Below are 56,231 nucleotides of genomic sequence, written 5' to 3' on the forward strand. Positions count from 1 at the left end.
GCTCAACGCGGGCGAGGCCTGGGTGAGCGCCGACGGCGGCCTCACCTGGCAGGCCGCGACGCACGGCCCGTGGTCGGGCCGGGTCGAACTCGCCTACGCGGTGAAGGACCCGACGGTCGTCTACGCCTCGGTGCAGGCGCAGACCGGCCGCATCTGGCGGTCCACCGACGGCGGCAGCACGTACAAGATCAGGAAGACGCAGGACCCGAGCGGCCAGGTGGCCCACTACCTGGGCGACCAGGGCTGGTACAGCAACGCGATCTGGGCCGGGGACCCCACGGACGCGAACCTGATCGTCACCGGCGGCGTCAACCTGTGGCGCAGTACGGACGGCGGCGACCACCTGGCCGAGATCAGCACCTGGTGGGACCCGGCCTCGGCCCATGCCGACCAGCACGCCATCGTCTCGCACCCCTCCTACGACGGGGCGCACCACAGGACGGTGCTCTTCGGCAACGACGGCGGGGTGTTCAAGGCGGCGGACCTCGCGGTGGTGGGGACGGAGCCGAAGGCGCCGTTCGTCGACGGCTGGACCGAGCTGGACAACAACTACGGCGTCACGCAGTTCTACGCCGGAGCCGGCAGCACCGCCAGCGGAAAGGTCATCGGCGGTGCGCAGGACAACGGCACGCTCGTCTTCGACCCCGCGACCGGCACCGAGGGGTGGAGGGAGTTCCAGGGCGGTGACGGCGGCTGGTGCGCCTGCGACCCGACCGACCCCGCCGTCCTCTACGGCGAGTACGTCTTCCTGAACATCCACCGCAACGACGACGGCGGCGCCACCGACGATCCGGACCGCTACATCAGCGGCCAGTTCTGGAACCCCGCGATCCCCGGCTGGGACTGGAAGCCGCTGCCGTACCGGATCCCCGACGCCAAGAACCACCAGGCGCTGTTCATCGCGCCCTTCGTCATGGACCCGAACGCCCCGCAGCGGCTCCTCGCCGGCGGGCTCTCGCTGTGGCGGACGAACGACGCGAAGGCGCGGAACACCCCGACCTCAGGCCCCAGCTGGCAGTCGATCAAACCCAGCGCGGGATCCCTGATCAGCGCGCTCGCCGTGGCCCCGGCCGACTCCGACGTGGTCTGGGTGGGCCACCGCAACGGCATGCTCTTCCACACCACCGACGGCACGGCGGTGACACCGACCTGGGACCGGGTCGGGGTGATCGGCCCGAATCCGCTGCGTCCCCAGCGGTACTGCACGAGCATCACCGCCCACCCGACGGACGTGAAGACCGCGTACGTCGCCTTCGGCGGCTTCGAGCCCGGCAACCTGTGGGTGACGACCGACGGCGGCGTGCGGTGGACCGACCTCTCGCCCACCCTCCCCGCCGCTCCCGTACGGGCGCTCGCCGTGCACCCGCGGCGCCACACGTTCCTGTACAGCGGCACCGAGGTCGGCCTGTTCGCGAGCGAGGACGCCGGGACGACCTGGTCGCCGACGAACGAGGGCCCGACCAACTGCTCGGTCGACGACCTGTTCTGGATGGACGAGACCCTGGTCTGCGTGACCCACGGGCGCGGCATGTTCCGGATCGACCTGTCCTCGGTCTGAAGCTCCGACGGTCTCCGACGGTGAAGGTGAGCACGATGATGCGCAACGTACGCCTGCGGGGCTGGATCGAGGCGGTCGCGGCCTCCCTCAGCGGACTGCTGTTCCTCCTGACCCTGATCTGGCCCGACTGGATCGAGAAGGTCTTCGAGATCGACCCCGACCAGCACAGCGGAGCCCTGGAATGGGTGATCGTCGGGGTCGCCCTCTGCGCCACGATCGCGTTCTCGCTGCTCGCGCGTGCCGAATACCGCAGGGCACGTGCCCTGCGGACCTGAGACGGGCCGCACGGTCAGGCGAAGCGCACGGGCAGCCGGTCGAGGCAGATGTGCCGGCCGTTCCCGAAGTGGCGGGTCGGGGTTCCGGTGAGGGTGGACTCCGGGTGCCGGAGGGGTTCGCGCAGCACCTGGGCGAACTCGGCCCGGGCCAGGTGGGCGCCCAGGCAGAAGTGGATGCCGTGGCCGAAGGAGAGGTGCCGGTTGCCGCCGCGGTCCGGGCGGAAGGCGTCGGGGCCGGGGAAGACCTCCGGGTCGCGGTCGGCCGCGCCGGTCGGCAGCACCACCCTGGCGCCGGCCGGGATCCCGGTGCCGCTCAGGACGACCGGGCGGGTGGTGACGCGGGTGCCGTGGTCGACGGGCGTCCACAGCCGCAGCGCCTCCTCCACGGCGGCCGGGACCAGGCCGGGGTCCCGTCCGCCACGATCCGGGCCGCCAGGGCCAGGGCGTCGGTGTTTTCCGGTCTCCCCGCCTTGGCGCTTTTGTGTTTACGTATTCGAGTATCACGAATGATGGGGCCAATGCTCCGGCTGTAGGTCTTGATCACGACTGCTGGAGGGCCTGGCGTCGGCAGTGGCTGCTCCATGGCTGGTACCAGGTTCACCATGGGATCGGGTGCAGGCTCCATGGCACCGCCCTCCTGAGGTGCCCTAGCGTCGTGCCATGACGATTCCAGCCGGACTGAGGCGCGCGGTCCTCCGGGCGCGGCGGGACACCGGCTTTCTCGCCGCTGGTGTGCTGCCGCACCTGGCGCTGGTGCCCGTGTGGGCCTGGGCGGCGACGACCACCGCCAGGACGGGGAACCGGCTCCTCACGGTTTCCGTGTCGGCCGCCCTGGTCCTGCTCGGCAGCCCGGTGCTGACGGCCGTTCAGCGGGCTCGCCACCGGGTGCTCATCGGTGTGGACGTCCCCCGGCTCACCCCCGCCGCGCCGGAGCGACGGACGTGGGCCTCGACCGCCCGGTGGCTCGCGGCGACGCGGCCCTGGCGCAAGATCGGCTACCACCTCCTGCTGGGCCCGCTGCTCGCGCTGCTGGAGCTGCTGGTGCTCGCGATGGCGGCGGCGGGCCTGGCGGGCGGCATCGCCTGCGCCTGGTCATGGGCGCTGCCGACCGGAATCCGCCAGGACTGGTTCGGCTACCTGACCGGGCTGCCGGCTTGCACGGCGGCCGGTCTCCTCCTCCTGTGCGCCCTGCCCTGGACCGCGCGGACGGTGGCCAGGGCCGAGGCGCGGCTGGCGTCGGGCCTGCTCGGGCCCAGCCGGGCGCAGCGGCTCCAGGAGCGGGTCGACCAACTGGCCGTGAGCCGGGCCGACCTGATCGAGGCCGTCGACGCGGAGCGCCGCCGGATCGAGCGCGACCTGCACGACGGCACCCAGCAGCGGTTGGTGTCCCTCGCGGTCAACCTGGGTCTGGCCATGGCCGCCCGCCCGGACCTGCCGAGTGATGCCCGCGAGGTGATCGCGAGAGCGCACCTGGAGGCGAAGGAGGCGATCGACGAACTCAACGACCTGGTGCGGGGACTGCACCCGGCCGTGCTCGAAGACCGGGGTCTGGACGCGGCGTTGTCCGGGCTGGCTGCCCGCACACCCCTGCCGGTGCGGCTGCGGGTCGATCTGGAGGAGCGGGTGGCGCCCCACGTGGAGTCGGTCGCGTACTTCGTGGTCTCCGAGGCGCTGACCAACGCGACGAAGCACGCCGACGCGACGCGCGTGGAGGTGATGGTCCGTCAGGTAGGCGAGGTGCTCCGCGTGCGCGTCACCGACGACGGGCTGGGCGGTGCCGACGCCGCCGCCGGCACGGGACTGACCGGGCTGGCCAAGCGGGTCGGCTCCCTCGACGGGTCCTTCCACGTCAGCAGCCCCGTCGGCGGGCCCACCGCCATCACCGCGGAACTGCCGTGCGCGCGGTGATCGCCGGGAGCGCCGTGGCGAAGCGCGTCGACAACGCCTTCGCCGAGCTCGACCTGCCCGTGGTCGACGCGGACCACCGCCGCGTCCTGGCCGTGCTGCGGTTCCTCGGACGGCGACGCCGTCAGGCCACGCCGCGGATGCGGACGACGAGGAGGCCGCCGGCGAGGATGACCAGGGCCGCGGTCGCGTACAGGCCGGTGTAGCCGCCGAGATGGGCGATGACCGGCGCGGCGAGCGCGGGGGCGAGGACCTGGGGGCCGGAGTTGGCGATGTTGATGACGCCCAGGTCCTTGGCGCGGTCGGCGGCCTCGGGCAGGACCTGGGTGACGAGGGCCTGGTCGACGGCGAGGTAGACGCCGTATCCCGCGCCGAGGACGGCCGCGGCGACGAGGGCGGACGGCCAGGTGTGGACCAGGGCGAGCAGCAGCGCGGCGGCGGCCATGACCAGCGAGCAGAGGACGACGAAGCCCTTGCGGCGTCCGGCGCGGTCGGACAGCACGCCCACGGGGACGGCCGTGAGCGCGGCGCAGAGGGTGTAGACGGCCGTGAGGACGAGTACGCCGGTGCCGGGGTCGCCGTAGCGGACGGCGTCGGCGAGGAAGTAGAACAGGTAGAGGGTGCCGAGGGCGTTGCCCAGGTTGATCAGGAACCGGGTGAGCCAGGCCCAGCCGAAGTCGGGGTGGAGCCGGGGGCTCACCCAGAACGAGCGGGCGAACGCGCGGGCGTCGAAGGCGGGGCGCAGCTCCCGGGGGAGGGACGGTTCGCTCTGGCGCAGGGCGAAGGGGAGGGCGAGGGCGACGGTGAGCACGGCGAGCGCGACGTAACCGGACCCGACGCCGGTGACCACCAGCGTGGTGATCAGCGCGCCGAGGACCAGGCCGACGGACTGCATGAGGCCGGTCCAGCCGGAGACCACCGCGCGTTGGCCGAGCGGCACGCGGTCGGCGATCGGGGTGGTGACCCCGGCCAGCATCGCGTTGAGGCCCGCCTGCGCGAGGCACCAGCCGACGGCGACCCCGGCCACGGTGTGCTGGGTGGCGGTGACCGCGAGCCCCGCCGCCCCGGCGAGCGCCCCGCCGAGGATCCAGGGGCGGCGGCGGCCGAACCGGCTCGTCGTCCGGTCCGACCACGCGCCGGCGAGCGGGTTGGCGAGCACCGCGACGAGCGCGCCGAGACCGGTGACGAGCGACAGCGCGGTGTTCTTGTCGTGCGGGTCGATGTGCTCCAGCTGGAGCGGCAGCAGGATCTGGATGGGCGTCATGAACGCCATGAAGACGGCGAGGGTGGCCAGCGAGAGGCCGGCCGTCCAGCCGGCCGTGACCGGGACGGTGGGCTCGGCGAAGACGGCGGGGCCGTCCTCGGCGGCCGCTTCCGGAGCGTGGGTCATGACGGCTCCGCCGCTCAGGGCCGGTGGGAGGCGATGAGGCGGCGGTACCAGTCGAAGCTCGCCCGGGGCGTGCGCAGCCCGGTGGCGAAGTCGACCTCGACCAGGCCGAAGCGCTGGTGGTAGCCCTCGGCCCACTCGAAGTTGTCGAGCAGCGACCAGGTGAAGTAGCCGCGCACGTCCACCCCCCGTGCCACGGCGTCCGCGACCGCGGTGACGTGCCCGGCGAGGTAGTCGATCCGTGCCTGGTCGTACTGCCCGGCCGGCTGCGAGCAGCCGCTCTCGGTGATCCACACCGGCGGAAGGGCTTCGCCGTAGCGGTCCTTGAGGCCGGTGAGCAGTTCCGTGAGCCCGTCGGGGACGACCGGCCAGCCGAACGAGGTCCGCTCGTACGACTCCTGAGGTTCCGTCAGGTCGAAGGGCAGGCCCGCGGCGGGATCGGCCGGGGCGGTCACCCAGGTCGGGTTGTAGTAGTTGATCCCGAGGCCGTCCAGCGGCGCGGCGATGGTGGCGAGGTCCCCGTCGCGCACCACCCCTCCCCAGCTCGGGTCGGTCATGCCGTACGCCGAGAGGTCGGGGTAACTGCCCTGGAGAATGGGGTCGTTGAAGAGCAGGTTGTGCAGGGCGTCGTACGCCGAGGCCGCCGCCGCGTCCTCGTCCGACCGGGCGTCCGGGCGCAGGCGCACGGGCGTGCAGTTGTTGGCGATCAGCACCTGGCCGTCGGGGACGGCGGCCCGCAGCGCCGCGGTCGCGAGCCCGTGGCCGAGCAGCTGGTGGTGCGCGACGGGCAGCGCGTCCAGCATCAGGGCGCGGCCCGGGGCGTGGACGCCGAAGCCGTAGCCGAAGGACATGTGCACGAAGGGCTCGTTCAGGGTGATCCACCGCTTGACCCGGTCGCCGAGCCGGTCGGCCGTCACCGCCGCGTACTCGGCGAACCGGTGCGCGGTGTCGCGGTTCAGCCAGCCGCCCCCGTTCTCCAGGGCCTGCGGCAGGTCCCAGTGGAAGAGGGTGGGGGTCGGCTCGATCCCGGCGGCGAGCAGCGCGTCGACCAGCCGGTCGTAGAAGTCGAGGCCGCGCGGCTCCACCTTGCCCGTGCCGGCCGGCAGGACGCGCGGCCAGGACACCGAGAAGCGGTACGCGTCGAGCCCGAGCCGGCGCATCAGCGCGACGTCCTCGTCGAACCGGTGGTAGTGGTCGCAGGCGACGTCGCCGGTGTGTCCGTCGCGGACGGCCCCGGGGCGCCGCACGAAGGTGTCCCAGATCGAGGCGCCCTTGCCGTCCTCCTCGGCGGCGCCCTCGATCTGGTACGCGGCGGTCGACGCGCCCCAGACGAAGTCGCCCGGAAGCCGGGGGAGTCGGGTGGGATCGGTGGGGCTGGTTGTCACGGGCACCTGCCTTCGCTGCTGAGCTCGCCGTCCGAGGTGGGCCGCACCGTAACATGAGCACTTGTTCACGTTCTATGGCCGGGACGGGCCCGATTCACCCGCGCTCGGCCGTCAGCCGGTCCCTCAGGTCCTCCCAGTAGCGGTCCAGCATCCACCTGAGCTCGTCCACGGTCTCCAGGTCCGGCTCGCCCTCGCCCTTGAACGCCTCGTGCAGCACGGCGTTGGCCGCCCACACCACCATCCGCGTCGCCCGCCGCGCCCGCTCGCCGCCGGGCCCGCCGGTCAGGTGCTCCACGATGCGCAGCAGGCCCTCGGCGACCAGCGCGTTGCTCGCCTCGTCGGCCCGGGCGAGCTCGGGGCTGAGGTGCCGCCCGGCCCACAGCGCCATGCCGCCCGGCTGGGACCGGAACAGCTCGCTGTAGATGTCGACCATCGTGCCCACGAGATCGGTCAGTTCACCCGCGAGGGCCCGCTCGACGAGCCCGTCGATGGCGGTCGCGAAGCCCTCCAGGTACCGCCGGCCGAGCGCGTCCACGACGGCGCCCTTGTCGGGGTAGAACTGGTAGATGCTGCCCACCGGGACGCCCGCGGCCTCGGCGATCCGCCGCGTCGTCAGCGCCTCGTACCCCTCCTGGGACAGGATCCGGTCGGCCGCGCCGAGGATGGCCTCCACCCGCGCCCGGCTGCGCGCCTGTTGTGGCTCCCTGCGCAGCCGCGGCCGCGGCTCCGTCGCTTCCGTCATCGCGTGCTCCCGGTCGTCCGGCGGTCCCGTGCGGGGAAGCGTACCTTCTATCACCAATCCGCATTGTTCCTAGAATGGGCCCGTGGAGGACATCGAAGCGATCGCGGTGCTGCAGGACCCTGTACGACGCCGCCTGTACGAGTACGTCGTGGCCCAGGGCCGGGAGGTCGGCCGCAACGAGGCCGCCGAGGCGGCCGGGGTGGCGCGCACGCTCGCCGCGCACCACCTGGACAAGCTGACCGGGGCGGGGCTCCTGGAGAGCGGCAGCCGCCGCCTGTCCGGGCGCTCGGGGCCGGGGGCCGGCCGCCCCGCCAAGGTCTACACGCGCGCGCGTGGCGAACGCTCGGTCTCGCTGCCCGCCCGCGACTACCGCACCGCCGCCGAGCTGCTCGCCGAGGCCGCCGAGCAGGCCGGGATCGACGCCGGGCTCTGCGCGGCGGCGCGCCGCCGGGGCGAGGCCCTGCGCGGCCCGGCGGGCCCCTGCGCCGGTCTCGACGAGGCCATGGAGGCGCTGGCGGCCCGGGGCTACGAGCCGTACGCGGCGGAGGGCGCCGTCCGGATGCGCAACTGCCCCTTCCATGCCGTCGCCGAGAGCTTCCCGCCGCTCGTCTGCGGCATGAACCTCGCCCTCCTGGAAGGACTGCTCGGCACGGAGGGCCCGGTGCGCGCGCGCATGGACGCCCGGCCGGGGGAGTGCTGCGTGGTGGTCGAAGCTTCTAAAAACAACGATGATTGACATAGAAAAGCGGGCCGTGCTGGGATGAGGCCATGACCGCATCCCCGCACGCCCGCCACCTCGCCCAGCTCAACGTCGCCCGGCTCCGCTTCCCCCTCGACGACCCGCGCGCGGCGTACTTCGTCGAGATGCTCGACCCGGTCAACACCGCCGCCGACGCCGCCCCCGGCTTCGTCTGGCGGCTCGTGGAGGACGGGGAGGCCGACGCCACCGGCATGCGCCCGCTGGGCGAGGACGTCATCGTCAACCTCTCGGTCTGGGAGAACCAGGAGGCCCTGTGGGACTTCGCCTACCGCAGCGGGCACCTGGAGGTGATGCGGCGGCGCCGCGAGTGGTTCCACCGGCACGTCGAGGCCCACATGGTGCTCTGGTGGGTCCCCGCCGGCCACGTCCCGACCGTCGCCGAGGCCCTGGAGCGACTCGCGGACCTGCGGGAACACGGCCCGTCCCCCCGGGCGTTCACCTTCGCCTCCTCGTACACCGCCGCCGAGGCCGCCGGGCACGCGCCGGACGGGCACTCGACGACGGTCTGAGGAAGCGGTCCCCGGGATCAGCCGAAGTCGGGGATCGGATGCGCCGGCGCCAGGGCGGCGGCGATGCGCTGGGCGATCACATGGGCCGTGTGCCCGGCCGCGGCGTCCGGGCCGTTCGTGGTCGCGACCGCGATCGACAGGCGCTCCGACGGCAGGTACGCCTGGGACGCCGAGTAACCGAAGAACAGCGGGTGCTGGGACACCCAGTCGCCCAGCACGAGCAGCCCCATGCCGTAGTGGGTGGCCTCCGTCTGCGCGAGGCAGACCGTCGACGGGCACGTGTGGGTGGCGTGGCCCAGACCGACCGTCCCCGGGTCCAGCAGCTCCCGGTACGAGGCGGGGGAGAGCAGCCGCCCCGAGCCGATGCCGGCGGCCGAGCTCGCCAGGTCGCAGATGTCGGTGGTCTCCACCGCGCCCGGAGCGGTCGTCCACGAGGGGTTCCAGAAGGTGGACTCCTCGTACGTCCCGCGATCCGACGTGAAGGCGTGCAGGACAGGCTCGGGAATCTCGGGGGTGAAGCCGTTGCCGGTCTCCCGCAGCCCGAGCGGGCCCAGGACCTGCCGCTGGAGCAGGACGTCGAGACGGGTTCCGGTGATCTCCTCCAGGGCGGCGCCGAGGAGCACGAAGTTGGCGTGCGAGTAACTCCAGTTGGTGCCCGGCTCGTACCACCGCTCCTCGCTCGTCGAGAGCCGCACGACCGCCTCGGCCGTCCACTGGCGGAAGGGGTCGGCGGTCACGGCCTTCTGGAACCCGGGGAGCCGCACGTAGTCGACGAGACCGGTCGTGGACGCGGCCAGCATCCGCAGGGTGATCCGGTCGCCGTCCTTGAGGTCCGGCAGCCAGCGCCCCACGGGGTCGTCGAGCCCCACCCTGCCCTGGTCGACGAGCCGCAGCAGCGCCGTACCCATGTAGGCGATCGCGATGTTGCCGTTCCGGAAGTGCATGGCGGGCGTCGCCGGGACCCCCGTCATCGACTCGCCGAGCGCGGTGGTGACGACCTCGCGGCCGTCGGCGGTGACCCGCAGGATCACGGACTTGAGGCCCAGGTCGGCCTTGGCCCGCTCGGCGATCCGCGTGATCTCGCGCGCCGGGCCCCGGTCGGCCGGCCGGGAGGCGACGCAGGGCCGGTGCCGACCGGGCTCGCCCGCCGGGCCGCTGCCGGCCGCCGCGGCCGGGGCGCCGAGGGCGAGGAGCGCCGCGAGGGCGGTGGCCGCGGCACGGCGCGACCCGGGCGTGGAACGGGGTGGTCTCATGGCCGGAGTATTGGCCGGGAGCGTCCGTACGGGGGCCGGGACGCCGCCGAACCGCGCGAACATCACCCGTCAGGCCGGGCCGACGCCGCCGGGAGGGAACGCGCGGGCGGCGTCGGCCAGGGGGGCGGGTCAGCCGGAGGTCGCGTTCGCGGCGTCCTCGATCAGGTCGACGACGGCCGCGGCCTGGGAGGCCAAGGAGGCGTGGCCGGCGTTGAGTTCGACCGTCTTGCGCGGGTTCATGCGCGCGGCCATCCGGCGCTCGTTGTCCGGGTGGATCATGCGGTCCTCGGTCGACACCTGGTACCAGACGGGCTTGTTCCGCCAGGCCGGCGCCGTCACGTTGTCGCCGAAGGTGGAGCCGAGCGGGGCCTTCTGGGTGACGGCCATGACGAGGGCCTCGTCGGGCGCGAGGTCCTGGCAGAAGCTCTCGTGGAACTTGTCCTGCTTGATCCAGAGGTAGCCGTCGGAGTCGGGGACGATGTTGTCGAAGGCGGCCGGCGGATTCTCCTGGCTGATCCGGCCCGGGCTCTCGCCGGCGTCGGGCGCGAAGGCGGCGACGTACACGAGGGCGGTGACGTTGGGCAGGTCACCGGCCTCGGTGATGACGGCGCCGCCGTACGAGTGGCCGACGAGGACCACCGGGCCGTCGACCTGCTCGACCATCTTGCGGGTGCGTTCGGCGTCGTCGGCGAGCGAGGTGAGCGGGTTCTCGACGGCGTGGATCCGGTCGTAACCGCGCTTGTCCAGCTCGACGATGACCTTGGCCCAGTGGGCGGCTCCGCCCCAGAAGCCGTGGACCAGGACGATGGTGGGCTTGTCGCTCATGGCGTTTCCTCCTTCGGCGTCAGCAGGTGGTTTCGGCGGCCTCGTCGATGAGGCCGACGACCGTCTCGGGGTGGGACATCATGGCGACGTGCGAGGAGTCGATCTCCACGGTGTGCGAGTTCGCGCGCTCGGCCTCGAAGCGCTCCAGGTCCGGGGCGATCGCCTTGTCCTGCCGGGCCACGAGGAACCAGGACGGGACCGTCTTCCACGCGGCCGCCTGTGCCTTCTCGGCGAAGCCCGCGGCCGTGATCGGGCGCTGCTCGACCGCCATGAGCCGGGTCTGCCGCTCGGGCAGGTCCGCGGCGAAGACGCTGTGGAACTTGTCGTTCTGGATGTACATGTCGGTGCCGCTGCCCGTGCTGTCGGTGTACGGGACGGGCCGCAGGGCCGTCCCGAGCTCGCTGCCCGGGAACTTGGCGGACAGCTCGGCGGGCGACTCGCCCTTGTCGGGCATGAACGCGGCGACGTAGACGAGCGCCTTGACGTTCGGGTTGCCCGCCGCGGCGCTGCTGATGACGGCGCCGCCGTAGGAGTGGCCGACCAGGATGATCGGGCCCTGGATGCTCTTCAGGACGCTGGCGGTGTAGGTGGAGTCGTTGCCCAGACCGCGCAGCGGGTTGGCGGGCGCGACGACCTGGTAGCCCTGGTGCCGGAGGTCCTCGGCGACCGCGTTCCAGCCGGAGGCGTCCGCGAAGGCGCCGTGCACGAGGACGACGGTCGGCCTGGCGCCGTGGTGGCTCTCGGCGGCGGCCGCGGAGGTGGCGGTCGAGGCCGCGGCGGCGATGAGGAGGGCGAGCGCGCCGGCGGCGCGCCGGGAGGAGACGAGCGGGGACATGCAGGCTCCTTGTGTGGGGGTGTCACCGGGAGCGAGTCTGCTGCCCCGCGTCCGGCGCGGCGCGGCACGCGGTCCAAGGGGGTGACGGACGGCACCCGGTCAGTACAGGGCGACCCCCATGGGGGACTCGTCACCCGTGACGTACGCGCGGATCGACGCCAGGTACTCCGCGCGGCCGACGCGTCCGTCCCCGTCGGCGTCCAGCGCGTCGAAGGCCGCGTCGGCGTTGTCGGCGCGGTTGCCCAGCGCCTGGCGCAGCATCGTGAACTGCGCGCGGTCCAGGGTGCCGTCCTGGTCGGCGTCGGCGAGGTCGAACAGGGCGCCCAGGGCGTACTGGCAGATGTTGTCGAACTTGTCCGCGTCCACCCAGGCGATGTACTCCTCGTACGTCATCACGCCGTCGCCGTTGGCGTCCATCGCTGCCCAGGCGCGTTCGCCCGTGGCGCGCGCGGCGATGACCAGGGGGTCGTCGTCGCCGCGTCCGGTCGCCCGCTGGGCCCGCTCGATGCGGACGAAGTAGTCGTGCTTCGAGGCGACTCCGTCCCCGTCGGTGTCCAGCATCGCGTAGATGCGGGCCTTCGGGGTGACGGGGGCCTGCGGTGCGGCCTGGGGGAGCGGCATGTCGGGTCTTCCTTCGCGCACGGGGACGTAGCGCTGCCCATGATCGACGGCGGGGCACTCCGCGCGCGGACGACCCGCCAGCCGTCCCCCGGACGAGTGGCCGCTCAGGCCGCCCCCACCAGATCGCGCGTCAGCTTCATCAGGCGCTCGCGCGCTTCCGTGTCGTACGCCTGCTCGTGGGCCCTCGCCTCGGTGAACCGGTCGAAGTACCGGCCCGTGACGGTGGCGAGTTCCGGGTCCAGGAGGAGCCGTACGGTCGGGCGGACGCCCTCCTCCGTGGTGGTGACGGGCGTGAAGCCGTACGCGCGGACTGCGGTCGTGTCCATCAGATGGGCCGGGTGCAGGGCGTTCACCGTCACGCCGGTGCCCTCCAGCTCGGCGGCCAGCTCGAAGGTCGCCATGATCATGGCCAGTTTGCTCTTGCAGTAGGCCCGCAGGCCCTCGTAGTCCCGCTCCAGCATCACGTCGTCGAAGTCGATCGCCTCCTGCCCGATCGAGGCGACGTTGACGACCCGCGCCGGAGCGGAGGCGGTGAGCAGCGGCAGCAGGGCGCGGGTGAGGGCGTACGGCGCCAGGTGGTTGACGGCGAAGCGGAGTTCATGGCCCTGGGTGCTCAGCTCCCGGACCAGCGGTCGCGCCCCGCCCCCGGCCACCGCGTTGTGGACCAGGCCGTCGAGGTGCGGCTCCGCCGCCCGGATCCGGGCGGCCATCGCCCGTACCTGGTCCAGGTCGGAGAGGTCGGCGAGGTACGTGCGGACCGTGGTGCCGGGACCGGCGGCCCGGGCCTCGGCGGCCACGGCTTCGAGTCGCTCGGCGTTCCGGCCGTGCAGGAGGAGGGTGCCGCCGAGGGGCGCCAGGTCGAGCGCGAGCGCGTGGCCCATGCCCTGGGTGACGCCGGTGATCAGAGTGGTGCGCTGTGAGGTCATGGCGACCACTCTGCGGCCGATCGGGGGCCCGGTGGCAGTGGGTGCCACACCTGGTGTCGGCACCACCAGGCTGACGGCGGGGGGCCGGCCGTACGATCCGGCCGGCCCCCCGCCGTACCCGGCCCCCGCTCAGCGCAGGTCGAACCGGTCGAGGTTCATCACCTTGTCCCACGCGGCCGCGAAGTCACGCGCGAACTTCTCGCCCGCGTCCGCGGACGCGTACACCTCCGCGAGGGCCCGCAGCTGCGAGTGCGAACCGAAGACGAGGTCGACGGGGGTGGCGGTCCACCGCACCTCGCCCGTGGCGCGGTCGCGGCCCTCGAAGACGTTCTCCTCGTCCGTCGACACCTTCCACTCCGTGCCCATGTCGAGGAGCCGGACGAAGAAGTCGGTGGTCAGCGACTCCGGCCGGTCGGTGAAGGCGCCGTGCGGCGACCCCCCGAACCCGGTGCCGAGGACCCGCATCCCGCCGACGAGGACCGTCATCTCGGGCGCGGTCAGCGTCAGCAGGTTGGCGCGGTCGAGGAGCAGGGTCTCCGGCGACAGCTTCTCCCCGGCCCGGAGGTAGTTGCGGAACCCGTCCGCCCGGGGTTCGAGCACCGCGAACGACTCCACGTCGGTCTGCTCCTGCGAGGCGTCCGTGCGCCCCGGCGCGAACGGGACCGTGATGTCGTACCCGGCGTTCTCCGCGGCCCGCTCGACGGCCGCGCACCCGCCGAGGACGATCAGGTCGGCGAGCGAGATCCTCGCCCCGCCGGAGCCCTCGAAGTCCGCGCGGATCCCGTCGAGGACCTCGATCGTCCGGGTCACCTCGGGCAGGTCGTTGACCTCCCAGTCCTTCTGCGGGGCGAGCCGGATCCGCGCCCCGTTGGCGCCGCCGCGCTTGTCGGTGCCGCGGAAGCTCGCGGCCGACGCCCAGGCGGTGGTGACCAGCTGCGAGACGGAGAGCCCCGAGTCGAGGATCCTCGCCTTGAGGGCCGTGATGTCCGCTTCCCCGACCAGCGGGTGGTCGACCGCGGGTACGGGGTCCTGCCAGAGCTGCGGCTCGGGGATCCACGGGCCGAGGTAGCGGGAGAGGGGGCCCATGTCGCGGTGGAGCAGCTTGTACCAGGCCCTGGCGAACGCGTCCGCGAGCTGGTCCGGGTTCTCGTGGAAGCGCTTCGCGATCGGCGCGTAGACGGGGTCGAGCCGCAGCGAGAGGTCCGTCGTCAGCATCATCGGGGCATGCCGCTTCGAAGGATCGTGCGCGTCGGGCACGGTGTCCTTCGCCGACGGGTCCTTCGGGGTCCACTGCTGGGCGCCGGCGGGGCTGGTCGTCAGCTCCCACTCGTACCGGAACAGGTTGTCCAGGTAGCCGTTGTCCCACTTCGTCGGCTCGTTGGTCCACGCCCCTTCGAGCCCGCTGGTGAGCGCGTCGGCGCCCGCGCCGGTGCCGTACGCGTTCCGCCAGCCGAGGGCCTGCTGCTCCATGGGGGCGGCCTCGGGCTCCGGGCCGATGTACTGCGGGTCGACCGCGCCGTGGCACTTGCCGAACGTGTGGCCGCCGACGATGAGCGCGACCGTCTCCTCGTCGTTCATCGCCATGCGCCCGAACGTCTCCCGGATGTCCCGGGCGGCGGCGACCGGGTCCGGATTGCCGTTGGGACCCTCCGGGTTGACGTAGATCAGGCCCATCTGCACGGCGCCGAAGGGGCCGGTCAGCTCCCGGTCGCCCCGGTAGCGCTCGTCGCCGAGCCAGGTGTCCTCGGGGCCCCAGAAGATCTCCTCGGGCTCCCAGATGTCCGGGCGCCCGAAGCCGAAGCCGAAGGTCTTGAAGCCCATGGACTCCATGGCGCAGTTCCCGGCGAAGACCAGCAGATCGGCCCAGGAGATCTTCCGCCCGTACTTCTGCTTGACGGGCCACAGGAGCCGGCGCGCCTTGTCGAGGCTCGCGTTGTCCGGCCAGCTGTTGAGCGGCGCGAAGCGCTGGGCGCCGCGCCCGCCGCCGCCCCGGCCGTCGGCGATGCGGTACGTGCCCGCCGCGTGCCAGCTCATCCGGATGAACAGGGGCCCGTAGTGGCCGTAGTCGGCGGGCCACCACTCCTGGGAGTCCGTCATCACCGCGAAGACGTCCCGCTTCAGCGCCTCGACGTCGAGGCCGGCGAACTCCTTCGCGTAGTCGTACTCCTCGCCCATCGGATCGGACAGGGACGAATGCTGGTGCAGGACCTGGAGGTCCAGCTGGTTGGGCCACCAGTCCCTGTTGGTCATGGGCCGGTTCTCGGCGGGTGTCGGGGAGGCGATCGCCGGGTTCTCGCTGTCGCTGCCGGGCACGTGGGTCCTTCTTCCGCTCATCGTGACGGTTTCGGCGTCCGTCATGCTCGCGTACGGCGGACCGCGGATCCGTGAGAACACGCAGAGCCCTGCCAACCGACAGAAATGATCAGAAAAAGGTACTTTCCGACTACGGGTCACACGACCCCGTGACGGAGGAGAGAAGGCGCACTGTGTCGTCCGACCAAAAGCCCGACCAAAAGCCCGACCAAAAGCCCGACGGAAAGCCCGACGGAAAGCCCGACGGAAAGCCCGACGGAAAGCTCGCCGGAAAGAGCGTCCTCGTCCTCACGACGAACTACGGGACGGAAGAGCCCGAGCTGCGGAAGCCGGTGGCCGTCCTGCGGGAGAACGGGGCCCGGGTCACGATCGCCGCGCAGAAGGACGAGGCCGTGCAGACCGTCGTCTCCGACCGCGGTCCCGGCGCCCTCGTCGAGCCGGACACGACGCTCGCGCGGGTGACGGCGGACGGGTACGACGCCGTCCTCGTGCCGGGCGGCACCGTGAACGCCGACCGGCTGCGGACCGACGCCGACGCGCGGCGCCTCGTCTCGGCCTTCGCCGCCGCCGGCAAACCGGTGGCCGCCGTCTGCCACGGGCCGTGGCTCCTCGTCGACAGCGGGCTGGCCAGGGGCCGCGAGCTGACCTCGTACCCCTCGCTCCGCGCCGATCTGGAGAACGCGGGCGGCATCTGGCGGGACCGGGAGGTCGTCGTCGACGCCTCCGGAGCCCACCCCCTGATCACCTCGCGCCGGCCGAGCGACCTCGACGCCTTCGCCGCCGCGATCGTCCGCGCCCTCGCCGGAGGCTGACCGGCGGTCAGCGCGCCGCGCCCCGCCCCGGTGCCCCGCCGTCCCGGCAGATGAGCCGGATTCGGTGAAACCGCGCGGCTCCTCGTACCGTCCTCTCACCAGGGAGACGGTACGAACCGGGGGAGTGGGGATTTCATGGGGCAGGGCAAGTACAACGCGCACATAGCCGTGGTGGCGTCGGCGCTCGGGCTGAGCCTGGCGGTATGGGGCGCCGCGGCGATGATGGACAACGAGGCCTCCGCGGGGATGGGGAAGGCGCCGGCCTCGCAGGCGCCGGCCGGAGGGTCCAAGGCGCCGGCCAAGGTGCCGCCGCAGAAGGTGCCCGTGAGCATCGCGCACGCCGCCGAGGCGGGGGGCTCGGCCGTGAACATCACCATCGACGACGGGCCCGACCCGCGCTGGACGCCCCAGATGCTCGACATACTCAAGCAGAACGACGTCAAGGCCGTGTTCTGCATGGTCGGCCCGATGGCCAAGGCGCACCCCGAGATCGTCAAGAGGGTCGTCGCGGAGGGCCACCGGCTCTGCGACCACTCCGTGTCCCACGACACGACGATGGACAAGAAGCCCTTCGCGTACCAGAAGCAGGAGATCCTCGGCGCGAAGAAGATGATCGACGACGCGTCCGGGGGAGCGCGGATCGACTACTACCGGGCGCCCGGCGGCGCGTTCACCCCGGACAGCCGCCGCCTCGCCGCCGGCCTGGGCATGCGGCCGCTCGGCTGGAACGTGGACACGAAGGACTTCGAGCAGCCGGGCACGGCCTCGATCGTCAACACCGTCAAGAACGAGCTGTCCAACGGGCCCACGATCCTCTTCCACGACGGCGGCGGCGACCGCAGCCAGAGCGTCGAGGCCCTCCGGCAGGTGCTGCCGTGGCTCAAGCAGAACGGACACGCCTTCAGCTTCCCGGTCCGCAGCACGCCCTGAGCCCCCCTCCGCTCCTCCCCGCTCGGCCCGAAATCCGCATGCGCCGGGCCGCGCGGGGCTGGCAACATGCCCGAATGGTCCACGCTCTCGAACGTCTGGTCGTCCGGCACACCCGTCGCCTTCCCCTCCCGGCGGCATCCGCCGGGGGCGGAGACGGCGCCGCCGCGGCCCGGCAGTTCGACGCCGCCCTCATGTCGGCCGGGTTCAAGCTGTCGACCGGGCTGCTCGAAGAGCTGTCCCGGCGGCCCCGGGAGACGGTCCTCGCCGTCGCCGCCCGCACCCTCGACACCGTCCGCGAGACCGTCGGCGACCACGTCCGGCACAACGTGTACTTCATCGACTTCCCGGCCGGCGTGCCCGACACCGTCGACTTCTGGAGGCGCTGCGTCGCCGAGGCCCTCGACGACGACACCGCGCGCCCCGGGCTGCTCGCGCGGCTGCGCGACGGCGTGCTCGACCTCCTCACCCTCCCGTCGTACGGCACCTACCGGCACACGTACGAGCGGATGCTCGCCGCGCACGACGAACTCGTCGCGACGACGGGCGACCGGCTGACGGTCCTGCACCCCGGCGGCACCCTCGACGAGGAGGCCACCGCCCTCTATCTGTCCCTGGCCGGGAGCACGACCCCGCTCGGCGACGAGCACCTGCGCGACCTCGCCCTCCTCGCCGCCCACCGGCCCGACGGGCCGCAGCCCGAGGAGATCCCGGTCCGGGAGAGCCGCGCCGTCGTCAACCGGGCCCGGCTCGACGCCGGAGCGCCCCTCCTCCTGGACACGGCCACCGACGTCCTGCGCCTGGCCTGCGCCCTCTCCGACGGCGACGTCGGCCTGCGCGAGCCGACCCGTTTCCGGGCGATGCCCCGGCCCGTCCGCCGCGCCCTGCTCGGCGGTCTCGACGCCGTCGTCGCCGAAGCCCCCGCGAAGCTCGGCGACGTCGCCGAGCACCGCGAGGCGTGGAAGCGCCTCGGGGAGCGGCTGCACCCGCACGAGTACCCGCGCTGGCCGCATGCGGCCGAGGTCTTCGCCGTCGCCCGCGGCGAGAAGAAGGCACCCTCCTTCGACAGCCGCGTCGAGGAACTCCTCGGCCGGGGCGACGTCGCCGGGGCGGCCGCACTCCTGACCTCCGCCCCCGGCAGGCTGCTGCGCGCCCTGGACCGGCTCCTGCGCGCGGCGGACGGGCCGGAGGAACTCGACGCCGTCCTCGCCGCGTTCGAGAGCGCCGTCCCGCGGGCCTCCGGCCGTGTCCTCCTCTCCCTCCGCGAGCACGTCCAGAACCGTGCCGGGACGGCGGGGGAGCGGCGGGTCTTCGTCAACCGGCTCGGGGCCGCCTGGGTCACCGCCGACACCCGCCCGCCGCTGCCGCCCGCCGTGCGCGAGCGCCTCCGTGCCGTCCTCGACGCCGAGACGCGGCGCCGGCTCCCCGCCCCGGGCCACCTGCTCGTCGACCCCGCCGTCCTGGACGTGGCGCTCCCGCTCAGCGGCCGGGCGACCACGGCGGGCATCGGCGTGCTGCCGCGCGGCTCCGTCTCGCCCGTCGAGGGCGAGCTGCTGCGCTTCTTCACCTACTGGAAGCAGACCGCACGCTCCACCGACTACGACCTGTCGGCGCTGGTCCTGGACGACGACTACGCGACCGTCACCTGGCTCTCGTACACGGCCCTCACCGCGGTCGAGGGCGCGCACTCCGGCGACGTCACCGACGCCCCCGACGGCGCCTCGGAGTTCATCGACCTGCGGCTCGGCGCCGTTCGCGGCAGCTACGTCGTCCCGCAGGTGAACCTCTACTCCGGCGAGGACTTCGAGGAGGTCGAGGAGTCGTTCTTCGGCTTCATGCTGCGCGAGACCGAGCAGAAGGGCCGCCCGTTCGAGCCGCGCACGGTCCGGATGAAGTCCGATCTGCGCGGACCCGGCCGGGTCGCGCTGCCGCTCGCCTTCGAGCGCGGCGAGGACGGCGGCTGGCGCGCGCGGTGGCTGCACCTCTACCTGCGGGGCAACCCGTCCGCGAACCGGGTCGAGGAGAACCGGGCCTCGGTCGCCGTCCTGCTCCGGAGCCTGCTCGCGCGCACCCCGCTGACGGTCCGCCACCTCACGGACCTGATGGCCTCCGAGGCCACCACGACGACCTGGTGGGACGGCTCGACGCCGCCGGACGGGCCCGTCACGTACATCGGTCTGGAGCGTCCCGAGGGCCTGCCGCCCGGCTCGCGCGTGTTCACCCCCGAAAATCTGCGCGACCTGATCCCCGCCTGACTGCTACGGTCGTCCCGGGCGAGGCCATGAAGGGGCTTCCTTCTCAAAACCCCTTGAAATAGCCCCTTCGCTCTCCTCGCCCCTCCGCTTCGACCGGCGGGACCCCCCGTTCGGACGGTGAGAACCGCGAGAGCGGGGGCCGGGCCGTGTCCCACGGCAGGCAGGCCCGTTGTGAGGGTGTGACCTCAACACGACGCATCTCCTCGATCCTCGCCGTCGCCGCCGCCTTCTCGTGCCTCGGCGCGTCCGCGGCGGCCACCGCGAGCGCCGCCGAAGCCTCCGGACCGCTCGGCCCCAAGATCAACCCGATCAGCGAGCTCGACGCCCTCGCCACGACCGGCATCCCCGAGGAGTCCCGCGGGCAGTTCCCCGGCATCGCCGGCCAGCTGAACGGCCTCGACCGGCTCCACGAGCTGGGCCAGCTGCACCAGCTGACCGACCTGGCCGCGCCGGTCACCGGGCTGCTCCCCGCGATCTCCACCTGACCGACCCGACACGCCGACCGACGCGAAGGCCCGGTGCCCGAAGGCACCGGGCCTCGCCGTGTCAGGCCTTGGGGGAGGCCTCCCGCACGGGGTGCTTGCTCAGGATCGAGACCCGGTTGAAGGCGTTGATGGTGATCGCCACCCAGATGACCGCCGAGATCTCGTCGTCGGTCAGGGCGCCGCGCGCGGCGTCGTAGGCGCGCTCCTGCGCCTGGGCGTCGGCGGGGGCGGTGACGGCCTCCGCGAGGCCCAGGGCCGCGCGCTCCCGCTCCGTGAAGACCGCCGTGTCGCGCCAGGCGGGGAGCACGCCCAGGCGGCGGGTCGTCTCACCGGCGCGCAGGGCGGCCCGGGTGTGCACGTCGAGGCAGTACGCGCAGCCGTTGATCTGGGACACGCGGAGGTTGACGAGCTCCACCAGGACGCGGTCGAGCCCCGCGGCGGCGGCCGTCGTGCGCACGGCCTCGGCCGTCTGGACCAGCGCCTGGTAGGCCATGGGGCTCTGCTTGTCGACGTAGACCCGCCCGTTCGCCGGGGCTCCCGCGCTGTCACTCACCGTGTGCTCCTTCCCGAGACCCGATGATCTCGTCCGTCGACCGTGCGTCCTACTCTCGCAGGAGCTATCATCGCCCATGATTGTTGAAAATGGAACTACTTCCACGGAGGGGTCGGCGATGAACACCACGGAGATCGAGGTCCTGACCGCGCGGGACGTCCCCCTGGGCGGACCCCGGGCCATGACCGTACGGCGTACGCTCCCGCAGCGGGCCCGGACGCTGATCGGCGCCTGGTGCTTCGCCGACCACTACGGCCCCGACGACGTCGCCGAATCCGGCGGCATGGACGTCGCGCCCCACCCGCACATCGGACTCCAGACCGTGAGCTGGCTGTTCAGCGGCGAGATCGAGCACCGCGACAGCCTCGGCAGCCACGCGTACGTACGGCCCGGAGAGCTGAACCTCATGACCGGCGGCCACGGCATCAGCCACACCGAGGTCTCCACCGCCCGCACCACCGTCCTGCACGGCGTACAGCTGTGGGTCGCCCTCCCCGGGGAACACCGCAACACCGCCCGGGACTTCCAGCACTACGCCCCCGGAACCGTCCGCGTCGACGGGGCGGACGTCCGGGTCTTCCTCGGCTCGCTCGCCGGCTCCTCCTCCCCCGTGCGCACCTTCACCCCGCTCCTCGGTGCCGAGCTCCTGATCGACCCCGGCGCGACCGTCACCCTCCGCACCGACCCCTCCTTCGAGCACGGCCTGCTCGTCGACACCGGGGACGTCCGCCTGGCCGACACCCTGCTGCGCCCGGCCGAACTGGGTTACGCCCCCACCGGGTCCGACACCCTGACCCTGACCAACGAGTCGGACGCCCCCGCCCGCGCGGTCCTCCTCGGCGGAACGCCGTTCGAGGAGGAGATCGTCATGTGGTGGAACTTCATCGGCCGCAGCCACGAGGACATCGCCGAGGCCCGCGAGGAGTGGGAGAAGGAGTCCGACCGCTTCGGCACCGTCGACGGCTACCCCGGCGACCGCCTCCCCGCCCCCGCCCTGCCCAACGCCCGGATCGCGCCGCGCAGGAACCCCGCGCGCCGCTGAGCCGCGCGGGAGGCCTCGTGGCCTGATCTCCGAGGCCGGAAACAGACTGTTACGACTCGCTTCCAGACCGTAAAAACGAGCTGTCGTTTTTTTGTTGATCGTTTTCGGATTCAAGGAGCACGCCGTGACCCGTGTCCGCACCGCCACCATGGCCCTCGCCGCCGCCGCGACGCTCGCCCTCACCGCCGCACCCGCCCAGGCGGCCCCCGGCGACGTGACGACCACCTGCGCGAGCACCGCCACCCCGGCGGGCTACGTCGACGTCAGCTGGGGCTACAGCGCCAGCTGCGGCACCCAGAACTTCGACCCGAACATCAAGCAGATCAAGCAGCTCACCGGCCTGCCCATAGGCACCGTCGTCCAGGCCTGCGGTTCCACGTACTACCCCGTCGGCTGGGTCCAGACCGCCTCGTACTACTCCAGCTCCTGTGTGGCCTTCCCGAACTCCGGCTTCAACAACAACGCCTGGACCCTCAAGCGCGTCTCCTGACCGCACCTTCCGACGGCGCCCGCCCCGCGAGCAGATCGCGCGGGGCGGGCGCGCGTGTTCGTGCGGGTACCCGCGTGCCCCGGCACGCCGCTGACGTGCGACCGTTTCCCCGTTCAGGACCTCCCTCCGCACGAAAGGCATCCCCCATGACCGACACGCCCGAGCAGACCGCCACCGCCCCCGTCGTCCGGCGCGTGGACGCCCGGCACCGGTACGAGATCCTCGTCGGCGGTGAGCGCGCCGGGCTGACGGCCTACCGCGACCGCGACGACCGGCGCGTCTTCTTCCACACCGAGGTCGACGAGGCCTACGCGGGCCAGGGCCTCGCCGGGATCCTCGTCGAGCAGGCCCTCACCGACGTCCGCGCCTCCGGGATGCGGATCGTCCCCGTCTGCCCCTACGTGGCGAAGTTCCTGAAGAAGCACGAGGAGTTCGCCGACATCACCGACCCGGTGACCCCCGAGGTCCTCCAGTGGCTGGACGCACAGCTGGGGCGCTGACCGACCGTCAACGCGACGCACGCGGAGGCGAACGTTCCCTCCGTATGGACCAGTCGCGCGTGACCGGGCCCGTCGGCCCCCTGCACCGGGGGCCGAACGGGCGACCGAAACAGCGGCCCCGTGGCGCGCCGTTGGCCGACTCTCGATCGGTTGGCCGAAATGGCGCTGGTCAGCGAGTTAAACATGATCCCGAACAAGATCACCGTAAGGAGGTAATGATCGCGGGCTCTTCGAGCGAGGCGGGCACGGCGGCCGTTACTGTCCTCCCCGAGATCTGGACGGATTCCCAGATCCTCGCCCCCTTCATCTTCTTTCACGGTTCTCGGCGCACCCGTGCGCCGATCGCCGCCCGTGCGAAAGAGAGCTCGCTCGATGACCGTTGACGACCGCCCGGACGTACAGACGGGACCGCCCCAGCAGTCCAGTCTGAGCACCGCGGCCGCCCGCAACCTCGCCACCACGACCAAGTCCGCCCCGCAGATGCAGGAGATCAGCTCCCGCTGGCTGCTGCGGATGCTCCCCTGGGTGGAGACCAAGGGTGGCGCCTACCGGGTCAACCGCCGACTGAGCTACACGGTCGGCGACGGGCGCATCGAGTTCGTCCAGGACGGCGCCCGCGTCCGGGTCATCCCCCGCGAGCTCGGCGAACTCGCCCTGCTGCGCGGCTTCGAGGACCTCGACGTGCTGAACGCGCTCGCCGACCGGTGCGTCCAGCGCGACTTCAGCGCCGGTGAGGTGCTCGTCCAGCGCGGGGCGCCCGCCGAGCAGATCCACATGATCGCCCACGGCCGCGTCAGCCAGACCTCCGTCGGCAAGTACGGCGACGAGGTGGCCGTCTCCGTGCTCGCGGACGGCGACCGCTTCGGTGAGAACGCCCTCCTCGACGGCGACGCCGGCTGGGACTACACCGCGACCGCCGAGACCTCCGGCACCCTGCTCACCCTCTCCCGCGCCGACTTCGCGGGCATCCTCGCCTCGGCACCGAGCCTCCAGGCCCACATCCAGGCGTTCAGCTCGCTGCCCGACCAGCGGCAGAACAAGTACGGCGAGGCCGAGATCGCGATGTCGGCCGGCCACAAGGGCGAGGCCGAGATCCCCGGCGCCTTCGTCGACTACGAGCTCAAGCCGCGCGAGTACGAGCTCTCCGTCGCCCAGACCGTCCTCAAGGTCCACACCCGGGTCGCCGACCTCTACAACGGGCCGATGAACCAGACGGAGGAGCAGCTCAGGCTCACCATCGAGGCGCTGCGCGAGCGCCAGGAGTACGAGCTGATCAACAACCCGGAGTTCGGGCTGCTGCCCAACGCCGACTTCAAGCAGCGGATCCAGCCGCACTCCGGCCCGCCCACCCCGGACGACCTCGACGAGCTGCTCTGCCGCCGCCGCAGCACCAAGCTCTTCCTCGCCCACCCCAAGACGATCGCGGCGATCGGGCGCGAGTGGAACCGGGCCGGGCTCTACCCGGACACCGTCGAGCTCCAGGGGCACCAGGTCCCGGCCTGGCGCGGGGTCCCGATCCTGCCCTGCAACAAGATCCCCATCAGCAAGGAGAACACCAGCTCCATCCTCGCCATGCGTCTCGGCGAGGACAACCAGGGCGTCATCGGTCTGCGCCAGACCGGTCTGCCCGAGGAGTACGAGCCGGGTCTGTCCGTGCGGTTCATGGGCATCAGCGAGCAGGCGATCATGTCGTACCTCGTGACGACGTACTACTCCGCCGCCGTTCTGGTCCCGAACGCGCTCGGCGTACTGGAGAACGTGCAGATCGCGCGCCGGCGCGACTAGCCCCTCCCCGCAGGCCACCTCCACCCGGACCCTTCCGGGCCGGGCCGGCATGCCCGGAATCCGGGACGGCCCCCCACCTCTCCAAGGAGTCACGGATGCCCGATCCCGGGCTTTCCCCTCTGCAGTCCAGCCTGCCCGGCGCCGCGGCCTCGTTCACCGCCCGCGTCCTCGCGGACGCGGCGGCCCACGGCTTCGCCGTACCCCACGGACCGGCCGAAGCCCAGGTCCGGACGGAAGCCCAGGCCGTCACGGCCGAAGCCCGCCCGGACAGCCCGTCCGGAGTACCCGCGGGAGTCCCCGCCGGGACCTCCGCCACGACTCCCGCCGGGATCCCCGCAGGGCCCCGCGCCGGAATCTCCGGCGCGGCGCCCACCGGGGCTCCTGCCGGGGCCTCCGCGGGACCCCCCGCCGGGATTCCCACCGGAGTCCCCACCGGGCTCTCCGCCGCGGCTCCCGCCAAGGCCTCCGCCGCGGCCCCCGTGGTCGACGCCGCCGCCCCGCGGTCGCGGCCCGAGCCGGGGTGGGTGCCGGGGGGTCCCCGTGGCCTCGGTACGGCGGGGCTGTCCCTGGTGCCGGGCGCGGGGGCCACGGCGGCGCCCGCACAGGCGCCGGCGGACGCGCTGATCATCCCGGGCCTCTACTGGCACCCGGTGCCGGAGCCCGACCCGGTGCGGGTGGCGGAGGTCAGCCGCCGCATCAAGTCCTGGGCGCTCGACGAGATCCAGCTCTACCCGGAGGACTGGGAGGGCGACTTCGACGGGTTCCGCGTCGGCCCCTACATGGTGGCCTGCCACCCGGACGCCCCGACCATCGAGCACCTCATGGTCGCCGCCCGGCTGATGGTCGCCGAGAACGCCGTGGACGACATCTACTGCGAGGACCTCGGCGGCTCGCCCATCGGCCTGGGCGGACGGCTCCTCATGGCGCACACCGCCCTGGACCCGGTGCACTCGACGGCGGAGTACCAGCCGGTGTGGGCGGAGTCGCTCCACGCGGACGCGCCCCGGCGCTCCTACCGCTCGGCCATGGAGTACTTCACCCGTCTGGCGACCCCCTCCCAGGCCGACCGGTTCCGGCACGACATGGCCCGGCTGCACATGGGCTACCTCGCCGAGGCCGCGTGGGACGAGACGAACCACGTGCCGGAGGTGTGGGAGTACCTGACGATGCGGCAGTTCAACAACTTCCGCCCCTGCCCCACCATCACCGACACCGTCGGCGGCTACGAACTCCCCGCCGACCTGCACGCCCAGCCGGCGATGCAGCGGGTCCTGGCGCTGGCCGGAAACGCCAGCACCATCGTCAACGACCTGTACTCGTACACCAAGGAACTCGCCAGCCCCGGCCGGCACATGAACCTGCCCGTGGTGCTCGCCGACCGGGAGAACCTCTCCGAGAAGGACGCCTACCTCAAGGCGGTCGAGGTCCACAACGACCTCATGCGCGACTTCGAGGCCGCGTCCGCCGAACTGGCCGCCAGCTGCCCCGTCCCGAGCGTGCTCCGCTTCCTGAAGGGAGTGGCCGTGTGGGTCGACGGCAACCACTACTGGCACCAGACCAATACGTACCGCTACAGCCTGCCCGATTTCTGGTAAGAACGGATTCCATCTGTGACCAACACCGAGCTCCCCACCGTCAACGGCACCTCCGCGTTCGTTCCCAGCCCGGCGACGCCGTACCAGGGAGACATCGCCCGTTACTGGAACGCCGAGGCCAGGCCCGTGAACCTGCGCCTGGGCGACGTCGACGGGCTGTACCACCACCACTACGGCATCGGTGCCGTGGACCACGCCGCCCTCGGGGACGTCGAGGACAGCGAGTACGAGAAGAAGCTGATCACCGAGCTGCACCGGCTGGAGTCGGCCCAGGCCGAGGTCCTCCTCGACCACCTCGGCGCCATCACCCCCGAGGACACCCTCGTCGACGCCGGCTGCGGCCGCGGCGGTTCGAGCGTGATGGCCCACCAGCGCTTCGGCTGCAAGGTCGAGGGCGTCACCCTCTCCTCCACGCAGGCCGAGTTCGGCAACCGGCGCGCGAAGGAGCTGGAGATCGACAGCCACGTCCGCGCGCAGGTCTGCAACATGCTCGACACCCCCTTCGAGAAGGGCAGCATCGCCGGCTCGTGGAACAACGAGTCGAGCATGTACGTCGACCTGGACGACCTGTTCGCCGAGCACTCCCGCTTCCTGAAGGTCGGCGGCCGCTACGTGACCATCACCGGCTGCTGGAACCCGAAGTACGGCCAGCCCTCGAAGTGGGTCTCGCAGATCAACGCGCACTTCGAGTGCAACATCCACTCGCGCCGTGAGTACCTGAAGGCGATGGCCGACAACCGCCTCGTCCCGCAGGCCGTCATCGACCTGACGCCGGACACCCTCCCCTACTGGGAGCTGCGGGCCACGTCCTCGCTGGTCACCGGCATCGAGGAGGCGTTCATCGAGTCGTACAAGGACGGCTCCTTCCAGTACGTCCTGATCGCGGCCGACCGCGTCTGACGCACCGGCGCGAGGAGCGAGGGGCGGGTCCGTCGGAGGACGGGCCCGCCCCTCGCGTCACGCCGCGGCGGTCTCCTTCTCGGAGGTCGCGGCGGCCGGTGCGCCCACCCGCTCGGTGCGGGGCGTCCGGCCGGTCCGCAGACCGAAGCGGGCGATGACCGCGACGAGGGCGAAGGCGGCGGCGCCGATCCAGAAGGTGAGGGTGAAGCCGGACTCGGCGGGCAGGGCGGGGACGCCGGCGGGCAGGTGCTCGATCGTCTTCGAGGCCAGGATCGTGGTGACCACGGCGCTGCCGATCGCGCTGCCGGTGGAGCGGGAGATCGAGTTGATGCCGTTGGCGATGCCGCTCTGGTGGTGCGGGACGCTCGACATGATGACGGCGGGCATGGCCGCGTAACCGAAGCTGACGGCCGCGCCGACGATCACGCCCGCGCCGATCACCGAGGCGGTGTGGCCGTGGTCGAGGGCGAGCCAGCCGAAGCCCACGGCGCCGAGCGCGGCGGCCAGGAACAGCGCGGTGCGCGGGCCGCGGTGGCGGACGATGCGGCCGCCGATCGGCGAGGCGAGCAGGGAGACGATCGCACCCGGCAGCAGGAACTCGACGGAGGCGCGGAGGATGGACGCGCCGAAGCCGTAGCCGGTGAGGGCCTCGGGCATCTGGACGAGGTACGAGACGCCCAGGAAGTTCGCGAACATGCCGAAGCCGACTAGGACGCCGGCCAGGTTGGCCATGAGCACCGGCCGGTGCACGAACATCCGCATGTCGACGAGGGGCTCGCGGACCTTGAGCTCGGTGAACACCCAGACGACGGTCATGACGGCGGCGCCGGCGAAGCTGCCCAGGGTGCGGCCGGAGGTCCAGCCCCACTCGTGGCCCTGCGAGATGGGCAGCAGGAGCAGCAGCAGGGTGGCGCCGAGGGTCAGCGCGCCGAGGAAGTCGGTGCGGCCGCCGGTCTTGTGGCGGGTCGCGGGGACCAGGAACACGACGGCGAGCAGGGCTATCGCGGCGAAGCCGGTGGCCATCCAGAAGGCGCTGCGGTAGTCGGCGTCGGAGCCGGAGGTGAGCAGGCCGGTGGCGACGAGCGCGAGGCCGCTGCCGAAGGCGAGGGTGCCGCTGACCAGGGACATCGCGCCGGGCAGCTTCTGCGGGCGGACCTCCTCGCGCAGCACGGACAGGGCGAGCGGGAAGATCGCGGTGGCGGCGCCCTGGAGGACGCGGCCGAGGATCAGCAGGGGGAGCGAGGTCGCCAGGGCGGCGACGACGGAGCCGGCGACCATGACGCCGAGGACGGCGACCAGGGTGGGCTTCTTGCCGTGCTGGTCGCCGAAGCGGCCGAGCAGCGGGGTGAAGACGGCGGCGGAGAGCAGGGTGGCGGTGGTGACCCAGCTGACGTTCGCGGCCGAGGTGCCCAGGTCGGCGCGGATGAGGCCGAGGATCGGGACCGGCAGGGTCTGCATCATCGACACGACCATGGCGGCGAGGCTCAGCGCGAAGACGATGCGCGTCTCGCGCCGGGGATCGGCGGCGGGCGGGGTGGTCTCGTGACTCATGTGTGGGGACCTTCTCGGTGCTTCACGTCGTAGATGTTTTATGTCATCAAGTAATAGGACGAAGGTAGGCCCCGATACTTGAGGAGGTCAAGTGAATGCTTGAGGTGCTTAAGTAAACAATTGATAATGTCAAGGATCGTGAGTACGCTCGAACCATGAGCGCGACGACCCCCGAGGCCATGCCCGAGACGCCCACCAAGCTCCAGCTGCTCGAGCTCCTCGCCGCCATCGGCACGGCCCAGTGGCGCGACTTCGCCACGGCCGCGGCCCACCACGGGCTGACGTCCACGCAGGCCAAGGTCCTCGCCCAGCTGAGCGGGCCGCTGCCGATGCGCGCCCTCGCGACCCTGCTGGTCTGCGACGCGTCGAACGTCACGGGGATCGTGGACCGCCTGGAGGGACGCGGCCTGGTGCGCCGCGAGGCCGACACCCACGACCGGCGCGTCAAGAACGTCGTGGCGACCGACGAGGGCCGGGACGTCATCCGGCGGGTCCGCGAGGAGATGCAGGCGACCCACGGCGCCCTCGACACGCTCGGCGCGGAGGACAGCGCCACCCTGTACGCCCTGCTCGCGCGGCTGCGCCCGGGCATGGAGAAGGACGCCTGAGCCGGGGCTCCTCCTGAGCCCGGGCACGCCTGAGCCGGGGCTCCTCCTGAGCCCGGGCACGCGGTAAGGGCGCCCGGGTCAGAAGCTCCTCCCGAGTCCGGCACCGGAAGACGCCTGGGCCCGGGCACGCGGGAAGGGCGCCCGAGGGGAATCCCCGCTCGGGCGCCCGTACCCCCGTCTCAGTCCCGGCGCTCCCCGAACGCCCTCAGGATCTCCTCGGCGGCCAGCGTCGCCGTCAGCTCGCCGTCCCTGACCCGCCGCTCCAGGGCGGGCGTCACGTCCTGGACCGCCGGATCGGCGCTCAGCCGCCGCAGCAGCTCGTCGCGGACCATCGACCACGTCCAGTCGACCTGCTGGTCCTGGCGCTTGGCCGTCAGGCGGCCCGTCGAGTCGAGCAGCGCCCGGTGCTGCTTCAGCCGGTCCCAGACCTCGTCGAGCCCCGCCGACTCCCGCGCGCTGCAGCTCAGCACCGGCGGGGTCCAGACCGCGTCGGCGAGTGGGGTCTCCCCTGCTCGAACGGAGTTGAGAGCTTGGGGATGCATCAGGCGCAGCGCGCCCGCCAGCTCCCGCGCGGCGGCGCGGGCGTCGCGCTCGTGCGGGCCGTCCGCCTTGTTGACGGCGACCACGTCGGCCAGCTCCAGGACGCCCTTCTTGATGCCCTGGAGCTGGTCGCCCGTACGGGCCAGGGTGAGCAGCAGGAACGAGTCGACCATGTTCGCGACGGCGGTCTCGGACTGGCCGACGCCCACCGTCTCCACGAGCACCACGTCGTACCCCGCGGCCTCCATCACGACCATCGACTCGCGGGTCGCCTTCGCGACCCCGCCGAGCGTGCCCGCGCTGGGGGAGGGGCGGACGAAGGCCGCCGGGTCGACGGCCAGTCGCTCCATCCGGGTCTTGTCGCCGAGGATGGAGCCGCCCGTACGGGTCGACGAGGGGTCGACGGCGAGCACCGCCACCCGGTGGCCGAGTCCGGTCAGCATCGTCCCGAACGCGTCGATGAAGGTCGACTTGCCGACCCCGGGCACCCCGCTGATCCCGATCCGAACGGCCTTGCCGCTGTGCGGCAGGAGCTCGGTGAGGAGCTCCTGCGCGAGCACGCGGTGCTGGGGGCGCGTCGACTCGACGAGGGTGATCGCACGCGCGATCACCGCCCGCTTCCCGTCGAGCACGCCCTTCACGTACGTGTCGAGACCGATCACAGGTCGTGCCCGAGGTCGGCCCCGAGCCGGGTCACCAGGTCGTGGGCCGCGTCCGGGATCACCGTCCCCGGCGGGAACACGGCCGCCGCGCCCATCTTCAGGAGCGTCGGCACGTCCTGCGGGGGGATGACGCCGCCGACCACGATCATGATGTCTTCGCGGCCCTCCGCCGCGAGCTCCTCCCGCAGCGCCGGCACGAGGGTCAGGTGACCCGCGGCCAGCGAGGAGACCCCGACGATGTGCACGTCCGCCTCGACGGCCTGACGCGCCACCTCGGCCGGGGTCTGGAACAGCGGGCCGACGTCCACGTCGAAGCCCAGGTCGGCGAAGGCGGTGGCGATCACCTTCTGGCCGCGGTCGTGGCCGTCCTGGCCCATCTTGGCGACCAGGATGCGCGGCCGGCGCCCCTCGGCCTCGCCGAAGGCGTCGACCAGGGCCCGGGTGCGCTCCACGGAGGGGGACTCGCCTGTCTCGGTGCGGTACACACCGGAGATCGTACGGATCTGCGCCGCGTGACGGCCGTACACCTTCTCCAGGGCCTCCGAGATCTCGCCGACGGTGGCCTTCGCGCGGGCCGCGCGGACGGCGAGCTCCAGGAGGTTGCCGTCGCCGCCCGCGGCCCGGGTGAGCGCGTCGAGGGCGTCCCGGCAGGCGGTCTCGTCGCGCTCCGCGCGCAGCCGCCGCAGCTTCTCGATCTGCTGGGCGCGGACCGAGGAGTTGTCGACCTTGAGGACCTCGATCTGCTCGTCGGAGGCCACCCGGTACTTGTTGACGCCGATGACCGGCTGCCGGCCGGAGTCGATCCGGGCCTGGGTGCGGGCCGCGGCCTCCTCCACGCGCAGCTTGGGGATGCCCGCGTCGATGGCCTTGGCCATGCCGCCGGCCTGCTCGACCTCCTGGATGTGCTGCCAGGCGCGGCGGGCCAGGTCGTACGTCAGCTTCTCGACGTACGCACTGCCGCCCCAGGGGTCGATGGTCCGGCAGGTGCCGGACTCCTGCTGGAGGAGCAGCTGCGTGTTGCGGGCGATGCGCGCCGAGAAGTCGGTGGGCAGCGCGAGCGCCTCGTCGAGGGCGTTGGTGTGCAGCGACTGGGTGTGGCCCTGGGTCGCGGCCATCGCCTCCACGCAGGTCCGCGTGACGTTGTTGAAGACGTCCTGCGCGGTCAGCGACCAGCCGGAGGTCTGCGAATGGGTGCGCAGGGAAAGCGACTTGGCGTTCTGCGGGTCGAACTGCTTGACCAGCTTCGCCCACAGGAGGCGGGCGGCGCGCAGCTTGGCGATCTCCATGAAGAAGTTCATGCCGATCGCCCAGAAGAACGACAGGCGCGGCGCGAACGCGTCCACGTCCAGGCCCGCTTCACGCCCGGCCCGGATGTACTCGACACCGTCCGCGAGCGTGTACGCCAGCTCCAGGTCGGCCGTCGCGCCCGCCTCCTGGATGTGGTACCCGGAGATGGAGATGGAGTTGTAGCGCGGCATCCGCTGCGAGGTGTACGCGAAGATGTCGGAGATGATCCGCATCGACGGCCCGGGCGGGTAGATGTACGTGTTGCGGACCATGAACTCCTTGAGGATGTCGTTCTGGATGGTCCCGGCCAGCTTCTCGGGCGGTACGCCCTGCTCCTCGGCGGCCACGATGTACAGCGCCAGCACGGGCAGCACCGCGCCGTTCATCGTCATCGACACGGACATCTTGTCCAGCGGGATGCCGTCGAACAGCTGCCGCATGTCGTAGATGGAGTCGATGGCGACACCGGCCATGCCGACGTCACCGGTGACGCGCGGGTGGTCGCTGTCGTAGCCGCGGTGGGTCGGCAGGTCGAAGGCGACCGACAGGCCCTTCTGGCCGGCGGCGAGGTTGCGCCGGTAGAAGGCGTTCGACTCCTCGGCCGTGGAGAAACCGGCGTACTGACGGATCGTCCAGGGCTGGTTGACGTACATCGTCGGGTACGGGCCGCGCAGGTACGGGGCCATGCCCGGGCGGGTGTCCAGGAAGTCCAGGCCCTCCAGGTCCCGCCCGGTGTACAGCGGCTTGACGGTGATGCCCTCCGGGGTCTCCCACAGCAGGTCGTCGCCGTCCGCCGCCTTCTTGACGGCCGCGCGCCACTCGTCGGGCCCGCCGGCGGCGGTCTGTGCCCCGAGCTCGATCCCGGAGAAATCGGGGATGGACATCAGGACACTCCCATGCGGTCGAGGGTCGTGGAGAGCAGGGCGACGGCGTCGCAGCCGGCGAAGACGTACGAGTCGACACCGGCGTACGACGCGGGGCGCCCGGCCAGGAGGACGTGCCCGGCCCCGGCCGCGCGCAGCTCCCCGGCGGCGGCCTCGGCCCGCTCCTCGTACAGCGCGTCGCTGGAGCAGAGGCAGGCCTCGCGGGCGCCGCTCTCCTCGAACGTGCCCTCGGTGACGGCCTCGATGCCACCCGCCTGGAAGAGGTTGGCGGCGAAGGTGAGCCGGGCCGAGTGCGCGGCCGCCGGGCCGAGCGCGGCCAGGTAGACGCGGGGCCGGGCGCCGGTCGCCGCGAGGTGGGCGTCGGAGCGGGCGCGCAGCGCCTCGTACGCCTCGTCGCGCCGGACGCGGGGGAGACCGCCGGAGAGCGGCTCGGGCGCGGGCGCGCGGTCGACGGGCTTCTCCGCGAGGTGCGGGAACTCGCTGACGCCGGTGATGGGTTCGCGGCGGGTGGCGAGCTTCCTGCTGCGCGCGGCCCAGGTCTCGGCGAGCCGCTCGCCGACCAGGCCGGAGCGCAGCGCGGCCTCCTGGCCGCCCGCGCGCTCGATGGTCCGGAAGAACTCCCAGGCGGCGTGGGCGAGTTCGTCGGTGAGCTGCTCCACGTACCAGGAGCCGCCCGCCGGGTCGATGACCCGGGCCAGGTGGGACTCGTCGATGAGGACGGTGGAGGTGTTGCGGGCGATCCGGCGGGCGAACGCGTCCGGCAGGCCCAGGGCTTCGTCGAAGGGGAGCACGGTGACGCTGTCGGCGCCGCCCACGCCGGCGGCGAGGGTCGCGATGGTGGTGCGCAGCATGTTCACCCAGGGGTCGCGGCGCGTCATCATCACGGGCGAGGTCACCGCGTGCTGGCGCTGCGCGCCCGCCTCCGGGGCGCCGCAGGCCTCGGCGACGCGGGCCCACAGGCGGCGCGCGGCGCGCAGCTTGGCGATCGTCAGGAACTGGTCGGCGGTGGCCGCGTAGCGGAACTCCAGCTGTCCGCAGGCCTCGGTGACGCTCAGTCCGGCCTCGGTCAGGCCGCGCAGGTACGCGACGCCGGTCGCGAGGGAGCAGCCGAGCTCCTGCGCGGCCGAGCCGCCGGCCTCGTGGTACGGCAGGGCGTCCACGGTCAGGGCGCGCAGCCCCGGGTAGGTGTCGGCGCAGCGGCGCGCGAGGCCGGCGACGGACGCGAGGGTGTAGGCGCCGCGGCCGGTGCGGGCCTCGTGGCCCAGGGGGTCGGCGCCCAGGTTGCCCCGGGCGGCCTCCGGGGCGACGCCCCGCTCCTCGTACAGCCGGAGGAGCCGTTCGGCGGCCGCCTCCGTCTCCTCGCCCGCGTCGAGGACGACGGGCGCGAGGTCGAGGTAGACGCCTTCGAGGACGCCGTCGAGCGAGGACACCGGGATGCCGGTGCCGCCGACGCCGAGCCAGAGGGAGGTGACGCCGTTCTCCAGGTCGGTGAGGACGGCTTCGCCGTCGGCCGTCCCGTGGTGCTGGCGCACGTCCCAGCCGCCGACGGCGCTGCCCTCGGCCCGCCCGCCGCGTACGAAGGGGGCGAAGCCGGGGAGGCCGGTGTCGGGCGCGGTGTCGCGCGCGGTGTACAGCGGGCGGGTGTCGAGGCCGTCCTCAAGGAGGGTGGACAGGGCGTCCTCGGCTGCGGGGCCGGAGACCTCCTTGCCGGACTTGCGCAGGACACCCGCCACGAGGTGTTGCCACTGCTCATGTGGCGCGTCTGGGAATTCGGACGCCAGGGAGAGCCCGTCGTCAGGCAGGACCGTCATGGCTCGGATGCTAGGGGAGATCGACAAGTGAGCAGGAGGGCGTACGACTGTGACCTTCTTCTCTTCATGAAGGATGAGTTAGGTTAGGCTCGCCTAAGTAACCGTCGAGTCCTTCTCCCGGGAGTACGTGCATGCGTCCCTTCAGCACCCCCGCCGCGCGGCCCACGCCCGCCGAACGCGTCCGGTCGATCCTGACCGCGGCCCACTCGATGACCGTCACCACCGACGGAACCCACCAGGAGGTCCACCTCCTCGACGGCACCGGACCCATGGGCCACCTCCACCTCCACGCCCCCTCCGAGGAATGCCCCACCGGACGGACCGCCCGCGTCCCCGTCCGCCTCGAACTCACCGACATCGCCCCCACCCCCGTACGCCGGCGCGTCCGCGCCCGCGTCACCCTGACCGGACTGCTCTCCGCCCCGTACACCTCGGACGCCACCACGAGCAGCTGCGTGGAGTTCGGACAGGCCGTCATCGAGGACGACGAGGGACGCGCGTTCGTCACCCTCGACGAGATCCGGGCGACCGACCCCGACCCGACGGCCACGGCCGAGGCGACCATGCTCACCCACCTCGCCGACCGCCACGCCGCACTCGTCCCCCTGCTCCTCCGCCTCGTCCGACCGCGCCCCGAACGGGACTTGGCCCGCGTCCTGCCCCTCGCCCTCGACCGGTACGGCATCACCCTGCGCCTCGAACACCGCACCGGCCACCACCGCGACGCCCGGCTGCCGTTCCCCACCCCCCTCACCGACATCGACCAGGCCGGCCCCCGCATCCACGCCCTCCTCGCCGCCGCCCGCCGCTCCTCCCACACCCACCACCTGCCTGCCTGAACCCGGCCGAGATGCCGGAGCGCCGCGGCGGGCGAAGAATGGACCGAGTAGGCCCGCACGACGTCGGTGCCGGAACCGCTCGGGGACCTCCCTATCCGGACACGGCCTCGCCATGAACGCAGGAACCCCGGCCAAGAGCCGGCCAGCACCCGCAAAAGGCGTCCTCTACCGCCTCGGTCACTGGTGCGCCCGCCACTTCCTCGTCGTCATCGCCCTCTGGCTGGCGGCCGTCGCGGGGCTCCAACTCCTCGACCGGGCCGTCGGCGGCGAGTACGAGGACAACTTCTCGCTCCCGGGAGTGCAGTCGGCCGAAGGCCTGGACGTCCTCAAGGCGCACGATCCCGCCGCCGGCGGGTACAGCGCCCAGGTCGTCCTGAACGACCCCTCCAAACCCCTCACGCAGGAGTCGTCCGCGGTCGACTCCGCCGTCACCGCCCTGGCGAAGCTCCCCGACGTCATCGGCGCGCAGAACCCGCTCCCGCCGCCCGGGACCACCCCGCCCGCGCTCCCGGCGGGGACGCCCAACGTGGGACCGCTCTCCACGGACGGCAAGACCGCCTACATCACCGTCCGCTTCAGCGTGGCGCCCTCCACCCTCGGCACCGACTACCTGAACGGCGTCGACACCGCCGTACAGCCCCTCCGGGACGCAGGCGTCACCGTCGAGTACGGCGGTTCGCTCGGCGAACTCGCCCGCCCCGCGCCCGACGACCGCAGCAGCGAGGCGATCGGCTTCGCCGTCGCCGTCGTCGTCCTCCTCATCGGCTTCGGCAGCGTCATCGGCGCCGTCATGCCGCTGGTCACCGCACTGCTCGGCGCGGTCTGCGGGCTCGCCCTGCTCGGCCTGATGGCGGCGGCCTTCACCTTCGGAACCGTCTCACCCACCCTGGCCACCATGATCGGCCTCGGCGTCGGCATCGACTACGCGCTGTTCCTCATCACCCGCCACCGCCAGAACCTCATGAACGGCCACGATCCCGCCGACGCGGCCGCCCTCGCGACCACCACCAGCGGCCGCGCGGTCCTCGTCTCCGGCTGCACCGTCATCATCGCCCTGTCCGGCCTCTGGGTCTCCGGCGTCACCTTCATCGGCAAACTCGGCCTGGCGGCCGCCTTCACGGTCGTCACCGCCGTCATCGCCGCCCTCACCCTCGTCCCGGCCATGCTCGGACTCGTCGGCAGACGCATCGACCGCTACCACGTCCGCAGACCCGTGGCCGAGACCGACGCCGAACCCGGAGCGGCAGCGCACGGCACCTGGCACCGCTACGCGCAACGCGTCGAGAAGCGCCCCTGGTGGTTCCTGACCGGCGGCGTCCTCGTCCTCCTCGTGCTGGCGTTCCCCCTGCTCTTCATCCAGCTCGGCCACATCGGCGACGGCGCCGACCCCGAATCGTTCACCGACCGGCGGGCCTACGACCTCATCTCCACGGCCTTCGGCCCCGGCGCGAACGGGCCGCTCACCGTCGTCGTCGACCAGTCGGCCGTACCCGCCGCCGACCGGGCCGCCCTCGGCACCGCACTCCAGCATTCGCTCACGGGCGTCCCGAACGCCGCCTACATCACCCCGCTCCAGACCACCCCCGACGGGGACGTCCTCGTCGGCACCGCCTACTCCGTGGCCTCCCCGCAGGACGAGAGGACGACCGAACTGACCAACCACCTCGTCGACGACGTCCTCCCGCAAGCGGTGACCGGCACCGACGCCCAGACCTACGTCACCGGGAACACGGCCGCCCAGGTCGACTTCCTCGACATCGTCTCCAGCCGCCTGCCGCTCATCATCGCCGTCGTGGTCGGCCTCGCCTTCCTCGTCATCCTCATCGTCTTCCGAGGAGTCCTGGTCGCGGTCAAGGCGGCCGTGCTCAACGTGCTCTCCATCGCCGCCTCGTACGGCGTCGTCGTGGCCGTCTTCCAATGGGGCTGGGGCGGACCCGCCCTCGGCGTCAACGGCAAGGTGCCCATCGAGAGCTACGTGCCGATGATGATGTTCGCCATCGTCTTCGGCCTGAGCATGGACTACGAGATCTTCCTCCTGTCCCGCGTCCGCGAGGCCTGGCTGCGCACCGGGGACTCCAAGGCCAGCGTGGCCCACGCCCTGGAGATCACCGCCCGGGTCATCACCTGCGCCGCACTGATCATGGTCAGCGTCTTCGCGGCCTTCATCGTCTCCGACAACATCGTCGTCAAGATGCTCGGCCTCGGCCTCGCCGCCAGCGTCCTCATCGACGCCACCGTGGTCCGCCTGCTGCTCGTCCCCGCCGTGATGACCCTCCTCGGCCGCCACGCCTGGTGGACCCCGCACTGGCTGGACCGGCTCCTGCCGCACCTGGACACGGAGGGCGAGGAGGCGCTCCAGGCCGAAGAGACGGCCCAGAGCGTGGGAAGGAGCTAACGCGGCAGCTCGCCGAGCAGCTTCCAGGTGCGTCGGCGGTCGTCCTCACCGCCCAGGTCCGTCGCCGTGAACACCACCTCCGTCGCCCCCGCCTCGCGGTAGCGCCGCACCCCCTCCGCGACGGTCTCCTCGTCACCGATCAGGGCCAGGTCGGCGGCCCGTTCGGCACCCGAGAGCCCGATCACCCGCTGGTACGAGGGGATCCGCTCGTACAGCGCATGCGCCTCCGCCGCCTTCTCCCGTACGCCCTCGGCGTCCGCCGTCACCACGCCCGGCACGAGCGCCACGACCCGGGGCGCGGGACGGCCCGCGGCCTCCGCGGCGGCCGTCACGGCCGGGACGACGTGCTCGGCGAGCGCGCGCGGACCCGCGAGGAACGGCAGGATGCCGTCGGCGAGTTCACCGCTGACCCGCAGGGCCTGCGGACCCATCGCCGCCACCAGGACCGGCACCGGCGGCTGGGCGCCGGGAACGGCCGCCGAGTACGGCGTCGTCGCCGTCAGCAGCTCCCCGTGGAAGTCGGCCTCGCCCGTCTCCAGGAGCGGCCGCAGGGCGGTGAGGAACTCCCTGAGCAGCCCGATCGGCCGCTGGTACGGAAGACCGAAGCCGGTCTCCGTCAGATGCCGGGTGCCGAGGGCGAGCCCGAGGTGGTAGCGGCCGCCGGTGGCGGCCTGGGCGGTCTGCGCCTGGCTGGAGACGAGCAGCGGATGACGGCCGAAGACCGGTATCGCGGACGTCCCCACCTGGAGGCCGGGCACCTCGCGCCCGACGATCGCGGCGAGCGAGGGCGAGTCGTACGCGAAGGTCTGACCGAACCACGCCGAGTGCAGGCCTGCCTCGTACGCCTCCCTCGCGAGCCGCACCGTGTCGTCGATCGGAAGCTGCCGGGAGGTCGAGCTGAGCGTCACTCCAAGAGTCATGCACTCGGCAACCGGCCGCGCCGCGACCGCCATTCCCGATTCCGTGTGAACAGCGTGTGGCGGGGATGATGAGGTCCATGAAGACTCTCGCCGAGGTGGACGCACTGGCCGACCGGGCGCACGCCGGACAGGTCGACAAGACCGGCGCCCCCTACGTCGCCCACGTCCGCGCCGTCGCCGCCGGCCTGGAAGCGCTCGGCCCGCACCTGGCCATGGCCGGTCTGCTGCACGACGTCATCGAGGACACCGAGTGGACCCCGGAGCGGCTGCGCGCCGCCGGGATCCCCTCCGAGGTCGTCGCCCTCGTCGAAGCCGTCACCAACCGCCCGGACACGACCTACGAGGAGAAGCTCCGCCTGATCGCGCGGAACCCCGACGCCACCCTCGTGAAGATCGCCGACAACGCGCACAACAGCCGCCCGGACCGGGCCGCCGCCCTGCCGCCCGACCAGCGGGAACGGCTCGCCGCCAAGTACCGGGCGGCCAGGGCCGTCCTGTGGCCGGCGGCCGACCCCGGCGACATCGCGAGGATCCTCCGGGTGGTCAACCCCGACCTCCTGGAGGAGCTGACCACCCGCTGACGACCTCCCGCCGACAGGCCGCGCGGCGCCGCTCAGCCCGTCCGGCCGGACAGCCAGCCGCTCAGCTCGGTGGCGCGGTTCGTGATGACGCCGTCCACGCCGAGTTCGTCCAGGGCCTTCCAGCGCGCCGGCTTGTCGACCGTCCACACGTTCACGGCCACACCGGCCGCATGCAGATCGCCGACCAGCTGCGGACGGGTCGCGAGCGCGGCGTCCCCGACGTTGTACGCGGAGAGGTCCAGCTCCCGGGCGAGCGCCACCGGGTCGGCGTCCAGGGTGTCGCGCAGCAGACCGAGCGGCAGTTCGGGCGCCAGCTCGTGGGCGTACCGCAGGGACGGGACGTCGAAGCTCTGGACGAAGACCCGGTCCGTCATCTTCTGCTCCCGGACCTCCTGGACGATCCGGGCCACCTCGGCGCGGCTGTGCGGGCCCTTGATCTCCAGGAGGAGCTTCCCGCCGCGCTCCCTGAGGTCCGCGAGCTGGGCGGCCAGGGTCGGGATCCGGGTACCGGCGTAGGCGGGGGCGAACCAGGAACCGGCGTCCAGCTCGTCGAGCTGCTCGGAGGTCAGCGAGCGGATCGGGCCCGTGCCGTCCGTGGTCCGGTCGACGGTGGTGTCGTGGAGGACGTACGGCACGCCGTCCTTGCTGGGCTGCACGTCGTTCTCGATCCAGGCGGCCCCGCCGCGCCGGGCGACCTCGTCCGAGACCAGGGTGTTCTCGGGGGCCGCCGACGGTGCGCCCCGGTGGGCGATCACCGTCAGCGGCGCCCCGGGCGCGCGCATCCAGGGGCTTGCCGTCGCGGGGGCCTGGGCCCCGGGGCGGGGGGCGGACGTCGAGGGCGGCGCGGCGACGGCGAACGCGGTCGCGAGCCCCGCGACGACGGTGGCGGCGGCGACCAGTCCGACGGTCACGCGCCGACGGGACCGGGGGGCAGGCGGTTGAGCGTCTCTCATGGCCGATCACCCTAAGGGGTGCTCCGACGATCGGGCCGGGGCGCGCGGCGACACGACCGGCAACGCAAGCCCTTCGCCGGAACGGTCCGGTCTGCGGCATCGTGTGGGGTATGCCCGGAGCCGCGCCATCGGGGGACCACGGCCGGGCGCACCGAGTCAGGGGGACTCCATGGACACCGGGACCGCACGGAGAACGGGCGACGTCGCGGAGACGGCCGCACCGGGGCGCCAGGAGCGCGGCAGGGGAGTGCTGGAAGGAGCGTTCGCGCTGCTCGACGCCCTGCGCCGGAACGGCGACGAGGCCGGTGTGACCGAACTCGCGCTCGCCTGCGGGGTGCCCAAGGGCAGCGTCCACCGGCTGCTCGACCAGCTGGTCGGCGTCGGCGCCGTCGAACGCAGGGGCAACCGCTACCGGGTCGGCCCGCAGCTCTACCGTCTCGGCCAGGCCTGGGAACCGCACCCCGGCCTGCGCCCCGCCGCCCGGCTGCCGCTCCAGCGCCTGCGGGCCACCACCGGCGCCAGCGTCGTCCTCACCGTGCTGCGCGAGGACATGGCGATCACCGTGAGCTCGGTGCCCGGCGACCTGGAGCCGCTGCTGCCGGTACGGGACGGCATCGCGTTCCACCTCGACACCGCCGCGGGGAAGGCGTTGCGCGGGCCCCTCAGGGGCGGGGCGGTGCTCGACCGCGAGGACGTGATGGAGGGGGTGTGCTGCGCCTCGCTGCCGGTCCGCGCCCCGGACGGCCGTACGGTCGCGGCGCTCGCCGGCATGGTCCCGGCGGGCCGCGGCCTCGACGAGCTCGCCCAGGCCGTCGCCGAGGCGGGGGCCGCCATCACCCGCACGCTGGCCCGGGGCGGCGGACGGCGCAGACCGGTTCCGTCGGCCGCCCCCGTCCTGTAGGACCGCCGATTCCCGGGGCGCGTTCCGTCCAGCGGAACGCGCGTGGAGCAGGGGCGGGCCCGCCGGGCACAGTGGGTGTCGTGCCGGGGGGAAACGGCACACCGGACCGCCGGAGACGAGCGGACCGGAACCAGCAGTCACGCGAGTGACCCGATGTGTCGGGGGACACACACCATGCGCAAGAACCGAGCCGTACGAATGGCCGCCACCGCCCTGCTCGGACTCGGCAGCCTCGGCGCCTTCGCCGGCACCGCGCACGCCGAGCCGATCGACTACGTGAAGATCGAGCTGTTCGAGCTGCACTGCCAGCAGAACAGCGAGGGCGACCACGACGAGGCCTACCTCAAGATCACCGACGCCAACGGCAACGCCGTCAAGGTCTGGCCCGGCAACGGCCTCAAGTACCAGACCATGGGCACCGGTTACGTCCGCTCCATGGAGGACGGCAACGGCAACGCCGCGCTCATCCTCGGCAAGGAGCAGGCCCGCACCCTGACCCTGTGGGACTACGACTCCACCAGCAGCGACGACAAGCTGGGCGCCACGCTCGTCACCGGCAGCGAGGTCGGCGCCGAGACCCAGTGGCGCACGGTCGAGGGCTCCGGCGGCATCTACGTCATCGGCTACCGGGTCGTCGACATCTGACGGAACCCCAGTGCGTGAGGAAGGGCCGTGCCGGGCGCCCGGCACGGCCCTTCCTCATGGGGTGCGTCACTCCCCGCCGGGCGCGTGCAGCTCGCCCGAGCGCGCCACCCGCGCGTACCAGCGGGCACTGGACTTCGGGGTGCGCTCCAGGGTGTCGTAGTCCACCCGGACCGCGCCGAACCGCTTCTCGTAGCCGTACGCCCACTCGAAGTTGTCGAGCAGCGACCAGAGGAAGTAGCCGCGCACGTCCACCCCGTCCCCGATCGCCCGGTGCACCGCCTCCAGGTGGGCGTGCACATAGGCGGCGCGCTCCGGATCGTGCACCGAACCGTCCGGGCCGACCACGTCCTCGTACGCCGCCCCGTTCTCGCTGACCACCAGCGGCAGACCGGGGTACGCGGCCGAGACCCGGGTGAGCAGGTCGTACAGCGCGCCCGGGTCGACCGCCCAGCCCATCGCCGTCGGCTCGCCCGGCGCCCGGTGGAAGGCGACCGCGTCCGCGCCGGGCCACGGCGAGTGCTCGCTGTGGCCGTGCCCGTCGTCCTGCGGCTTCTCCGCCCCCTCCGGTACGTGCGAGACGACCGTCGGCGTGTAGTAGTTGATCGCGAGCAGGTCCAGCGGCTGGTTCGCCGTCGCGGTGTCGCCGTCCCGGACGAAGGACCAGTCCGTCAGGTGCGCCGTGTCGGCGAGCAGGTCCTCCGGGTAGGCGCCCTCCAGCATCGGGCCCAGCCACACCCGGTTGCCGACGGCGTCGATCCGGCGGGCCGCGTCCAGGTCCTCGGCCGAACCGGTCAGCGGCCGGATCTCGTGCAGGTTGAGCGAGACCGACAGCTGCCGGTCCGCCGGCAGCGCGGCACGCAGCGCCTGGACCGCGAGACCGTGCCCGAGGTTGAGGTGGTGGGCGGCGCGCAGCGAGGCCACCGGATCGGTGCGGCCCGGCGCATGCACCCCGGAGCCGTACCCCAGGAAGGCGCTGCACCAGGGCTCGTTGAGCGTCGTCCACCGCTTCACCCGGTCGCCGACGGCCTCCGCGACGATCCCCGCGTACTCGGCGAACCGCTCGGCGGTCGCCCGCTCCGGCCAGCCGCCCGCGTCCTCCAGCTCCTGCGGCAGGTCCCAGTGGTAGAGCGTCAGGGCCGGCTCGATCCCGGCCGCGAGGAGCTCGTCGACGAGCGCACGGTAGAAGTCCAGGCCCTTCTGGACGGCCGGGCCCCGGCCGGTGGGCTGGACGCGGGACCAGGAGACGGAGAACCGGTAGGCGTTCAGGCCGAGTTCGGACATGATCCCGACGTCCTCGCGGAACCGGTGGTAGTGGTCGACGGCCACGTCACCGGTGTGCCCCTCGAAGACCTTGCCGGGGGTGTGCGAGAAGGTGTCCCAGATCGAGGGGGTGCGGCCGTCCTCCGCCGCCGCTCCCTCGATCTGGTACGCGGCGGTGGCGGCACCCCACAGGAAGCCCGCGGGGAACGAGCGGACGGCGGTGAGCGGCCGGGTTTCGGGCACGGTCATGGGTGACTCCCAACAAGGTTACGGAGAAGCGGAACAGAGGGCTCGTCAGCTCTTGACGGCGCCGGCCGTGATGCCGCCGACGATGTGCTTGCCGAGGAGGGCGAAGACGAGCAGCAGCGGCACGGTGGAGATGAGGGCACCGGTCAGCACCACGGCCTGGTCGACGCTGTGGTTGCCCGCGCCGAGGCCGGCGAGCGCCACCTGGAGCGTGGGATTGCCGTCCGGGGTGAGCGCGATGAACGGCCAGAAGAAGTCGTTCCAGGCCTGGACGAAGACCAGCATGCCGAGGACGGCCATGGCGGGCTTGGCCACGGGGAAGACCACGTGCCAGATGATCCGCAGGCTGTGCGCCCCGTCCATCCGGGCCGCCTCCACCAGCTCCACCGGCAGCGCCTCCACCAGGAACTGGCGCATGAAGAACACGCCGAAGGCGGCGACGAGCGAGGGCAGCACGACCGACTGGAGCTGGTCGAACCAGCCGAGGTCCGTGATGATCTGGTAGAGCGGGATCACGCTGAGCTGCGGCGGGACCGTCATCGTGGCGACCACGAGCGAGAGCAGCAGGCCCCGGCCCCGGAAGGGCAGTCGGGCGAAGGCGAAGCCGGCGAGCGTGGCGAACAGCACGGTGGACAGCGCCACCAGGCCCGCCACGACCGTGGTGTTGATCAGGGCCTCGCCCATGTCGACCTGGTTCCAGGCGAATTCGAGGTTGTCCAGGAGCCGCTTGCCGGGCAGCAGCGGCGCCGGGGCCTCCACGACCCGCTCGCCGGTGTGGGAGGCGGCGACCACGTTCCAGTACAGCGGGAAGAGCGAGACGACGGCGGCGAGGACGAGCAGGACGTAGGTCAGCGGTCCCGCGTGGTGCTGGCGGCCGGCGGACTGGCGGAAACGGCTACCGGGCGCGGGCGCCGGGCGGGGTGATGCGAGTGTGCGGGCCATGAGGTCATCCCCTCGGCTTCGTGCGGTCGCGGCGGGAGACGAACGCCTGGACGCCGCCGATCAGGAGGAGCAGCAGGAGCATGACCCAGGCGATCGCGGAGGCCTGCCCGAGCGCCCCGGTCACCCAGCCCTTCTCGTACATCAGCAGGCTCAGCGTCTGGAACTGGTTGCCGCTGCCGCCGCTGATGCCGACGCTGCCGCCGTAGAGCATCGGCTCGCCGAACAGCTGGGTGGCGCCGATGGTGGAGACGATGATCGTGAAGAGGATCGTCGGCCGGATCGACGGGATGGTGACGCTGAGGAACTGCCGCCAGCGCGAGGCCCCGTCGAGCGAGGCCGCCTCGTAGAGGTCCTGCGGCACGGCCTGCATCGCGGCCAGGTAGATCAGCGCGTTGTAGCCGGTCCAGCGCCAGGTGACGATCACCGAGATCGCGATCTGCGCCGGCCACTTGGACGACTCCCAGTCCACCGGGCCGATGCCGATCCAGTCGAGCAGCCCGTTGATCATGCCGTAGTCGGTGTTGAACAGCTGGGCGAAGACCAGGGTCGCCGCCGCGATCGAGGTGGCGTACGGGGCGAGGATCGCGACCCGGAAGAAGCCGCGGCCGCGGAGCTTGTAGTTGAGCAGGTGCGCCAGGCCCAGGGCCATGAGCAGCTGCGGAACGGTCGAGATCACCCCGATGGTGAAGGTGTTGAGGAGCGCGTTCCAGAAGAACTCGCTGGTGGCGAGGTCGGTGTAGTTCTCCAGGCCCTTCCAGGTCGGGTCGCCGCCGAGCTCGACCCGGTTCAGCGACAGCCAGCCCGTGTAGAGCAGCGGGAAGAGGCCGAAGGCCGCGAAGGTGAGGAAGAAGGGGGCGATGAAGACGTACGGGATCGCCTTGATGTCCCAGCGGTAGAGCGTGCTGCGCAGGCCGCCGGGGGAGGAGCGGCGGCTCCGGGGGCCGGAGGAGGAGGGCGGTGCGGCGGGCGGCGGGGAGTCGTCCCGCTCCGCCCGGACGGAGGTGGCCACGGGGGCGGTCCTTCCAGTTCGATGCGTGCGGTGGTGCGGGCGGTGCCGGTCCGCCGCCCGGCAGGCGGCGGCGGACCGGCGGGCGCCCCCGCTACTGGTCGATCTTGTCGTCGACCAGCTTCTTGACGTTCTCCCAGGCCTTGGCCGGGTCGGTGTCGCGCTGCTCGATGTCGAGGATGCCGTTGTCGGTGAGGAAGGTCTTCACCTGGCCGTCGTAGCGGCTGATGACGGCGGGGGTGATGCCGACCGCCGCGCTGGAGAAGATCTTGCCGACCGGGGTGTCGCCGAAGTACGGCAGCTTCGCCTCCTGGACCGCCGAGGAGAGCAGCGTGTCCTTGGAGGAGGGGATGTTGCCGTTGACCGCGAAGACCTTGGCGTGCTGCGCCGGGGCGGTCAGCCAGGCGGCGAGCTCGGCGGCCTCCTTGGTGTGCTTGCCGGCCTTCGGCACGGCGAGGAAGGAGCCGCCCCAGTTGCCGGCGACCGGCGGCGCGGCGATGTCCCACTTGCCCTGGTTGGCGGGGCCCGCCTGGTCCTTGATGATGCCGGTCATCCAGCTGGGGCAGGCGACGGTGGCGAACTTCGAGTTCTTGAAGGCCGCGTTCCAGGTGCCCTTCTCGTCGAACTGGCGCAGTTTGGCGGTGAGTCCGCCCTGGGCCGCCTTCACGGCGGTGTCCCAGGCCTTCTTCACGCCGGGGCTGTGCTCCCAGTCGAGCTGGCCGCTCGCGTTGGCGTACTGCACGGGGTCGCTGGAGACGACGGCGTTGAAGAGGCCGCTCGCGGAGTCGTGGAAGGCGGTGCCGGCGGGCGCGGCCGCCTTGTACTTCTCACCGGTCTCGATGAACTTGGACCAGCTGCCGGCCCACAGCTTGCCGACCTCCTCGCGCGCGGTGGGCAGCTTGGCCTTGGCGAAGAGCTCCTTGTTGTAGCAGATGGCCATGGGGCCGATGTCGGTGCCGAGGCCGATGACCTTGCCGTCGCCCGTCGTGGCCTGCTTGACCTTCCAGTCGAGGAAGGCGCCGAGGTCCGCGCCGCCCTCCTTGCCCAGGTCGACCCACTTGTTCGCCATGGCGGGGCCGGTCGCCTCGGCGATGTAGCCCACCTCGACGGCCTGGATGTCGGCGACGCCGCTGTTCTGGGCGAGGCGCAGCTTGAGCGTGTCCCAGTACTTCTGACCGTCGGAGACGTTCGACTCCTCGATCTTGATGTTCGGGTGCAGCCGCTCGTACTCGGCGTAGAGCTTGGCGCCGGTCTTGTTGTCGTAGCCGAAGGAACCGAAGGTCCCGATCCGCAGCGTGATCTTCCCGGCGCCCTGGCCGCTCGCGCCGCCCTTGCCGCCGTCGTCGTCGCTGCCGCAACCGGTGAGCAGGGCCGTGCCGGTCACGACGGCGGCGACCGCCGTGATCGCCGCGCGGCGGCCGCGTCTGCTGCTGGAAGTGCGCATTCCACTCTCCTCGTCCAAGGTGGTGCTCTCTGTGCGTCTTCTGTGCGTCTTCTGTGCCAAGAGGCCCGGTCGGCTGATCGCGGCTCGGCGGCGCCTGCCGGGGCTGTGCCGCAAGGCTGTGTCGCACCCTTATGGGAGCGCTCCCACGTCGTTGCCGGAAGGTTGCTGCCTGGCGGGTGCGAGTGTCAAGGCATGAACACGGATTCGTTACTGGAAGGTTTTCCGGGGGTTTCGCGACGCCCCGCGACCGTCCGGCCGTCATCTCCTGAACGCGGACGCGTGGCGCGGAGGATGGCGGTGGACTAGTGTGGGAGCGCTCCCATTCCCGTATGGGTGCTGGTGAGCGGCGCACAGTCCTACGAGGGGAGTTCGGGAGTCGTGAGCGGACGGCAGAGCGGCAGACCCACCCTGGAACAGGTCGCGGCCATGGCCGGAGTCGGCCGGGGCACGGTCTCCCGGGTCATCAACGGCTCCCCCCGGGTGAGCGAGCGGACGAGAACGGCCGTCGCCCGGGCCGTCGCCGAACTCGGCTACGTCCCCAACCAGGCCGCCCGCACCCTCGCCGGCAGCCGCACCGACGCCGTCGCCCTGGTGATCCCCGAGACCGAGGCGCGCCTCTTCGCCGAGCCGTACTTCCTCGACCTCATCCGCGGCGTCAGCGCCGAACTCGCCGATGCCGACAAGCAGTTGCTGCTCACCCTCATCCGCAGCGAGCAGGAGCGGCAGCGTTTCGAGCAGTACCTCGCCGCCCAGCGCGTCGACGGCGTCCTGCTCGCCTCGGTCCACGGCGACGACCCGCTGCCCGACCGCGTCAGGGAACTGGGCCTCCCGGTCGTCATGAACGGCCGCCGCACCGGGGCCGAGCCCGTGCCGTACGTGGACTCCGACAACATCGGCGCCGGGCGCACCGCCGTCGCCCACCTGGTGGGGCGCGGCCGGAGCCGTATCGCGACCGTCACCGGCCCCCTCGACATGTACGTGGCCAGGGCCCGGCTCGGCGGCTACCGGGCCGGTCTCACGGAGGCCGGACTCCCGCCCGACGAGGGCCTCGTCTCGGCCGGAGACTTCACCGAGGAGGGCGGCCGGCGGGCCATGCGGGAGCTCCTCGACCACAGGCCGGACCTGGACGCCGTCTTCGCCGCCTCCGACGTGATGGCGGCGGGCGCGCGCGGGGTGCTGCGGGAGGCGGGCCGCCGGGTGCCCGAGGACGTCGCCCTCGTCGGGGTCGACGACTCGCCGGTGGCGCGGCTCATGGACCCGCCTCTGACGAGCGTGCGGCAGCCCATCGAGGAGATGGGCCGCACGATGGCGCGGATGCTGATCCGGGAGATCCACGAGAGCACCGGGGCCGCCCCGGAGGAGCCGCGCCGGCACGTGCTGCCCACGGAGCTGGTGGTGCGCGACTCCTCCTGAGGGAGGGCTCCTGGCGGGGGCTCACCGTCAGGCCGGTCTCGCGGCTCCTCCGGGAGCGCGCCCCGTCGTGTCGTGGTCGGCCGGCACGGCCCCCATGCCTCTCCTCGGACCGGGGGCCGTTCGTGCCACCGCCCTGCTCAGAAGGCGAACCGCGCCTTGATCGGGTAGTGGTCCGACTCGTCCGCGTCGGCCGTCACGTCGCACGAGACGACGGTCCCGGCGGACGGGCCGAACAGGTAGTCGATCTTGATGCTGCGCGTGGCCAGCGGCTTCGTGGCCCGGCCGTCACGCGGTCGTGCGGCCGACAGGCCCTCGTCGCACTCCTCGTCCGCCGCGTAGGCCGACGCCACGACGTCCTTGGGGACGTCCGGCGAGGCGGAGTCCGGCGGGACGGAGTTGAGGTCGCCGCCGTAGACGGTCCGATAGCCGGGCCGGGTGTACGCGTGGACGATCTCCTGGAGCTTCGCGGCCTGCTCCCCGCGCTTGGAGCCGTCCGCGTCGTCCGTCGACAGACCGGCGCTGAAGTGGGCCGTGCAGAACTGCAGGGCCTGGGCCGGGAGGACGGCGCAGATCGCGGTCCGCTGCTCCATGCGCACCCAGTCGGTGCCGATGGTCCGGTTCTGCGGCGACGGCAGGTCGTACGAGGTGTACCAGACGTTGGCGTCCGGCACCGCGAGCCCGATGCCGTAGGAGCCGCGGTCCTTCCAACCGGACTCCGCCGAACCGGCGTTGTCGCAGGTCCTGGCGGCCTTCACCGAGGACTTGTCGACTGCCGGTGGTCGAGACCTCCACCGACACGGAGAGACCGCCGGCGCCCACGGGCCTGAGCGCGTACTTGCCGCTCGCCGTGACGGGTACCGGCCGGGCTTCCACGGCGTGGGCCTGCACGGGTGTCATGGCGATCATCGCGAACAGAGCGGAACACGGCACCGCCGGGCCGCGCGCAAAGATCACGAGCGGTGTTCGTCAGGTCCTCCCCCGCGGACGGCCCCGGGGGATCCGGATCCCCCGGGGCCGTCCGGCGCAGGGTTGCAGGGCGGGGTTACAGCGCCGGGTACGCGTTCTTCAGGAGCTCCTGGAACTGGGCCGAGAACCACTTGCCCGCGAGCGGGGCGTCCGGCAGCGCGCCCGACATGCTGTTCCCGTTGCGGACGTTGCCCGTGTACGTCGGGTCGCACATCCGGTCGAAGCCCTTGCCCTCGTCGTTCGGGACCTCCTTGGAGGCGCCGTCGGACTCGCCCGGGGGCTTCATCCAGACGTACGCGTCGATGCCCGCGGCCGGGGCCGCCTGGGGCCGCTCGCCGAGGCCCGCGCCCGCCTGGTTGCACCAGTTGCCGGGGTTGATGCGCCGGTCGTAACGGCCGCCGTTGACGTACGTGTCGACGCTGGTCGTGGCGCCGGGGCCGGTGGGCCGGGCGGTGCCGCCCCAGCCGTTGCGGGAGGTGTCGATCAGCATGCCGAGGTGGGAGTCGAAGCCGATCGAGACGAGCTTGGCGCGCATGGCCTGCGCGTACGACAGCTCGTCGGTGTACCGGTTCCAGTCCACCCACTTGGACTGCCGTACGGAGACGCCGTTCACGCTGTCGTCGATGGTGAAGTGGTCCTCCTTCAGGGCGCTGTAGTTGGCGGTGTTGACGATGAAGCCGTGCACGTTGGAGAGGGTCGAGCCCTCGGCCGTGGCCGCCTGCTTGAAGAGCTCGGCGGAGGGGCCGAAGTTGTCGTCCCAGCCCAGCCAGCCGTGGTGGCCGGCGTCGAGGTAGTTGTAGACGTTGGCGATCGCGCCGAGCTTCTTGAGCGCGTAGCCGACGCCGGTGATGTAGTTGCCGTTCGCCTTCATGACGTCGCAGTTGGCGGTGGCCGTGGCGCGCCCGGAGACGTTGGTGACCAGGTTGGGCAGCGAGTCGAGCTCGACCGTGGCGACGATCCGCAGGCCCGCGTACTTGGAGTCGGCGAGGATCGCGGCGATCGGGTCGATGTACTCGGTCTTGTAGCGGCCGATCTCCGTCGGGCCGAGCTCGCCGTTGGAGGCGAGCGCGGCGCAGTCGCGGCCCGGCAGGTCGTAGATGACCAGCTGGACGACCAGCTCGCCGGAGCCCTTCTGCTTGAGGGCCTCGTCGAGGTGGGCGCGCAGGCCCATGGAGGTGCTCGAACCGTTGATCGCGGCGATCCGGTCCAGCCAGATGCCGGTGGGCTGGTTGGAGACCTTGGTGCCGCCGGGCTCGGCCGCCGCATGCGCGGACCACTCGGGGTTCACGTACACCTTGGCGCCGGCGTAGGGGTTGTCGGCCTTGGTGCCGGCCGGCGGGGTGGTGGGAGGTGTGGTCGGCGGGGTCGTCGGGGGAGTGGTGGGCGGGGTGGTCGGCGGGTCGGTCGGCTGTGTGGCGGTGTTGCAGGTGACGCCGTTCAGCTTGAAGGCGGCCGGTACGGCGTTGGTGCCGCTGTAGGAGGCGTTGAAGCCGAAGGAGGTCGAACCACCGGTCGCGAGGGCCCCGTTGTAGGACATGCTCCTGGCGGTGACGGCGGCACCGGACTGGGTGAGGGTGGCGTTCCAGCCCTGGGTGACCTGCTGGTTGCCGGCGTAGGTCCACTCCAGGGTCCACGAGGACGTCGGGTCGCCGGTGTTCGTGACGACGACGTTCGCGCCGAAGCCGGTGTTCCACTGGTTGGTGATGCTGTAGTCGACCCTGCAGCCCGGGGTGGCTGCGCCGGCGGTGGTGCCGAAGACCGTGGCGGTGGCCCCGGTCGCGGTGACGAGGCCGAGGGCCGCCAGGAGGGCGGTACGGCTGGTGCGGCTCATGGGATGGGGTTCCTCTCAGGAGGTGAGGGCGCGCAGGTGGTCGCGCAGCCCGATGCCGAACGAGGTGGGGGTGCCGTCGTACGAAGTGATCAGCGCGGGACCGGAGTTGCAGTTCCAGGTGTTCCAGGTCCAGCCCAGGTACGAGAGGCCGCGGTCGTCGAACCACTTCATGACGCGGTCGACGAAGGCGTGTCCGCAGGTGTTCTCGCCGATCTCGCCCGCGAGCAGCGGCACTTGGGCGGCCACGGGGGCGAGACCGGTGTTCCAGCACGTCTCGTCGGAGCAGGTGTTGAAGTTGTAGACGTGCCAGGCGGCGGCCAGATTGCCCGCCGGGTCCGTGGGGCGGTACGCGAGCCACTGGCTCAGGTCGTTGGAGTACGCGATTCCCGGGACGAGGACGAGGTTCTTCGCCCCCGTGGCGCGGACGGCGTCCACCAGGTCCTGCATGCCGGCGACCTCGTAGCCGATGCCGGGGCAGCTGCCGCCGTCGCGCCAGCAGGACCAGGCCTGCGCCGCGGTGGAGGTCGCCCGGTCCGGATAGGGCTCGTTGAACAGGTCGAAGACGACCCGCCGGTCGTTCTTGAAGGTGTTCGCGACCGAGGTCCAGAACGCCGGGGTGTACTGGGCGTCCGGCATCGGCTTCTGGCAGGAGGCGTGCACGTCGGAGCAGCCCGCCGAGTTCCCGGTGTACTGGCCGTGGGTCCAGTGCAGGTCGATCACGGGGGTCATGCCGTGGGCGAGCACCTTGGCCACCAGGTCCTTGACGGCGGCGATGTAGTTCGCGCCCCGGTACTCGGGCTTGATGTTGTCGAGGCCGAGCCAGCACTCCTCGTTGAGGGGGATGCGGACGGTGTTGGCCTTCCAGCCGGCGATCGCCTGGACGGAGGCGTCGTCGACGGGACCGTCGAAGAAGCCGTAGCCCTGGACGCACATGAACTCGCCGCCGGAGCGGTTGACGCCGAGGAGGCGGCGGGTGGCGCCGTTCTGGTCGGTGAACCTTGCGCCGGAGACGGTGAGTTCGGGGGCGCCGGTGACGGGGGACGGGGTGGTCGGGGGTGTCGTCGGCGGGGTGGTGGGCGGGGTCGTCGGAGTCGATGGGGGAGTGGTCGGTGGAGTCGTCGGGGTGGTCGGGGTGGGGGTCGGTGTCGGGGGCGCGTCCGTGGCGCACGGTGTGCCGTTGAGCGTGAACGCGGTGGGTGCCGTGTTGGCGCCCGTCCAGGAGGCGATGAAGCCGCCCGAGACCTTCGCGCCCGTGCCGAGCGCGCCGTTCCAGCTCTCGTTGACGACCGTGACGGAGGTCCCGGACTGGGACCACTTCCCGCCCCAGCCCTGACCGACGACCTGGCCGGCCGGGAAGTCGAAGCCGAGGCTCCAACCACTCAGCGCGGCACTGTTGTTGGTGACGGTCACGGCACCCTGGAAGCCGCCGGACCACTGGCCGACGACCGCGTACTCGACTGTGCAGGCGGGTGCGGCCGCGGCTCCGGAGGCCGTACCCATGACGGCGAGAGCGGTGCTCGCCATCGTGAGCGCCGCTCCTGCGAGCAGCGCGGACAGACGTGGGGGATGTCGCATGAGCGAGTCCTCGCAGCGAGGGCACACCCCTGACGGTGTGCCGGCCGGACGGAATCGCTCCCACTGGGTCGGGCAGACCGTAGCGCCAACTGACGTCAAGCAAAAGGGGAGTTGTGTAAATTCCCCGGCTTTTGGCTTCGACTTCCGCACGCACCTTGACGGCATAGGACCCCCCCTGCACAGTGGGAGCGCTCCCACTGGTTCAGAGCTTGACTGTCGCACCTTCCGCTCTTCGCATCACCGACCCCACCGAGCCGCGAGGAGAACCGCCCGCATGTCACGTTTACGACCGAGAACGCGACCGCGCCGACAGCTGACCGCCCTTGCCGCCGCGCTCTCCCTCCCCCTCGGCCTCACGGCCGTCGGCGCCACCACCGCCCAGGCGGCGGCCGTCCAGTGCAGCGTCGACTACAAGACCAGCGACTGGGGTTCGGGCTTCACCGCCGAACTCACGCTCACCAACCGCGCCGCCGAGCCCCTGAACGGCTGGACGCTGACGTACTCCTACGCCGGCGACCAGAAACTCACCAACGGCTGGAACGGCGTCTGGTCGCAGTCCGGCAAGAACGTCACGGTGACCAACGCGTCCTGGAACGGCACCCTCGCCGCGGGCGCGGCCACCACCACCGGCGCCCAGTTCGCCTACAGCGGGACCAACGCCGCCCCCACCGGCTTCGCCGTCAACGGCACCCCGTGCGCCGGCGCCCATCAGCCCCCGGTCGCGGTCCTGACCAGCCCGACCGCCGGGGCCGTCTACACCGAGGGCGACGCGGTGCCGCTCGCCGCCACCGCCGCCGCGGCCGACAGCGCCACCGTGAACAAGGTGGAGTTCTACAGCGACACCACCCTCCTCGGCACCGACACCACCGCGCCCTTCACCTACAGCGCGGCCGGTCTCGCCACCGGTGCCCACTCCCTCTACGCCAAGGCCTACGACAGCCTCGGAGCCTCCGCCGAGTCGGCGCCCGTCGGCATCACGGTCGCCGCCGGACCCGCGCTCGTCGCCTCCCCGACCCAGCTCGGCGTACGGCAGGGCTCCACCGGCACCTTCGACCTGAAGCTCTCCACCGCCCCGACCGCCAACGTCACGGTGAGCGTCTCCCGTACCTCCGGGAACACCAACCTCACCGCGACCCCGGCGAGCCTCACCTTCACCCCGGCGAACTGGAGCACCGCCCAGAAGGTGACCGTCGCCGCCGCGGCCACCGGCACCGGCTCGGCCGTCTTCACCGCGACCGCCCCCGGCCACGCCAAGGCCGAGGTCACCGTCGCCCAGCTGGCCGCGGACTCCACGTACGACGCCCGCTTCCTCGACCTCCACGGGAAGATCACCAACCCGGCCAACGGCTACTTCTCGCCCGAGGGCATCCCGTACCACTCCGTGGAGACCCTGATCGTCGAGGCCCCCGACTACGGGCACGAGACGACCTCGGAGGCGTACAGCTACCTCATCTGGCTCCAGGCCATGTACGGGAAGATCACCGGGGACTGGACCAAGTTCAACGGCGCCTGGGAGACCATGGAGAAGTTCATGATCCCCACCCACGCCGACCAGCCCACCACCTCCTCCTACAACGCCTCGAAGCCGGCGACGTACGCCCCCGAGTGGGACCTGCCCTCCCAGTACCCGGCGAGGCTCGACTCCGGCGTCGCCTCGGGCTCCGACCCGATCGCCGCCGAGCTGAAGAGCGCCTACGGCACCGACGACCTCTACGGCATGCACTGGATCCAGGACGTCGACAACGTCTACGGCTACGGCAACGGACCCGGGAAGTGCTCCGCCGGACGGACGGCGACCGGACCCTCGTACATCAACACCTTCCAGCGCGGCCCGCAGGAGTCCGTCTGGGAGACCGTCACCCACCCCACCTGCGACAACTTCTCCTTCGGCGGGAAGAACGGCTACCTGGACCTCTTCACCGGGGACTCCTCGTACGCCAAGCAGTGGAAGTTCACCGACGCCCCCGACGCCGACGCCCGCGCCGTCCAGGCCGCCTACTGGGCCGACCTCTGGGCCAAGGAGCAGGGCAAGGGCTCCCAGGTCGCCACGACCGTCGGCAAGGCCGCCAAGATGGGCGACTACCTGCGGTACGCCATGTTCGACAAGTACTTCAAGAAGATCGGGAACTGCGTCGGGCCGACCGCCTGCCCGGCCGGCACCGGCAAGGACAGCGCCCACTACCTGCTGTCCTGGTACTACGCCTGGGGCGGCGCCACCGACACCTCGGCCGGCTGGTCCTGGCGCATCGGCTCCAGCCACAACCACAGCGGCTACCAGAACCCCCTCGCCGCCTACGCGCTCAGCTCCTACGCCCCGCTGAAGCCCAAGTCGGCGACGGGTCAGGCCGACTGGGCGACCAGCCTCGGCCGGCAGCTGGAGTTCTACCGCTGGCTCCAGTCCGACGAGGGCGCCATCGCGGGCGGCGCCACCAACAGCTGGCAGGGGCGCTACGCCACCCCGCCGGCCGGCACCCCCACCTTCCACGGCATGTACTACGACGAGCAGCCCGTCTACCACGACCCCCCGTCCAACCAGTGGTTCGGCTTCCAGGCCTGGTCCATGGAGCGGGTCGCCGAGTACTACCAGCAGACCGGTGACGCCAAGGCGAAGACCGTCCTCGACAAGTGGGTCTCCTGGGCCCTGTCGAAGACCACGATCAACCCCGACGGCACCTACCGCGTCCCCTCCACCCTCCAGTGGTCCGGCGCGCCCGACACCTGGAACGCGGCGAACCCCGGCGCCAACGCCGGACTGCACGTCACCGTCGCCGACTACACCGACGACGTCGGCGTGGCCGCCGCCTACGCCAAGACCCTCACCTACTACGCGGCCAGGTCCGGCCACGCCGAGGCCAAGCGCGTCGCCAAGGCCCTCCTCGACGGCATGTGGGACCACCACCGGGACGCCCTGGGCATCGCCGTCCCGGAGACCCGTGCCGACTACAACCGCTTCGACGACCCCGTGTACGTGCCGAGCGGCTGGACCGGCACCATGCCGAACGGCGACGCGGTGAACTCCTCGTCGACCTTCGCCTCCATCCGTTCCTTCTACAAGAACGACCCGGCCTGGCCGAAGGTCGAGGCCTACCTGGCGGGCGGCGCCGCGCCCGTCTTCACCTACCACCGGTTCTGGGCCCAGGCGGACATCGCCCTGGCCATGGGCTCGTACGCGGAACTCCTCGAATAACGGTCCGCCCCGCGAGAGCGGGCTCCGCGTACGACGAGGCCGGGCGGCCCCCGAGAGGGGACCGCCCGGCCTCCGGGCGTTCACGTGAGCCGTCAGCCCGGGGTGCCGACCTCCTCCACGCCCAGGTACATCACCGAGGGGCTGGCTGGGTTGAAGGCGATGGCGGAGACGCCGTCGAAGGCGTTGTGGGTCTTGGTGAGCGCGCCCGTGGCCGTGTCGAGACGGAACAGGTCGGTGCCGTAGCCCATGAAGTACGTGCCGTACTCGAAGTGGAGCACGTTCGCGTCGGACGGGCTCGGGGCGAGCAGGGTGCTGTTGGTCAGCTTGTGCTCCGCCGTGTCGTCGAGGACCTTCGCGAAGGTGCGGCCGCCGTCCGTCGAACGGTAGAGGTGGCGGCCCTCGTTGCCGGAGCCCGGGACGGCCTCGGCGAGGTCGACGCCGATGCCGTAGACGAACGAGGGGTTCGCGGGGGAGACGGCCGTCGCGAACAGGTTGGCGGAGGCGCCGGAGGTCAGCCCGGTGGAGGCGGTCCAGGTCGCGCCGCCGTCCGTGGTCACCGCGCCGCCGCGGATCATGGCGCCGGCGACGACGTGGTCCGGGTTCGCCGGGTCGAACGAGACGGAGTAGACGCCGGTGCCCGCGGGGAAGGCCGGGGTGCCGGTGGTGCTCCAGGTGACGCCCGCGTTCCGCGAGTCGTACAGGCGGCCGTCGCCGCCCGCGAGGCGGACGTGGTTCGGGTCGGCCGGGTCGGTGCCCACGCCGATGACGGATGCGACGGGGGAGGTGAGCGGGGTGACGGTGGTGCCGTCGACGCGGGCGAGGTAGCCGCCGTTCGGCTCCCACGCGAAGGCGCGGGTCCCGCTGCCCGCGGTGAGACGCGTGGTCTCGCTGCCCAGCGTGGCGGCGTGGGTCCAGCTGCAGCCGGCGTCGGTGGAGCGCTGGAGCTCGTTGTTGCGCGTGGCGAGGAGCGTGCCGGGGGCGCCGAGCGCCACGAGGCCGTGGGTGTAACTGATGGGCTTGAGCGTGCCGGTGGTGCCGGCGAGGCTCGCTCCGCCGTCCGTGGTGAAGGTGACCGCACCGTCGCCGACGACGCGGTTGCAGGTCGGGGCTGTCCAGCCGGAGCCCGTGGCCGCGATGGCGGCGGAC

48 protein-coding genes (2 of these 48 cut by a window edge) are annotated in these 56,231 nt (G+C 72.2%); 23 read left to right on the forward strand and 25 right to left on the reverse strand.

What is annotated here, in order from left to right:
* Positions 1-1,558, forward strand: partial view of a WD40/YVTN/BNR-like repeat-containing protein gene (locus ACH4TP_RS12440; RefSeq protein WP_398437409.1) — the 3' portion only. The gene continues 872 nt to the left of window position 1, outside the view; only the last 1,558 of its 2,430 coding nucleotides appear in the window; its start codon lies beyond the left edge, outside the window; the stop codon is at positions 1,556-1,558.
* A gap of 35 nt (positions 1,559-1,593) precedes the next feature.
* A complete protein-coding gene (locus ACH4TP_RS12445; RefSeq protein ID WP_398437411.1) occupies positions 1,594-1,833 on the forward strand; it encodes an ABC transporter permease in 240 nt (79 codons plus the stop codon).
* Positions 1,834-1,847: 14 nt separating this feature from the next.
* Here the strand turns inward: ACH4TP_RS12445 and ACH4TP_RS12450 are convergent, their stop codons facing one another.
* Positions 1,848-2,234, reverse strand: coding sequence for a cytochrome P450 (locus ACH4TP_RS12450; RefSeq protein WP_398437841.1), 387 nt, complete (start codon positions 2,232-2,234; stop codon positions 1,848-1,850).
* Positions 2,235-2,493: 259 nt separating this feature from the next.
* Between ACH4TP_RS12450 and ACH4TP_RS12455 the strand changes: the two genes are divergently transcribed.
* Positions 2,494-3,741 (forward strand): sensor histidine kinase, encoded by a 1,248-nt coding sequence (locus ACH4TP_RS12455; RefSeq protein ID WP_398437413.1) that lies wholly within the window; start codon positions 2,494-2,496, stop codon positions 3,739-3,741.
* A 121-nt stretch (positions 3,742-3,862) separates the two neighbouring features.
* Here ACH4TP_RS12455 and ACH4TP_RS12460 read toward each other — a convergent pair whose 3' ends face one another.
* From ACH4TP_RS12460 to ACH4TP_RS12470, 3 genes are all read right to left on the reverse strand, one after another.
* Positions 3,863-5,128: an MFS transporter gene (locus ACH4TP_RS12460; protein WP_398437415.1), complete on the reverse strand. Its 1,266-nt coding sequence runs from the start codon at positions 5,126-5,128 to the stop codon at positions 3,863-3,865.
* Between the two features lie 14 nt (positions 5,129-5,142).
* Complete coding sequence (locus tag ACH4TP_RS12465; protein ID WP_398437417.1) at positions 5,143-6,516, reverse strand: GH1 family beta-glucosidase; 1,374 nt, start codon at positions 6,514-6,516, stop codon at positions 5,143-5,145.
* Positions 6,517-6,604: 88 nt separating this feature from the next.
* Positions 6,605-7,252 carry a TetR/AcrR family transcriptional regulator gene (locus tag ACH4TP_RS12470; RefSeq protein WP_398437419.1) on the reverse strand — a complete coding sequence of 216 codons (648 nt, stop codon included), beginning with the start codon at positions 7,250-7,252 and terminating at the stop codon, positions 6,605-6,607.
* 82 nt (positions 7,253-7,334) lie between these two features.
* Between ACH4TP_RS12470 and ACH4TP_RS12475 the strand changes: the two genes are divergently transcribed.
* A complete protein-coding gene (locus ACH4TP_RS12475) occupies positions 7,335-7,988 on the forward strand; it encodes a helix-turn-helix transcriptional regulator (protein WP_398187476.1) in 654 nt (217 codons plus the stop codon).
* 32 nt (positions 7,989-8,020) lie between these two features.
* A complete protein-coding gene (locus ACH4TP_RS12480) occupies positions 8,021-8,521 on the forward strand; it encodes a DUF3291 domain-containing protein (protein WP_389231176.1) in 501 nt (166 codons plus the stop codon).
* Between the two features lie 17 nt (positions 8,522-8,538).
* Here the strand turns inward: ACH4TP_RS12480 and ACH4TP_RS12485 are convergent, their stop codons facing one another.
* The 6 genes from ACH4TP_RS12485 to katG all read right to left on the reverse strand — a co-directional run bounded on the left by ACH4TP_RS12485 (position 8,539) and on the right by katG (position 15,294).
* Positions 8,539-9,774: a serine hydrolase domain-containing protein gene (locus ACH4TP_RS12485; RefSeq protein ID WP_398437422.1), complete on the reverse strand. Its 1,236-nt coding sequence runs from the start codon at positions 9,772-9,774 to the stop codon at positions 8,539-8,541.
* A 129-nt stretch (positions 9,775-9,903) separates the two neighbouring features.
* On the reverse strand, positions 9,904-10,599 hold the full coding sequence (locus ACH4TP_RS12490) for an alpha/beta hydrolase (RefSeq protein WP_389231182.1): 696 nt from the start codon (positions 10,597-10,599) through the stop codon (positions 9,904-9,906).
* Between the two features lie 19 nt (positions 10,600-10,618).
* Positions 10,619-11,434 carry an alpha/beta fold hydrolase gene (locus ACH4TP_RS12495; RefSeq protein ID WP_398187484.1) on the reverse strand — a complete coding sequence of 272 codons (816 nt, stop codon included), beginning with the start codon at positions 11,432-11,434 and terminating at the stop codon, positions 10,619-10,621.
* Positions 11,435-11,533: 99 nt separating this feature from the next.
* Complete coding sequence (locus tag ACH4TP_RS12500; RefSeq protein WP_398437424.1) at positions 11,534-12,055, reverse strand: EF-hand domain-containing protein; 522 nt, start codon at positions 12,053-12,055, stop codon at positions 11,534-11,536.
* A gap of 104 nt (positions 12,056-12,159) precedes the next feature.
* Positions 12,160-12,981: an SDR family NAD(P)-dependent oxidoreductase gene (locus ACH4TP_RS12505; protein WP_398437426.1), complete on the reverse strand. Its 822-nt coding sequence runs from the start codon at positions 12,979-12,981 to the stop codon at positions 12,160-12,162.
* 129 nt (positions 12,982-13,110) lie between these two features.
* Positions 13,111-15,294, reverse strand: a complete 2,184-nt coding sequence (gene katG / locus ACH4TP_RS12510; protein ID WP_398187490.1) for a catalase/peroxidase HPI — start codon at positions 15,292-15,294, stop codon at positions 13,111-13,113.
* Positions 15,295-15,467: 173 nt separating this feature from the next.
* Here katG and ACH4TP_RS12515 point away from each other — a divergent pair, with 173 nt between their 5' ends.
* The 4 genes from ACH4TP_RS12515 to ACH4TP_RS12530 all read left to right on the forward strand — a co-directional run bounded on the left by ACH4TP_RS12515 (position 15,468) and on the right by ACH4TP_RS12530 (position 19,773).
* Positions 15,468-16,106 (forward strand): DJ-1/PfpI/YhbO family deglycase/protease, encoded by a 639-nt coding sequence (locus ACH4TP_RS12515; RefSeq protein ID WP_398437429.1) that lies wholly within the window; start codon positions 15,468-15,470, stop codon positions 16,104-16,106.
* 135 nt (positions 16,107-16,241) lie between these two features.
* The gene (locus tag ACH4TP_RS12520; RefSeq protein ID WP_398187496.1) at positions 16,242-17,036 is read left to right on the forward strand and encodes a polysaccharide deacetylase family protein; all 795 of its coding nucleotides are present in this window, start codon (positions 16,242-16,244) and stop codon (positions 17,034-17,036) included.
* 74 nt (positions 17,037-17,110) lie between these two features.
* Positions 17,111-19,288, forward strand: a complete 2,178-nt coding sequence (locus tag ACH4TP_RS12525) for a hypothetical protein (RefSeq protein WP_398437431.1) — start codon at positions 17,111-17,113, stop codon at positions 19,286-19,288.
* Between the two features lie 179 nt (positions 19,289-19,467).
* The gene (locus ACH4TP_RS12530) at positions 19,468-19,773 is read left to right on the forward strand and encodes a hypothetical protein (protein WP_389231208.1); all 306 of its coding nucleotides are present in this window, start codon (positions 19,468-19,470) and stop codon (positions 19,771-19,773) included.
* A gap of 61 nt (positions 19,774-19,834) precedes the next feature.
* Here the strand turns inward: ACH4TP_RS12530 and ACH4TP_RS12535 are convergent, their stop codons facing one another.
* A complete protein-coding gene (locus tag ACH4TP_RS12535) occupies positions 19,835-20,266 on the reverse strand; it encodes a carboxymuconolactone decarboxylase family protein (RefSeq protein WP_389231314.1) in 432 nt (143 codons plus the stop codon).
* Positions 20,267-20,444: 178 nt separating this feature from the next.
* Here ACH4TP_RS12535 and ACH4TP_RS12540 point away from each other — a divergent pair, with 178 nt between their 5' ends.
* The 6 genes from ACH4TP_RS12540 to ACH4TP_RS12565 all read left to right on the forward strand — a co-directional run bounded on the left by ACH4TP_RS12540 (position 20,445) and on the right by ACH4TP_RS12565 (position 26,638).
* Positions 20,445-21,368, forward strand: a complete 924-nt coding sequence (locus ACH4TP_RS12540) for a pirin family protein (RefSeq protein ID WP_389231211.1) — start codon at positions 20,445-20,447, stop codon at positions 21,366-21,368.
* 124 nt (positions 21,369-21,492) lie between these two features.
* On the forward strand, positions 21,493-21,858 hold the full coding sequence (locus ACH4TP_RS12545) for a hypothetical protein (RefSeq protein WP_398187506.1): 366 nt from the start codon (positions 21,493-21,495) through the stop codon (positions 21,856-21,858).
* Between the two features lie 146 nt (positions 21,859-22,004).
* A complete protein-coding gene (locus ACH4TP_RS12550; protein ID WP_389231217.1) occupies positions 22,005-22,358 on the forward strand; it encodes a GNAT family N-acetyltransferase in 354 nt (117 codons plus the stop codon).
* Between the two features lie 372 nt (positions 22,359-22,730).
* Positions 22,731-24,143 carry a family 2B encapsulin nanocompartment shell protein gene (locus ACH4TP_RS12555; protein WP_398437434.1) on the forward strand — a complete coding sequence of 471 codons (1,413 nt, stop codon included), beginning with the start codon at positions 22,731-22,733 and terminating at the stop codon, positions 24,141-24,143.
* 95 nt (positions 24,144-24,238) lie between these two features.
* Complete coding sequence (locus tag ACH4TP_RS12560) at positions 24,239-25,738, forward strand: family 2 encapsulin nanocompartment cargo protein terpene cyclase (RefSeq protein ID WP_398437437.1); 1,500 nt, start codon at positions 24,239-24,241, stop codon at positions 25,736-25,738.
* Between the two features lie 15 nt (positions 25,739-25,753).
* A complete protein-coding gene (locus ACH4TP_RS12565; protein ID WP_398187514.1) occupies positions 25,754-26,638 on the forward strand; it encodes a geranyl diphosphate 2-C-methyltransferase in 885 nt (294 codons plus the stop codon).
* Positions 26,639-26,695: 57 nt separating this feature from the next.
* On the opposite strand, the gene ACH4TP_RS12570 is transcribed toward ACH4TP_RS12565, so the two are convergent.
* Positions 26,696-28,189, reverse strand: a complete 1,494-nt coding sequence (locus ACH4TP_RS12570) for an MFS transporter (protein WP_389231228.1) — start codon at positions 28,187-28,189, stop codon at positions 26,696-26,698.
* A 155-nt stretch (positions 28,190-28,344) separates the two neighbouring features.
* Here ACH4TP_RS12570 and ACH4TP_RS12575 point away from each other — a divergent pair, with 155 nt between their 5' ends.
* Entirely contained in the window at positions 28,345-28,797 is a 453-nt protein-coding gene (locus ACH4TP_RS12575) for a MarR family winged helix-turn-helix transcriptional regulator (protein ID WP_389231231.1), read from the forward strand.
* 179 nt (positions 28,798-28,976) lie between these two features.
* Here the strand turns inward: ACH4TP_RS12575 and meaB are convergent, their stop codons facing one another.
* Genes meaB through ACH4TP_RS12590 form a run of 3 tightly spaced genes read right to left on the reverse strand, consistent with a single transcriptional unit; the run spans position 28,977 to position 33,981 of the window.
* A complete protein-coding gene (gene meaB, locus ACH4TP_RS12580; protein WP_398437440.1) occupies positions 28,977-29,999 on the reverse strand; it encodes a methylmalonyl Co-A mutase-associated GTPase MeaB in 1,023 nt (340 codons plus the stop codon).
* Complete coding sequence (scpA, locus tag ACH4TP_RS12585; protein WP_398437442.1) at positions 29,996-32,170, reverse strand: methylmalonyl-CoA mutase; 2,175 nt, start codon at positions 32,168-32,170, stop codon at positions 29,996-29,998. Before scpA ends, meaB begins: the two co-directional genes overlap by 4 nt.
* A complete protein-coding gene (locus ACH4TP_RS12590) occupies positions 32,170-33,981 on the reverse strand; it encodes a methylmalonyl-CoA mutase family protein (protein WP_398187524.1) in 1,812 nt (603 codons plus the stop codon). Before ACH4TP_RS12590 ends, scpA begins: the two co-directional genes overlap by 1 nt.
* Before the next feature lie 131 nt (positions 33,982-34,112).
* On the opposite strand from ACH4TP_RS12590, the gene ACH4TP_RS12595 reads away from it, so the two are divergent.
* Both ACH4TP_RS12595 and ACH4TP_RS12600 read left to right on the forward strand, forming a co-directional pair.
* Positions 34,113-34,820 carry a DUF2470 domain-containing protein gene (locus tag ACH4TP_RS12595; protein ID WP_398437444.1) on the forward strand — a complete coding sequence of 236 codons (708 nt, stop codon included), beginning with the start codon at positions 34,113-34,115 and terminating at the stop codon, positions 34,818-34,820.
* 112 nt (positions 34,821-34,932) lie between these two features.
* Positions 34,933-37,215 (forward strand): MMPL family transporter, encoded by a 2,283-nt coding sequence (locus ACH4TP_RS12600; RefSeq protein WP_389231246.1) that lies wholly within the window; start codon positions 34,933-34,935, stop codon positions 37,213-37,215.
* Here the strand turns inward: ACH4TP_RS12600 and ACH4TP_RS12605 are convergent.
* On the reverse strand, positions 37,212-38,135 hold the full coding sequence (locus ACH4TP_RS12605; protein WP_398437447.1) for an LLM class F420-dependent oxidoreductase: 924 nt from the start codon (positions 38,133-38,135) through the stop codon (positions 37,212-37,214). The genes ACH4TP_RS12600 and ACH4TP_RS12605 overlap by 4 nt on opposite strands.
* A 77-nt stretch (positions 38,136-38,212) precedes the next feature.
* Between ACH4TP_RS12605 and ACH4TP_RS12610 the strand changes: the two genes are divergently transcribed.
* Positions 38,213-38,716, forward strand: a complete 504-nt coding sequence (locus ACH4TP_RS12610) for an HD domain-containing protein (RefSeq protein ID WP_398437449.1) — start codon at positions 38,213-38,215, stop codon at positions 38,714-38,716.
* Between the two features lie 32 nt (positions 38,717-38,748).
* Here ACH4TP_RS12610 and ACH4TP_RS12615 read toward each other — a convergent pair whose 3' ends face one another.
* Positions 38,749-39,627, reverse strand: coding sequence for a glycerophosphodiester phosphodiesterase family protein (locus ACH4TP_RS12615; protein WP_398187534.1), 879 nt, complete (start codon positions 39,625-39,627; stop codon positions 38,749-38,751).
* Between the two features lie 211 nt (positions 39,628-39,838).
* On the opposite strand from ACH4TP_RS12615, the gene ACH4TP_RS12620 reads away from it, so the two are divergent.
* Together ACH4TP_RS12620 and ACH4TP_RS12625 are read left to right on the forward strand one after the other, a co-directional pair.
* The gene (locus tag ACH4TP_RS12620; RefSeq protein ID WP_398437451.1) at positions 39,839-40,570 is read left to right on the forward strand and encodes an IclR family transcriptional regulator; all 732 of its coding nucleotides are present in this window, start codon (positions 39,839-39,841) and stop codon (positions 40,568-40,570) included.
* A gap of 174 nt (positions 40,571-40,744) precedes the next feature.
* A complete protein-coding gene (locus ACH4TP_RS12625) occupies positions 40,745-41,215 on the forward strand; it encodes a hypothetical protein (RefSeq protein ID WP_388846683.1) in 471 nt (156 codons plus the stop codon).
* 66 nt (positions 41,216-41,281) lie between these two features.
* Here ACH4TP_RS12625 and ACH4TP_RS12630 read toward each other — a convergent pair whose 3' ends face one another.
* The 4 genes from ACH4TP_RS12630 to ACH4TP_RS12645 all read right to left on the reverse strand — a co-directional run bounded on the left by ACH4TP_RS12630 (position 41,282) and on the right by ACH4TP_RS12645 (position 46,113).
* A complete protein-coding gene (locus ACH4TP_RS12630; RefSeq protein WP_398437453.1) occupies positions 41,282-42,724 on the reverse strand; it encodes a GH1 family beta-glucosidase in 1,443 nt (480 codons plus the stop codon).
* A gap of 45 nt (positions 42,725-42,769) precedes the next feature.
* On the reverse strand, positions 42,770-43,663 hold the full coding sequence (locus ACH4TP_RS12635) for a carbohydrate ABC transporter permease (protein ID WP_398437455.1): 894 nt from the start codon (positions 43,661-43,663) through the stop codon (positions 42,770-42,772).
* A gap of 4 nt (positions 43,664-43,667) precedes the next feature.
* Positions 43,668-44,672: a carbohydrate ABC transporter permease gene (locus ACH4TP_RS12640; protein ID WP_389231268.1), complete on the reverse strand. Its 1,005-nt coding sequence runs from the start codon at positions 44,670-44,672 to the stop codon at positions 43,668-43,670.
* Positions 44,673-44,763: 91 nt separating this feature from the next.
* A complete protein-coding gene (locus tag ACH4TP_RS12645) occupies positions 44,764-46,113 on the reverse strand; it encodes an ABC transporter substrate-binding protein (RefSeq protein ID WP_398437459.1) in 1,350 nt (449 codons plus the stop codon).
* Positions 46,114-46,491: 378 nt separating this feature from the next.
* Between ACH4TP_RS12645 and ACH4TP_RS12650 the strand changes: the two genes are divergently transcribed.
* Entirely contained in the window at positions 46,492-47,526 is a 1,035-nt protein-coding gene (locus ACH4TP_RS12650) for a LacI family DNA-binding transcriptional regulator (RefSeq protein WP_389231274.1), read from the forward strand.
* A 137-nt stretch (positions 47,527-47,663) separates the two neighbouring features.
* Here the strand turns inward: ACH4TP_RS12650 and ACH4TP_RS12655 are convergent, their stop codons facing one another.
* The 3 genes from ACH4TP_RS12655 to ACH4TP_RS12665 all read right to left on the reverse strand — a co-directional run bounded on the left by ACH4TP_RS12655 (position 47,664) and on the right by ACH4TP_RS12665 (position 51,898).
* On the reverse strand, positions 47,664-48,281 hold the full coding sequence (locus tag ACH4TP_RS12655; RefSeq protein WP_398437461.1) for an endonuclease/exonuclease/phosphatase family protein: 618 nt from the start codon (positions 48,279-48,281) through the stop codon (positions 47,664-47,666).
* A gap of 287 nt (positions 48,282-48,568) precedes the next feature.
* Positions 48,569-50,323 carry a glycoside hydrolase family 6 protein gene (locus ACH4TP_RS12660; RefSeq protein ID WP_398437463.1) on the reverse strand — a complete coding sequence of 585 codons (1,755 nt, stop codon included), beginning with the start codon at positions 50,321-50,323 and terminating at the stop codon, positions 48,569-48,571.
* 15 nt (positions 50,324-50,338) lie between these two features.
* A complete protein-coding gene (locus ACH4TP_RS12665; RefSeq protein ID WP_398437465.1) occupies positions 50,339-51,898 on the reverse strand; it encodes a cellulase family glycosylhydrolase in 1,560 nt (519 codons plus the stop codon).
* A gap of 274 nt (positions 51,899-52,172) precedes the next feature.
* Here ACH4TP_RS12665 and ACH4TP_RS12670 point away from each other — a divergent pair, with 274 nt between their 5' ends.
* A complete protein-coding gene (locus ACH4TP_RS12670; RefSeq protein ID WP_398437467.1) occupies positions 52,173-55,085 on the forward strand; it encodes a glycoside hydrolase family 48 protein in 2,913 nt (970 codons plus the stop codon).
* A gap of 92 nt (positions 55,086-55,177) precedes the next feature.
* Here ACH4TP_RS12670 and ACH4TP_RS12675 read toward each other — a convergent pair whose 3' ends face one another.
* A protein-coding gene (locus tag ACH4TP_RS12675) for a dispase autolysis-inducing protein (RefSeq protein WP_398437469.1) crosses the window boundary here: on the reverse strand, positions 55,178-56,231 show its 3' portion. 59 nt of this gene lie beyond the right edge of the window; 1,054 of the gene's 1,113 nt are visible here — the last part of the coding sequence; the start codon falls outside the window, past its right edge; the stop codon is at positions 55,178-55,180.

This window comes from Streptomyces sp. NPDC021012, from assembly GCF_044333355.1.
Lineage (GTDB): Bacteria > Actinomycetota > Actinomycetes > Streptomycetales > Streptomycetaceae > Streptomyces.

What these genes read in the sequence shown, in the direction of transcription:
- ACH4TP_RS12645 (WP_398437459.1), bottom strand. Translation starts at nt 46,113, where the DNA reads ATGCGCACTTCCAGCAGCAGACGCGGCCGCCGCGCGGCGATCACGGCG.
- ACH4TP_RS12605 (WP_398437447.1), bottom strand. Translation starts at nt 38,135, where the DNA reads ATGACTCTTGGAGTGACGCTCAGCTCGACCTCCCGGCAGCTTCCGATC.
- ACH4TP_RS12495 (WP_398187484.1), bottom strand. Translation starts at nt 11,434, where the DNA reads ATGTCCCCGCTCGTCTCCTCCCGGCGCGCCGCCGGCGCGCTCGCCCTC.
- ACH4TP_RS12500 (WP_398437424.1), bottom strand. Translation starts at nt 12,055, where the DNA reads ATGCCGCTCCCCCAGGCCGCACCGCAGGCCCCCGTCACCCCGAAGGCC.
- ACH4TP_RS12520 (WP_398187496.1), top strand. Translation starts at nt 16,242, where the DNA reads ATGGGGCAGGGCAAGTACAACGCGCACATAGCCGTGGTGGCGTCGGCG.
- ACH4TP_RS12630 (WP_398437453.1), bottom strand. Translation starts at nt 42,724, where the DNA reads ATGACCGTGCCCGAAACCCGGCCGCTCACCGCCGTCCGCTCGTTCCCC.
- ACH4TP_RS12480 (WP_389231176.1), top strand. Translation starts at nt 8,021, where the DNA reads ATGACCGCATCCCCGCACGCCCGCCACCTCGCCCAGCTCAACGTCGCC.
- ACH4TP_RS12540 (WP_389231211.1), top strand. Translation starts at nt 20,445, where the DNA reads ATGAACACCACGGAGATCGAGGTCCTGACCGCGCGGGACGTCCCCCTG.
- ACH4TP_RS12575 (WP_389231231.1), top strand. Translation starts at nt 28,345, where the DNA reads ATGAGCGCGACGACCCCCGAGGCCATGCCCGAGACGCCCACCAAGCTC.
- ACH4TP_RS12620 (WP_398437451.1), top strand. Translation starts at nt 39,839, where the DNA reads ATGGACACCGGGACCGCACGGAGAACGGGCGACGTCGCGGAGACGGCC.
- ACH4TP_RS12460 (WP_398437415.1), bottom strand. Translation starts at nt 5,128, where the DNA reads ATGACCCACGCTCCGGAAGCGGCCGCCGAGGACGGCCCCGCCGTCTTC.
- ACH4TP_RS12485 (WP_398437422.1), bottom strand. Translation starts at nt 9,774, where the DNA reads ATGAGACCACCCCGTTCCACGCCCGGGTCGCGCCGTGCCGCGGCCACC.
- ACH4TP_RS12635 (WP_398437455.1), bottom strand. Translation starts at nt 43,663, where the DNA reads ATGGCCCGCACACTCGCATCACCCCGCCCGGCGCCCGCGCCCGGTAGC.
- ACH4TP_RS12590 (WP_398187524.1), bottom strand. Translation starts at nt 33,981, where the DNA reads ATGACGGTCCTGCCTGACGACGGGCTCTCCCTGGCGTCCGAATTCCCA.
- ACH4TP_RS12505 (WP_398437426.1), bottom strand. Translation starts at nt 12,981, where the DNA reads ATGACCTCACAGCGCACCACTCTGATCACCGGCGTCACCCAGGGCATG.
- ACH4TP_RS12535 (WP_389231314.1), bottom strand. Translation starts at nt 20,266, where the DNA reads ATGGCCTACCAGGCGCTGGTCCAGACGGCCGAGGCCGTGCGCACGACG.
- ACH4TP_RS12470 (WP_398437419.1), bottom strand. Translation starts at nt 7,252, where the DNA reads ATGACGGAAGCGACGGAGCCGCGGCCGCGGCTGCGCAGGGAGCCACAA.
- ACH4TP_RS12595 (WP_398437444.1), top strand. Translation starts at nt 34,113, where the DNA reads ATGCGTCCCTTCAGCACCCCCGCCGCGCGGCCCACGCCCGCCGAACGC.
- ACH4TP_RS12570 (WP_389231228.1), bottom strand. Translation starts at nt 28,189, where the DNA reads ATGAGTCACGAGACCACCCCGCCCGCCGCCGATCCCCGGCGCGAGACG.
- ACH4TP_RS12610 (WP_398437449.1), top strand. Translation starts at nt 38,213, where the DNA reads ATGAAGACTCTCGCCGAGGTGGACGCACTGGCCGACCGGGCGCACGCC.
- ACH4TP_RS12550 (WP_389231217.1), top strand. Translation starts at nt 22,005, where the DNA reads ATGACCGACACGCCCGAGCAGACCGCCACCGCCCCCGTCGTCCGGCGC.
- ACH4TP_RS12490 (WP_389231182.1), bottom strand. Translation starts at nt 10,599, where the DNA reads ATGAGCGACAAGCCCACCATCGTCCTGGTCCACGGCTTCTGGGGCGGA.
- ACH4TP_RS12560 (WP_398437437.1), top strand. Translation starts at nt 24,239, where the DNA reads ATGCCCGATCCCGGGCTTTCCCCTCTGCAGTCCAGCCTGCCCGGCGCC.
- ACH4TP_RS12625 (WP_388846683.1), top strand. Translation starts at nt 40,745, where the DNA reads ATGCGCAAGAACCGAGCCGTACGAATGGCCGCCACCGCCCTGCTCGGA.
- ACH4TP_RS12670 (WP_398437467.1), top strand. Translation starts at nt 52,173, where the DNA reads ATGTCACGTTTACGACCGAGAACGCGACCGCGCCGACAGCTGACCGCC.
- ACH4TP_RS12455 (WP_398437413.1), top strand. Translation starts at nt 2,494, where the DNA reads ATGACGATTCCAGCCGGACTGAGGCGCGCGGTCCTCCGGGCGCGGCGG.
- ACH4TP_RS12665 (WP_398437465.1), bottom strand. Translation starts at nt 51,898, where the DNA reads ATGCGACATCCCCCACGTCTGTCCGCGCTGCTCGCAGGAGCGGCGCTC.
- ACH4TP_RS12660 (WP_398437463.1), bottom strand. Translation starts at nt 50,323, where the DNA reads ATGAGCCGCACCAGCCGTACCGCCCTCCTGGCGGCCCTCGGCCTCGTC.
- ACH4TP_RS12525 (WP_398437431.1), top strand. Translation starts at nt 17,111, where the DNA reads ATGGTCCACGCTCTCGAACGTCTGGTCGTCCGGCACACCCGTCGCCTT.
- ACH4TP_RS12445 (WP_398437411.1), top strand. Translation starts at nt 1,594, where the DNA reads ATGATGCGCAACGTACGCCTGCGGGGCTGGATCGAGGCGGTCGCGGCC.
- ACH4TP_RS12600 (WP_389231246.1), top strand. Translation starts at nt 34,933, where the DNA reads ATGAACGCAGGAACCCCGGCCAAGAGCCGGCCAGCACCCGCAAAAGGC.
- scpA (WP_398437442.1), bottom strand. Translation starts at nt 32,170, where the DNA reads ATGTCCATCCCCGATTTCTCCGGGATCGAGCTCGGGGCACAGACCGCC.
- ACH4TP_RS12555 (WP_398437434.1), top strand. Translation starts at nt 22,731, where the DNA reads ATGACCGTTGACGACCGCCCGGACGTACAGACGGGACCGCCCCAGCAG.